We start from the raw sequence: 57,671 nt of genomic DNA, 5'->3' as shown, positions 1-57,671 counted from the left end.
GGGTAGCGTCCATCAGAAGTCAGGATTTAGTCAATAGAAAGGTGGGGGGTAATCCCTTGACGGATCGAGATCGGTCCTTAAACCGGTTACGGGATGTCCCTTCTATATTACCCTTCCATGTGGCTGCCGACAAAGCTACTGGGCTGGTAAAAACCCGAATGAGTTCCAAATTTGGAATGCGCCAACATCCGGTTTTAGGTAGTCTTGCATCGCATACGGGTATTGATTTACCGGCACCCTTAGGAACTCCGGTGTATGCTACAGCGGATGGTTTTTGCCGACAGATTATTAATCAACCAGAAGGCATTGGATTAGCCATTTACCTAATTCACGGCCGAGGTCATCAGACGCTTTACGGCCATCTGCTATCGACCTGGATTAAACCCGGTGATTTTGTTTACCGGGGCCAGGTCATAGGGCGGGTGGGAGCTTCGGGTATGACTACGGGCCCCCACCTGCACTACGGCGTTCGTTACAATGGGCAGGTTGTTGATCCCCTACCCTACTGTTTTCTCTTATCGAAACCAGTTAGACCGGCTACCCTCACGCGGAAATAAGGCTACTTAGCGGCTTTATCAATCCCATCCAATGTTTCCCGAAATCCTTGCAGGAGCTTAAGCTTCTGTTCGATTACCTTGTTTTCGCCTACTACGATATCAAAGTCGGTATTGGGTTCAGACAGTAACCAGGCTGGATTTATTTGACGTTGATTAACGTAGTAATCCAAAATTTGAAGGAGCCGGTTACTACTTATCTCCAGGGATGTTTCAGCCCGATGCAGCATAGGCTGTTTAATACCAATCGCGCTGGCAGCTTCAGCCTGGGTCAAGCCCAGTTCAATTCGGGCCAGTCGTAATCGGTTACTTAAACTTTCCAGCATTATTCTCGCGCTAATTCTTGAGTCAAATTTTACGCTAAATAATTGCATTGGCGTGACATTTTAAGTATCAATCTTTTTCAGACTCCTCATACTGGCTGACCAGATGTTGCAAATCGGGATCGTTGCTAATGCGCTTTAATTCTTTTTCAACCAGCATCTCGATGTCATCGATAACCTGATCAAAGTTGTCAGCCACCAGTTGATTCATTTCATCATCCGTATATTTTTCCATTTCCGGGCGAACTGGTATCTTCTCCAGATTTTTGAGCTGTTCCTGCATTTCCGGCTCAACGATCAATTCGCCGTTAAAGGTTTTAAGTTTTATTTTCTCATCATAGTTATCCGCGACGCTACCCACAAACGAACCTTGTGACAGCGTTGAAATCTTTGATTCTGGAATCATGGGTTCCATTCGCTCGGATAAGCTCACACTCGTTTCCCGGTCATTGATGGACACCGACCGGCTTTGTTGCCGTATTTTACCGAACCGGCTGGAGAGATCCTTAGCCGTTTCTCCCAGTACCTGACCCGCAAAAATATTACCGATGATTGTCCAGATTGAGGCGGCTTCCTTATCTCCGTACATTTTTTTGATTTGTGTATAATCCTGAATGCCTAAGCAAGTGGAAATTTTATTACTTCTGGCCGTGGCAATCAGGTTATCCAAACCCATCAAATAGATGGTTGGCAATTCATCTACGATAATGGAGCATTTTAGCTGGCCCTCTTTATTGATGAGTTTAACCATTCGGGAATTGATCAGTCCAATGACGATACCCTGCGTTTCTTTACGCTCCTGGTTATTGCCCAAACAGAGGATCTTGGGTTGTTTAGGATTGTTGATATCCAAACTAAAATCGTTTCCTGTCAGTACCCAGTAGAGCGCTGGGCTAGCAATGCGACCTAGTGCGATCTGTGCGGAGGCAACCTGTCCTTCCAACTGATTGTTAGCTCCTCTAAGCAGCGCCGATGCAAAGGGACTAAGGAGTAAACGGATGTCCTTTTCCGATTGAAGAATCGGAAAAAGCTTTTCTTTGACAACAGAAATAAATTCGATTGCATGAGGAAGCGTGCAGTAAAATTTTTCGTCGTGGGTCTGTCCTTCTGCTTTAAATTTTTTCATTCGACGGTCATCGTATTTTTTCAGGAACCAAATAACCGAAGCAAACAGGTTGATCGGCGAGTCCACGAAAAAATCACCACTCTTTGAAATCCAATCCCGGTTAATGTTGTACATGACGATTTTAGCCGCTTCGATAGCGTCCTGAATATCCGTCATTCTTGTAGGTAGCAGCGGATTGACGCGTAACGATTCGCGTGGTTTATCGAAGTTGACATTACAGAATATGGGTACTATTCCTTTCTCCCCTGTACTGTCATCTTTATTCAACTCGGGATATCGGTCCTTATTTTTTAAGTAATACGTATAGGCAATCCGGGTGAGAGTCGGATACTTAATGTCATAAACCATCATCGAAAAACCCTTTTCGATATGCTGACGTATGAAGTTATTTAGAACTGCATAGCTTTTACCCGAACCAGGTGTACCGACTATCATAGTGGCTCGATACGGATTTATGATATTAACCCAACCCTTCCGCTGTTGCTTTCCATAGATATAGTTGATCTGAATGTTAACCGAATCCTTATTCTCCAGTTTCTCTTCCTGGTGCATGAATTGTTCGTTCTCCTCGTTGTAAAGATCATCACGCAGGTTAAAGCCTAGGATGCGTCCTGCCAAACTTACTGCACTCAGGAGCAGTATAAATCCAGCCACGGTTGTGCCAATGTAAAGCGTGTTGCGGATGTCCACATCTACTGACGATATGCGCAACAAAAAGAAGTTTCCCAGAAAAAGTAATAGTCCGGGAATACCATTCGCTAACACGGTCGTCCAGGTGGTCGTCAGATCCTTTTTGGGTTTATTCGCCCAGCCGTAAACCCGCAGCAGTAATAGGCATATCAGCTTGGTATAAATCGTATTATCAAAAATGTGAATGTGCCGATTAATCTTTAACAGGAAATCGTCAATGATGCTCCATGTATAACCACGCGACTCCAGGCTATCAAAACAGAAGAAGTATACGTGTACCATTAGGATAACGAAACTAACAGTAAGTACCCCTTTGTGTACCCAATCATTTTGCTGTTGTTCATTTTGATTACTCATAACCGTGTTTTTAAATGATTGATAATTAAATACCTAACCTACTTTTTACTTCGAAAAAATCAAATTATTTTCCTCCTGACTGTAGCTACATCCATATCTTGAAAAGTGGCTATGTGCCACGTTGGTCCCCAAAAAAAAGGGGTTCATCCCCGGTTGTTGTTACTTCGTCCTCCTAAAAGAAATCTTTTTTTATTAACGCTGTATACACATATTCAGAATGAGTCTCCCCTACCAAGGCATAACTGCGCAGTTCATTCTTACATTTCGCGGCCTTTGCTACGTTTTTTTATTCCCTTTCCTACATGCTTAAACTTACCCGTTTGTTCGTAACCAAGTACATCGGCTGCCCGAATGTCTACTAATTGGGCATTGATCGCGTACTCGTTCATGTAGGTGTTAGGATCAATTTTAGCCTCCAGATCGGTTTGTTTAATCCAGCCTTTTCCTTGTAGACTCCGCTTTTCTAATACGCCGAGGAGTTCTTCATTGGAGAATTTTGCTAACGCAGGATCACGCTGATGAATCTGTTTACGCAAGAAGGTAAGATCGCTTGACTTCCCATTTGTTTCTTTTGCCTGATCGATCAATAACGCCAGAGCGACCATGTATCGACCGGCTTCGGTAGAAAGTGCCTTGTGCCAGTGTTCTAGGTTGAGGTGAGGCATCTGCTTCTCAAACACGTTTCCAGCAGATACGGCCGACTGAGCGGGGGCTGCATTATACCGAATGGTACAAGCAGCTTCGTTACCCATCTTACCCGTAGCTAGTAGTTGAGGATCAATCACAATGCCTCGCTGATAGTAATAGCGGACTTGATCTACGCCTAATACAGGCCCATCTTTTTGTAGACAGGTTATGTAGTTGGCATTTAGTTGCGCATGAATGACATTCATCCGTTCTGGCTTAAGGATGCGTTCCAGGTGCTCCGCTCGAACATCGTAATAGCTTTCTTTAAAAGGCTTTTTCGATTCACTAAGCAGCATGACTGTTCGCTCACCGCGTGCGTAAATTTTAGGCATTTTCAACTCAGGACCGTCATCGGTTTGGATTCTGTCGTAATGCGCAGGCCCGATCTGATAAGCTAAATGGCGATTGCTGGGGCTAGTAATCCAGCCATCAACCGAAACATCTACACTAAGTGCCGAAAAGAATTCCCGCTTATTTTGAGCACTGCCCTGAATCTCACTGGCAATCTTGGTATAGGTGTCCATCGTGCGGATAAAGGCGAACTGCTCCTTCTTAAGGATTTCTGGCAGTTGTGCGCGTTTATATTCTTCGAAACGGCGTACAGCCTCACCAATTTCTACATCGCTTAATTTCTTTCGCGTAATAGCGTGAAGCCGGGCTTGCATAGCTGCCGTTGGGAAGTTCTCGATCAGAGCGCTATCATAATAGATATGCTGCTCTTTCTTATAAGCCCTTAACTCCTCTGACAGTAGGGTGGCAAGCGCTTTGTACTGCTCGTAGGTCAGCAGGTTTGGCTGGCTTTGCTCCTGCTTCTGAGCTTGTCCTTTTTGTTGCTGCTGGCCAGGGTTACCAAACTGCTTTTCGATCTCCTTCCAGCACGCCCAGGCTCCGATTTCACTAGCTTTGATACGAGGAGTTGCCGCTTTACCCGCTTCGTCGGTGAATTGGTAACTGATACCCCGAACGGATTTCCCATTCAGCGTACTTTGGTGCAGGACCGTATGAACATGCTGCTTTTTCAACAAAGCACGGTAGTCGTCAATATTGTCGAATGCACCCTGTTGAAATGTCTGGCGTAAGATGGCCTCCAGCTGATCTTTCTTTTCAAAACCTCCCTTTTTCTGGGCCTGCGTCGACTGGACTTCCTGAGCGTGCTCCGGTGGCACATGTTGGCTCTGTTCAGTTGTTTTTCCCTTACCACGGCCCTGCGCTTTGATAAGGCCGAATCGTAGTTCAAGCTTTTGACGCACGGCATTGGTCCGGCGTTTGATAAAGGAATCGTTGATTTTTTCGCCCGATTCGTTTACGCAGGTGGTTACAATGTGAATGTGCGGGTGGGCCGTATCATGGTGGCGATAGACCATATACGGCTGATTCTGATAGCCCATTTCGGCCATGAACTGGTGAGCCATCGCCTTGAATTTCTCATCACTTACCTGCTCGGTTGGATGCAAACTGAGCGAGAAATGAAGTGTAGGCTTCTTGACATTCGAGTTCTTTTTAGCTTGGCTTTCCAGAACATTGGTGGCATAATTATGGCTTTTTTCAGCTAACTCGTTGTTGGCAAAGCCGGTTGCACCCAGGACATGGGCCTGCTTCTGAACAACTTTCTGTTCATTATAGCGAAGTGCCCCGCCGATTTGTGCCCCAACTGTCAGCCGAATAACCATCCTATTTTTTAAAAATTTCTTCTGTTTGTGCCTTTACTAAGCTATCTATCTGTGTGATTATTGGCCCTATTTTATCGATAAAGACCTTACTTGTCTGCACTTCGTAATGAAGTTTTCCGGTATGTTCGATGCTGTTGATTCGTTTAGCGATTTGGTTATAATTCGTATCCAGATGCTTGAGGTGCTGCCGGATGTTATGTAAGGTCTGGGTTAGCTCAACAACCTGGTCTTTCTGAATGTCTCCTTTGGCTACCGTTAGCTTTGGCGTGTTACGGTTTAAAATAATTTCCCGCAGGTAGTCAGCTATCCGCCCTACCCGACCACTTTGCCATAGGCTAAAATCTCGTTGGATAGCCAAATAATCCTTCTCATTGACCCGCGTCACTAGCCGGTAGGCGAGAACCTCTTCGCCCGAAAGATTCGGGCGTCCGCCTGGATTCAGCTGCTTATTTTCCGCTTTGTTTTCCATTATCTCCCGTAGTTCAGACTGCGTAGCAAAGAGGAGGCCCCCGCCGGGGCAAGATGCTGCCCATAGTCGCGTTAGCGCAAGGGCAGGTTTTGCGTGCCGCAAAACACATCTTGCTCTTTGTTGTAAACAAAGCTATTCCGAAAAACGAGACGCCAACTAAACCAACGAGAAATTTTTTATGAGGGTAGTAAGGGGAGGACTTATATTGTGTAACAATGTGAAAATGTAATAATGTTACATTTTCACATATTAAGGTACCTACTTTCGCTCACCAATCGGTTCGACAAACCCGGTAGAGCTGTCAACAATGTACATTTCATACAATGTAAGAGTGTTACAATTTTACATAATGAGCACTTTTCAAATAACTGACTTAGAAGTGTAGCTTGTCTGTAAAAATGTAATAATGTAAGAATGTAACATTTTTACATCTATCGGCTACGTATAGCTCGATTGCATACCGCTACATTTTTACAATGTGTACTTTTTACATTGTAAGTTTCTTACAATATCCACTTCTTACATTGTTTGGTTCTTACATTTTGCGTTTTTTACATTGTGAAGTTTTCACAATGTAAAAATGCTACATTGTACTATATCAACATTGTTATAACACTACATTGTACCTTTTTTACATTTTTACATTTATACAAAGTATTTTCTTTACAATATTTGTTTTATACATTGTAAGTTTTATACATTTAGACATTATTGCGTTGTATTGATCTCACATTGTGATAATGTGATTACTTTACAATGTAAGAATGCATTAACCTTACATTGTAAAAATGTAACAAGTCAACATTTTAACATTTAATAATGGCAAAGTTCATCTCGTTTTGTTCCCAGAAAGGTGGGGTTGGCAAGACCAGCATTACAACTCACGTCGCTACGTACTTTTATCAGGTCGAGCGTGTACCGGTCGCTATTTTCGATTGTGACTTTCCTCAACACAGCTTACAATCGATCCGTACATCTGAAATTGCGCGGTTGAAATCAGATGAGGGCTTTTTTAGAAAGGCAGAAAAATTAGGGCAGATGCCTTATCCTATCTATGCTGATTCAGTGGCTAATACCCTACCTAAGCTGGATGCATATGCCACCAAGAATGAACTTGTGCTGGTTGATTTACCAGGTACCCTGAACGTTGAGGGAATGCCCGGCATGATTCAGCGGTTGGATGCTGCGGTTCTACTCTTGGAGGCTGATCCTCTGTCGTTTGAATCGACCATGCACACCGTATTGGCAATGGCGAAGTTTTCCAATAAAAACGGGGGGATGGTTCCAACATATTTGCTTTGGAACAAGTTTGACAGCCGCGAACGGAAGGACCGATATTCCGGCTTGGAGCAAGCAGCCCTTAACTATCTAGATGGCTTAAACGCTTCACGTAAGACGCCAATGAATGTGCATTTTATGGAGCATCGTATTCCTGACACAGTTGCTATTAAGGACACACGATCAACCCTGTTCCCTAATGCAGTCATTAAACCGTTAATTCAGGAATTGAATAAATTATTTGTTTCTAATTCACCTACTGTATAATTTTATGGCCAAGAGTAACAAAAACCCCGTCCCGACTATAAATCCACCCAGTGGTGGAATGATGGCGTGGTTACAGCAAAACGATCCGGTTGCCAGTGGGCCATCATCCGATGGCGAAGCACTTAAAGAAGAGACAGCCCCGGAACGGGTTGAGAAGGCTAACCCGGAAACGCCCGCTGAATCCAGCAACCAGGTAACCTCAACTTCTGAATCAGAAGATACACCCAGCCGGGAAGTAGCTCAACAGGAATCAGAAGTAAGTATAAAAGGGAATGAGATTATACCGGCCACTGACGCTACTGAAAATACGTCTGCGGTTTCAATACCTCGCAAACCTAAAAATAAGGTAGTAGGGGAGGGTGCAAAGTCCAGTTCATATCTGGAAACGTTCTTTAAAAAGCCGGTAAAAGAAAATGGTACTAGTTTAGCCAGTGATGGTAAACCGGTGCGTATTACGGAAGAATCTCATTATTTACTTTCTGTCCTGGTCAGTGAGGCCCGGCGGCAAGGGTATAAACTGAACGTAGGTGATTTGATCGACAATTTGTTGACCCATCACCGGTCAGAACACAAAAGTGAGGTTGATGAGTTAATTGCTAAATGGAAAGCCCGTAAACGTTTCGAATAATGGATACGATACTACTTGTTGTTGGTGTAGTAGGATTGAGTGTCTCAGGTTGGTATCTAAGGGGGTATTTTTTAAATACCCCCTCGGTATTAACCCTTTCGGAAACTTCTACCGAAAGCCAATCCGATCAGTCAGCATCTTCCAAGGAAGTGCCGATGAATTATGTTACCTCCGAAGAACATCAAGGTGTCTTAGCGCGTATAGCAGAACTTGAAAAAAATGGCTACTCACCTAAAGTTGAGCCAGACGGCCAGCCTGACCCGCCTTTACAACCCACTCCAGTTGCTGCCATTCAGCCTGGTAACTTACCAGGTGAACAGGGATTGGTAGCAGGAACAAAGTCGGAAGAGCCAAAGATGTCCGATGCCTGGAAGGAAATTTATGCTTTGCAACAGGCTTACAGACTGGAGCGTGAGAAAGAAAATGACATCGACTACGAACGGGAACAAACTTTGTTTGATATGTCGCAGGGTTATGACGGAAAACGTCCGAGTCAAGCTATAGAATCTGACTTTCAGAAAGAAGATCAATTGAGTCAACGCCTACAGGATAATCTACTGGAAGATGGAGAAGAGCTGGACGTATACCAGGAGCGGATGAATACGTTTGCGACCTTGACAAAGGAGATGTTAATCATGCGACTAGATGCAGCTGACAGACAACTGAGAGAGCAACAAGAAAAGCACCAGGCAACCCTACTCAACATCATAGCTTCACTTATAGAACGGATGCCTGGAGACGTTAATTTGAAAAATGTTGTTCAATCCAGTTTTGTGGCGGCTTCCTCGGAAATTTCAAATGAGGAGGGAGAACCCAATCGGAATCTATTTCAGGAAATGTTTTTTCAGAACGTAGGCCACTAAAAAAATCAAAAAATGACAAAATTTTTTATGAGGACGAAACAACAACAACCGGGGACGAACCCCTTTTTTTTGGGGACCAACGTGGCACATAGCCACTTTAAATTTATTAATGTAACTGCATTGAATACTTAAAGTGTTTGTAATTCCATTTCCAGGCCCTAGGTTAGTTGTATAATAGTTTATGTAAGGTTGATTGAACGGCCTAGAAACTAAATTTAATTTTATCATTTCACCAAAAAGTTCAATAAAAACACCATGAAACTAAAACGCTTAAACTGGTTAGCCAGAGGTACATTTTTAGTACTCATCGTGGTAGGAATAGGGGCAAGGCTTGGTCTGTTTGATCAGCCCTTCACCGGGACTTATCACTCGATTCGCCAGCCTTTAGCTGAACTGGCTTCAATAGGAAATACCATTCAGGGACTGGTCTTGCTGATTTGCCTGGTCGTGGGATTCTTCGCCTCAGGCCCATCCCGTAAGCTGTTTTAACGAAGACACACAATCAATTTTTTCTAGTCACATTCTCTTGTAACCGTTTAATTTTTTGTACCCATGAAAAATGTTAAAACCATTTATTTTTCTGCCCTTTCCTTAGTGTTGGGATTCCTTCTGTCAATAGGGTCAGTTTTTGCCCAGGGACTCCAATCCGGAGCGATTGCGAAAGGGGTTGATAAAGCAACGTCCGAGCTACAGGACGTGGGAAAAAGCGTTGGGGATTTGATGCTTCCTCTTTGCCTGATTATGGGGTTCGTAGGCGGCATTCAATGCGCCAGTAAATTTTTCAATAACGATCCTGATTTCAAAAAGAGCGTCATCAACTGGGGAGCGGCTATCGTTTTTGCGGGGGTTGTGGGCTTGGTGTTAACCTCTGCTTTTGGTAAATAATACACAGCCGTATGGGTTACCCGATTAACAAAGGGGCTGACCGCCCTCCCCAGGTCAGAGGGGTTATAGGTATGGATTACCTAGGCCAGCTGATCAAATGGATTATTTTCATCATTGTAACGGGGGGGGTGTCAGCCGTCTTTGTACCCCTACCAGGCTGGATGATATTTGCCGCCTGTGGCGTAGGGATATACGTGGTTTATATGAGACTGGTTAGACGGTCCGCAAAATCGGGGGCAGGCGGGTATGCCCGTCAGCAAGCACGCAAAAAACTACCTGGCATCGTAACGGTTCGGCAAGATTCAGTTTATCGGAATCTGCGCAAGTAATAACTCCTAAAGCGGACCATCATGAAATACTCGGTTAAAGAATTAGCAAAAATTTTTCCTCTTGGGGCAGTTGAAGAAAACTGTATTTTCACTAAATGGGGTGATTTAACCCTTGCCTTCGAGATTATCTTACCGGAAATTTTTACCCTCAATGCCCGTATCGAAGAGGGTGTTGAGATGGGAGATTACCGGGAGTTGGTTGAAACGTGGAGTAAGGCCATTGGCGTTTTACCGGCGGGTACGATTCTTCATAAGCAAGACTGGTTTGTAGAAGAGACCTATAAACCAAACACAAAGGAACTTCCCGAAAGCTATTTAGATCGATCTGCCGAATTGCATTTTAATGAGCGCCCGTATCTACATCACAAATGTTATGTCTACCTAACGTTTTCTCAGGGGGAAAGAACCCGTACCCACGCGGGACTAACCTCGCTGGTCAAAGCGCATATAGTGCCGAAACGGGCGCTTAGCAAAGGGGAGATTGACAAGTTTATGGTGGCTGTACTTCAATTAAAATCAATACTGGAATCAAACCGGCTAATCACCTGTCGTCGCCTTGGTAACGATGAATTGCAACCGGACAAGAACGCCCCGGTTGATAAAGCGGGTTTGATCGAACGCTACATGACCCTATCCTTGAACGATGAGGTTGTGCCACTCGCCGATTTTGATTTCACCTCCGAGGATGAGTTACGTATTGGCAACAAATACTCAAAGTTTTTTACTATTTCTCAGGTCGATGACATGCCGGACTCGATCAGTACCAATGTTCGGATTGGCGCTCTTTCGACTGAAAATTCAACGTTGTCAGTTGGGTATTCCACGCCAATTGGACTCATGCTGGATTGCAATCATATTTATAATCAATATGTATTTATTGACGATAAAACATTGATAACAGCCGAGTTAGAAAAGAAAGCGGGCAATATGGTGGCTTTATCCAATTTTGACCGGGCCAATAAGGTTAATGCGGACTTAGTTAACGGCTTTCTTACACTGGCCGCTGAAAAGTCCTGGACACCAGTTCGCATTCATGCCAACGTACAGGTCTGGACAGATGACAAACTTCGCTTGCCTGAACTACGGAATAAAACGACAGCAGCCATTGCCAAGATGAATCTAAAGCCGAGGGAAAATACGCGGGATGCGGCCTTTCTGTTTTTTGCGGGTATTCCCGGCAACGCGGCCGATTTACCGCGCGAAGACACCTTCACCCAGTTTGCTCCCCAGGCGGCTTGTTTATTCAACCACGAAACGAATTACTACACCTCTGAATCGGCCAGAAATAGTATTCGCGTGGTAGACCGGCTTTCGGGACGACCCCTGTGGGTTGATTTTTCCGATGAACCAATGGACAGAACCTGGATCAACAACAAAAACAAGTTTATCATTGGTCCCAGTGGATCGGGGAAAAGCTTTCTAACCAACCATTTTTTACGCAGCTATCACACACATGGCGCGCATATTGTCATCGTGGATGTGGGGGATTCCTACCGGGGTTTGTGTGGTATGCTGGGGGGGAAATACATCACCTACACGATGGAAGAACCCATCCATTTTAATCCATTTTTCCTGGAGGGACGGGCTTTCCCGGAGACCGAAAAGATGGAATCGCTTAAAAACCTGTTATTAACGCTCTGGAAATCGATCGAGGAAAAAACCAGCCGTGCCGAATACAATGCATTATCCTCAGCCGTAAAAGGGTACTTCCTGAAGCTTCAGGTCGATGAGTCCATATTTCCCTGCTTCGATACCTTCTACGAATTTATGCAACAGGATTTTAACGAATACCTGAAGCGGGAAGGGGTACGGGATGATTACTTCGATTACAACAATTTCATGTTTAACCTTAAGCCCTACTATAAGGGGGGTGAATTTGACTTCCTGTTGAATTCAAAGAAAAACCTGGATCTGTTGCACGAACGCTTTGTGGTGTTTGAACTGGACAATGTAAAGGATCACCCCATTCTTTATCCCATTGTGGCCATCATCGTTATGGATACGTTCATTTCAAAGATGCGGAAACTGAAAGGGATCAAGAAGATCATTTTGATTGAGGAAGCCTGGAAAGCCATCATGACGCCGAACATGGCGGGTTACATCAAGTACCTGTATAAAACCGTGCGGAAGTTTGATGGGGAAGCCTGGATTGTTACCCAGGAAGTCGATGACATCATTGGTAGTTCAATTGTCAAAGATTCAATTATCAACAATGCGGACACGAAGATTCTGATGGATCAGCGGAAGTATGAAAACAAATTCAACGCCGTCAAGGAGCTATTGGGCTTAACCAATAAGGAGAAGGATTTGATACTTTCCATGAACCGGGATAATGATCCGAATCGCATGTATAAAGAATTCTTTGTCAGCTGGGGCGGGCAACGATACCGGGTGTATGGCCTCGAAGTTTCACGTCCCGAATATTACGCCTTTACAACCAAGGAGAGTGAAAAACTCAGGGTGTTGAAAAAGGTGGCCAGTAACGGGGGCAACTTTGATATAGCGCTGAAAGAAGTCGTAGCGGAGGATTTAGACCTTAAATCAGTATGAAAACAAATCACAAAATCATAGGTCTGCTTGTGTGCGTACTTGTAACAATAGCGGGTCAACCTATAGCTTGGGGACAAACGGATTCTTCGGGTTCTACGCCTGACTATAGCCAGTACATGCCCATTGTTGACGTACCGCTAATTGGAAAGCCTACGGTAACCTTTCCGGGCCAAGCACCCATCAAAGTGAGTAAAGACGACTTAGGCGATGTGATTGGCAACTACGTTGAAAATTTATCAAATCAGCTCTCCCCGGATAATGTCTTAAGTAGTATTGGTAGTGATCTGACGGGTTACTTTGCTAGCATGAAGGATGAGCTATCGGACGAAGTATCGGGTTTGATTGGCGAAGCAGAAGATCAGATCATGTCGGGCATTAGCGATAAAATCGCTCAATTAGCCTCCACAATTGCCGATGTTGGAACGACACCGGCGGGTGAAGTCGAGCGGTTAAAAAAGATGGTAGCGGAGGGCTACACCAGCCAACAAAAAATTACGTATCAAACCCTGAAGGTGGATTATGCCTGGAAAAAATCCCATACGACCTTATCGCCGGAGTTCTGTTCCTATTACAAGGAATTAAATATAAAGGGGCTGTTTGATGCGGTAAAATTTCACGTACAGGAACTGGACAGAATACTATCCTCACCTGTCTTCACGGACAAAGAGCGTCAGGGCTATCAATCCCTGATTAAAAGCGTTGGCGCAACCAATGATTTAGCCTCTTCGGTCAATATCGTCTGTAACCTAGGCAGTTCTGGACAGGGCGTTACGGTTTCCTGGATGGCGCAAGGGGAACGCATGGATGTCTTGGATCAGGCGGCTACGGCGATCAAAAAACGACTTGAGGATGTTGGGAGCCTTCGGGACGAGCTTCGGAGAATCTATGTCTATCGCATTGCCAAGCAGCAGGCCAACGAGTTCAAACAGGGTAGTTTTCAAAAAAAATCGGGGCTGAATCATGTCGATACAAACTAACTACAACCGGTTAGTAGCCGTGCTGCTACTGGTTGGATTACTGGTGGTATGTCCACAAGTCGGACAGGCCCAAGATGAAGCGACGGATGTCCGGGCTCCCGGTCAACTGGACGCTGGTATGCCTACTGATCCCGCCTTGCAAGGCGAGATTGACAAAGTGCTTGGCATGACGGAGAGTAAAATCAAAATAGGCATTGTTGATCCCGGCGTTGACCTAGTTAATCTAGCCGTGAACAAAGCCCTCGATGAGATGATCAAAGCGATTGCGGATGCGGTAGTTGTGGCTCCCGCAGCGGAGAAGATCATGTCGATTTATCAGAAGACCAAAGATAAGCGATTGGTAAAGAAACTCGCCTCATTACGCACCGTCTGGAAAGATGGCCAGGAGCGACTCAATAAACTCAACTATCAGGATTTCAAACTGCGCTACGAATGGGCCCTGCAACACAATGACCAAAATAAAGCCATTAAGGAATCGTCGATAAAAGAGATTGAAAGCCAAACGACCAAGAACATTTGGGGAACGGAAATCTATGCCATTGACCAAAGTTACGATGGTGGCGGGCCAACCTCGAAAATGATTAAACGCTACCTCGACAGAGGGAAAAATGAAGATGTCGCGTTTTACAATAACTCGATAGTGATGGGCACGCTAGGTAGCACCGACATAATTAAGGCGCGGAATGCCTTTAGCGTTTCCAAAGGTAAGCCCGTCTTTTTGTCTCCCTATGACCGACTTAAACTACAACAAAAATCCCTGGCTGAAGCAAAACAGCACCACGCGGATTTAGCCAGTTTTGGCCGGAAAGTAGCAGCCTCGGTCAATTACTACCGCATGGCAGAGTCAGAACAGGCCATGCGTTCAGCGATCAGCAAGCGAATTTCTGACCCTTACATGATTCGTTACGTAAAGAAATGAAACAGCTCCTAGTAGTAGTACTCAGCCTACTGGCAACCTTCTCTCAAAGCAGTTGTCAAAAGCAAGATCGCTTCAGACGAACAGCAGTTGATTTCCCCGTTGGGTATGTAGGCCAGTGGGAGGCCGTTTTACCCGGTGGTAGCTCCCGTCTTTTTTACGCCGGTGTAACGATTAAACCGTCCGGAGACTCGCTATTGTGGAGTTACTTTTCGCAACTCGTAGATACGACCACGAATCATAAAATCCCTTGTGGCCCGGAAATGGCTTTCATGCCATTCCGTTGGGATGACTCAACCCATAGTGCGCTAGGCGATCATGGCGCAACACAGGGTTATGGTTTTGATAAGTTGCAGTTACTAAGTCCGTCAAAATTGCAACTCAATTCGCTGTGGCTGGCCACCAGCTGCCGGGGGCCTGGCGGCTTCAATTCAAGCCAGTTAGTTTTCTCAAAAGTTAATTCCTTCCAATTCAACCCATGATTTTACTACAATCCACTGGAACCGGCTGGAATGGTACGCTAGCCAACGGGGCCATCAGCAGTATTGAGGAAGCGGCTGACGCCTTGTTTGATACGATGCTGCCTGAATTCTCTTCCTTCATTGCCATTGGTCAGGCCATTGGCTTGATTGGCTCCCTGTTTTACGTATTTTACCGGGTTTGGGCGCACATGGCACGAAATGAAGCCATTGATGTATATCCACTCCTTCGACCGGTTGTTATTTCAATGCTCCTGCTGGCCTATCCAGGTTTATACTCCGGCGTTGTTTATATGGGCCGCACGCTGAGTGATGCGACGCAGGAAATGGGCGCTTTCCGTCGGGATGAGGTAGAACAACAGGTGTTAACCAACGCCAAAACGCGTATTGACAATCTAGGCAATAACAATGCTCCGCCACCGGTAGCAGCCGCCGAAGATAACCGCTCCTGGTTTCAACTGGTGACGGACAGTGTGATGGGTATGGGTAATTCGATCACCTCGGCGTACGCCGATGCGGTCAATTTTGTCATCGATACCACCGTGAACTATGTGCTGATGGCTCTTTTTCGGCTTATTTATTTCATTGTGATTATTGGCATAAAAATCATATCGACTTACTTCCTGATCATCTTAGGCATGTTTGGTCCTTTGACGATCGGTTTAGGCTGTTTCGACTGGTTTTACTCCTCCATTGCGGCCTGGGTGGGGCGGGTGCTACATACCCTTTTATGGGTGCCGATTGCCAATATCTATGGGTTCATTCTGGATAGTTTTCACCTGTCCAGCCTGCATGTAGAATTCCAGCAGCTTCAGGGCAACCCTGGAATGCCGAGTTCATCGATTGCCAACTTGCTTTTCTACGCCATCGGTATTTTTGGGTACTTGCTGGTCCCTAAACTGGCTACCTGGATATTGGATTCCACCGGGGTTTCAGACGGTTTACGAGCGATGTCGGCTCCGGCGCGTACGGCGACTCAGCTAGCCGGTGCAGCCTCGGGTAATACAGCGGGTCGCTTAGCCGGTGCCGCGACCTCTTACTAACTGCTTAAACTTTCCTTTGTATGAATGCTAATTTCAATTTTCGCTATTTGCGAAATATCGAATCGTCGTTTCAATTAGTCAGGATTTTAGTCTTTGTCATCGTCCTGGGCTGTATTGGGGTAGCTTCCTGGGTGGCCTATCTCTCGTACAAAACTACTCGGGAATCACGGGAGAAAATATACGTGCTCGACAATGGAGGTAAGTCGATTATGCTGGCGCTGGCTCAGGAACAGAACACAAATCGCCCAGCCGAGGCAAAAGACCATGTCAAGACGTTTTTGAAGCTTTTTTTCAACCAGGAACCCGATGAGAAAGCCATTGACGCCAATATGAAGCAGGCGGCTTACCTGGGGGATGAATCCATTACCCGGCATTACCTTGATTTGCGGGAAAAAGGCTTCTATACCAAGCTTTTACAAGGCAATACCATTCAGAAAGTGATGATTGATTCGGTCAGCCTGGACATGAATAAATCGCCCTACTACTGTACGATTAATGCCCGTATTATGCTGGTTCGCGCGACGAATATCACGATGCGTAAATTAATTGCCGATTGCTACCTCATCGACGCTACCCGAACGGATAATAACCCGCACGGCTTTGTCATTGAGCGGTTCCGGGTTACAGATAATTCGGACATAGAAACCATCAATCGGGATCACTACGAAGGGCATCGTCCTTAACCCCTTAACGTCCCTACATCTATGTTCCTGAACATCCTTAAACGGCGAAAGAAGCCGCCTTCCGAACGACTCCTGTTGGCCTACCATTCGGCTTGCCTGTGGGTTTATTCGAATCTTGATAGGCGAGTCAAACAGTGGGAAAAACAGCCGCTTCAGCACCGTAAATGGCAAGCCGTCATTTGTCTGGCAGGGTTGCTTTTTCTAGGTTCTTTCAGTGTGTACTACACGGCAACTGGTCATTTTTTTACTCGTATAACCCAAAAACATCATGAGCACCAATCAAACCACGCCGGAGCCGGATCGCTTCGACGGAAGTAGAATCAAGCAGCTGATGCAGGATAAACGATTCGTCACCATCCTGACGGGTGCTGGGGTCTGCTTAATCCTGATTATTTACTACTTTCTTAACCACACCAAATCTAAGGAGGAGGGCGCGGTAAAACCAACCATGAGCTTAAATTCGGATTTGCCGAACGCTGGCGACTCAACGGGCCTACCTTCCCAGTCAAAACTTGAACTGGCTACGAATGCCCATCCGTTATCGATGCCCGATCAGATGCCGATGGAACGGGGCCTGAATGCAAACGTTCCGGCTACCCTTCATCCAGATCAATCTCGACGTGGTGGTGAAGCCGATTCGTACATCTATGGAAATGACGTCCCGGATGAAATCTACGAAAAACCAGAATCCCCCGCGCCCCCGCGCAAAAAAAAACGGAATCAGAAAGCGGGGACTAGGGCTGGGCAAGAGGAGCTGGCAGATGATGATGAGGTCAATGAGGTCGATCCGACCAAGACAAAGGCAGAAATTGAAAAACAGAAACAATTGCTGGCGTTGCTTCAGGAGTATAAAGCTGATAAGATCAAGCGCCAAGCTGATCTGCAAGGTAGAGCACTCAAGCCTGAAACGGTTCCGATCTCCACGGTTTCTTCGCTAAACGGAGCAGCGGGTAAGAATAATTTTTACGGGCTCCAGTCCGACATGCGTAAACAGCAGATGGACGCGAAGGAAGACTCGCTCTCGGTAACGGTTAAAGCAATGGTGTTTTCAGATCAAACGATTATATCGGGAGGTCGTGTAACGCTACGATTGCTCGAATCGATTACCCTTCGGGGCCGGATGATCCCGGAAGGTACCCGCCTGTACGGGGTTGCCAATTTTGGTGGCCAGCGGGTTAACATTGCCATTAACCAGGTACAGGTCGAAGGACGTATTCTGCCGATGAAATTAACGGTCTTTGATATGGATGGGTTATCGGGCATCTACGTCCCAAACGTTGTCGGCGTTCAACAAGGGCGTCAAGCGGTTTCCCAGGCGGGTCAGGGCTTTAATGTGAGTGCCCCCGTCTATTCGGCAAATGTGCCGGCAATGGCAGCGGCCTCCGCCGTTCAGGCTGGGCTTCAGGGAGGACGAAGCTTCCTCTCCCGTAAAGTGGCCGTTCAAAAGGCTACGCTGAAAAATAATTATTATGTCCTTTTAAAATAAGTAACTGCGATGAAACATGTAGTCTATATTTCGGTCCTAGCCCTTAGTGTGCATCACCTGGCATCGGCTCAAGTGGCTGATTCATTGAAAAGCGCCACACGTAATACGGCAACTTCACAAACAATGCGACTTGATTCAATCCGGAAACGGGTTGGTGCCGGAAACGCTGTGGCACCCAGTGCGGTGACGCCGGGTGTGGCCATTAGCGTCCCAGAGCGGCTAGGTCTTTCCACACAGGGTGAAGTGCCGGTATTTTCCTATGGATCACTTCCAATACAGGATCATAACGTCGTTCGTTCTTACTATCTTGATTTGGCGTTTAATAAGACGACCTGCATCATTTTCAAGTCGCCCATTCGGTCGGTCGATCTGGGTTCCAAGGATATTATTGCCGATAAAGCCAACGCAGTTGATAATGTCCTACGCGTGAAGGCAAGTAGTATCGGGTTTAATGAAACCAATTTTTCGGTCATGACGGCCGACGGGCAATTTTATAGTTTCGTGGTTAACTACAATGAATACCCGACCATGCTGGCGCTGGATCTATCCGTCAATGAGGAGGGGTTGGTCCAACAAAAGGCAAGGTCTGTTAACCAGAAAGGAACCCTTGTCAGCTTTGCTGGCGTGAATACCTCACAGCAGGAAATTGTCCAAAACTGCTCGTCTATCATGGAACACAACCGGCGAGTTAAACACATTGGTATTAATAAATACGACATTCAGGCGAGTCTACGGGGCCTGTATTACAAGGACAATGTGCTTTATTATAAAATAGGGGTGAAGAATAAATCCAACATCCGCTATGACCTGGATTTCATTCGCTTTTTTATCGTTGACAAAACCCTGGCGAAAGAAACGTCACACCAGGAATTGGAAGTCATTCCACTGTACGTATATAACCAACCGTTAGCTATAATTCCTGGGCAGAAGAGTGTTGAAAAAATATACGTCTTCCAAAAATTCACCATCCCGGATGACAAGGTGGTACAGGTGATTATGGGCGAAAAGAATGGGGGCCGAACGGTGACTTTCACGATGGCTAATCAGGACATTTTAGACGCTGATATCTTATGAAATCCCTTCAGATTCTGTTGCTCCTGGTGAGCACGCTCATTGGTCGGCAAGCCTACGCCCAGCGGCATATAAAGGGCCAGACGGCCGTTAGTTTTACGGCGGGAGTCGTCGATAACTTCCCTAAATTTTCGTCTCCACATGCACCGGGAAGCGGCTATATGGGTGCCCTTGATTACGTATGGTACCGAAAAAATGAGCGCTATTGGAAAGCCTCTGTATCGTACATGCGTAAATACTACGACGCCCAGACGCTGGCAAAACCTTTGATTGAGCAGTATTGGCTGTCGATGGATTACGTGCCCCGTGGTTTCTTTACAACCCATCGTTGGCTGTATATCGCACCTACGGCGGGACTATACGTTGGCTACGAATCTGTTAACCGGAATCAACCAAATTTAGCGGAAGGAGTCATTCAAAATAAATCTACGGCTTCCATTGGCCCTCAGCTCGGACTAGAAGCTGAGGTATATGTCGGTCCATCGCTGGCCATCGTGGGCGGGATCACTGAACGGTATATCCCGTTTTCGGAGGTCTCCAAATTTCGCACCACTGGATACATTGGTATCCGTTACTGTTTCTTCCGATGAAAAAGTCAATCTTTTGGGCCTGTGGCCTACTACTGGTTGGGGCGGCCTGTCAAACCGAATCGCTCGACATTCAACGCACATTTCCCTTTCAACTAGAGATAGACGCCTTTCCTACGTCAATTCCCTGGCGAAAGCCAACGTCAGTGGGCTTCGGTGTTAAACCGGATTACCTCACGTTGGGTAATTCGTATACACTTTCCTGGCAGGTAGCTGCGCCAGTGCGGGGTGAATTGTGGCTTAACAACAAGGTGCTCGCTCCCGGTGGAAAAACGGTCGTTCCAGCAACTATGAGTCGATTACTGAGTGATACGCTCACGTATATGCCCATTGATTCAGGTTCACATACCTTGACGTTTCGGGTTTTTGATTCGTTGGGTCAAGCTAAAGACACAACCTTCACCGTAACCGCTGTCAAATGATATGGAATCGCCCAAAAAGTCTCCCGCGACGGATCTGGATAGGTTGAAGGAGGCCGACCAAAAATCAGTGCAACTCTTTTGGAAAATTAAACACTTCTGAAAACGACTTGGTATAAAAGTTATTTGGTTTCTAGTCTTTCTTTTCATCGACTTGATAATAAGGATATGGTGTGATCTCCCTGAAGAATTTAGGGGTATTCATTTTTAGCCTCCGTATTCATCTTACCCTTAACAGCCATACATGACATGGTAGCGACAAAATCATCTCCAGAGCAAGCCTGCCAAGTGCCTGATTATACGGAGCGAAAAAGTGAATCAGGTACTTCCAGGAAAGAGTGGCTGATTTTACTTGTCTTGTTTGTAATCGCTTTTCTATTGTATCATTGGACCATAGCCCCCTGGATAGAACGCTATACGTTTGATAACCCATTGGTCCAATCAGTTAAGCGATTGCAGTACCGATAAGGTGATTCCGATACTTACTTTTCTCGTATAACGACGAGTAGTCTTAATGACTTTTATCAGTTGTCTTACCTTTATGAATGGTAATACCATGAGTCTTAAAACAGATCACCCCCTGAATCAATTAAGTGGTCACCAACCTAATCAGCCTACTTTATTGATTGGTTCGCCTGGCTCGGCAAAGAATGCCCTGCTAACGCAGTTTATGTTTACTGAATTTTCTACGAATGCACATCTGTATTACGTAGGATCAATGCCCTCGGAACAGCTTAACTATTTTATTGACGACCAACGCAACCTAATCGATTTTGATTACCCTGACCAATCGTTTCGCCTTAACCCGATTGACTGGAAACGCGTGACTGACCTTACAGACGCGGTTCGGATAGCTGGACTAATTCATTTGAATTTACGGCTTGGTCCTTATGATCCTGTCAACGAGAAAGGTTTCGTTCGGTACCCGGCAATCGTCCACTACATCGCGGCTATCATCTGGTATTTACGCACAGTAACTGAGAAGAACGCCAAGCATCCACTGGGCGTAGACGTTTGCACAATCCCCCATTTAATTGAATTTGCCAAACAAGGCTACCGTCGGACGCTGCCAATCCTGGCTTCGGTTCCTCAAATTGCCCAATTCATTCAGCCTATACTGAATGATTTTTCAAGCCATGATGAAATTAAGCCGCTGACTCGTAGCATAAGCATCGTGGAAATTTGTTTTGACACTTGGAGTAACCCCGGCTTGTACTGGATTTCAGCACCCGGAAATCCTATGGTCCAAGGCAATGATTTCACCCGGAGCGAGGAGCCACTACTGCCCGAAATATTACTGGTGAGAGGGAAAACCAGTGAATTTAAAAATAAGGCTACGCTGGCCTTATATACCGATTTTATTTGCCATACGCTGTTGCATACCCGATCTGTGAATTCACATCGGGCCGTTGTCTTGGACTCTTATCAACACATTAAATACCCTGACCTGGATCAAGTTGTTGTAACTAGCCGTTCCCAGCGGATTCATCTGTACGTAGCGTTTGATTACTTAGGACCTGAGCTGACGGCTAACAAGTCGCGGATTGAGTTTAATACTGCTTGTTTTGGTACGGTATTGATTTGTCCTTTACTCTTGCCAGTGGAAGCTGAATTTATCGCGTCTGTACCCACCTTGCGCGGTACGTTAACTCCGGCTACACTTCAGAATTTAAATTACGGTGAATTCGCTGGCTGGTTAGGTACGGGTTGGAACGAAGGACATCCGATACGCGGATATGAACCCTTATTCGTGGGTTATGCCCCTCTCTTAGAAGAGTCACCTGTTACTGATGCCATGCTTGAGCACGTCATCGCTATTCAGAGTCAAATTCAATCTCTTTTCACAGTAGGGAACTAGCAGAATTTTCGGGATTCCTTATTGGTGGCAGCTTAGTTAGCGCATTCTTTAACAGTGGTTTCTAATTAAAAATTTAGGTTGTTATTAAACTGGATATACTATGGACTTCGCACGTATGTTTCATTTCCATCTTGGCTTACCTTTCCGTATTGATAAGTTTGATCAGGACAAGAAAAGTATTAAAAAAGAACAGGTTCAGCTCAATGCTCACTCAAGTTCTGATTACCTGCCAGATCAGGAAGAGCCGTTGACATTAGAGCCTGAACCGGATTTACTGGCAGAACCAATCAATGTAGTTACCCGGCCCGATTTATCGTCAGAGCCAGAACTACTTGTACCGTTGTCTGTATGGAATTTTGAGACGGTACCATCCCTGCCTAGTGACCAGGTTTCTACTACGGATGATGTACTGACAAATTCGCCTGATCTGCATTCGTCCACTTGGGTAACCAGTGCTGGTATTGCTGATTTTACGACACCCCATTTTTTATCCCGTTTAGCGTTGTCAGATACGGATCTGCTCAATAGCTTGCCGTATGAGTTAGTGAGTGGCTGCCCCCATTGTATGAATCAAAGTTTAGTCGAACGTAAGACTCAAAATGAGGAAGGTAAACATTACTGCTCCGTCTGTAGAAAGCGGGTCTGGTTAAGTCCACTGCCTTACTACTATGAATCCCGTACGAGTAGTCCCCAGGTGGCCATCAGCCGTCATCGCAAGTACCTAACCGACCGATGCAGCGAAAAAATCGACGCCCTCCGCCGACAGGAACGGCTTCACGTTTCACCTTATTTAAAGGGAAAAGCTTATTTTATCAGCATCGATTCTATAGACGAATCAGCTTATACAGCGCTTTCGAATAAGTACGAAGCCTATTATGCTGATCATGTTGGTTTAGAACCAACGACTAAACTTCAGATTCAGCTTTGTTCGACGGGCGGTTATGTTTTTCAGGCAAAGCGTATGATTTCGCTTATCAATGCGAATCAGGCTATTACCCATGTTCAGGCTTCGGTACTTTACAGCGCGTCTTTTTATATCTACTTCAATCTGACTTGTTCGAAAGAACTTGATGCGGATGCAGTCGGTATGTTTCATCTGAGCCGCAGTTGTCACTACGTATTGGAAAATGGCAAAATACTGGATCATTTTACAGACCCCGTCGAAGCTGGCAAACTATCATTTATTGAGCAGATAGGACTTTCTCAGCAGGAATTAGATCGAATAAAGGTGGGTGAAGACGTATATTTTAATCATCAGCGTTTGTCCGAATTAACCCATTCGGCAGCATTGGCGAGGCCAAGAGTAAAGAATAAGTCACGCTAAGAACTTACTGAAGGCGCATTTCACATAAGCATTAATATTCCTAACTCTTAATTAAAGTACTATGTCATCATTTCAATTAACAGCCCCAGGCAGTAACAACGATTTGTTGTGGGGTGTACCGCTTATCAGCCGGGGTGACGTGGTTTCCAAGCTTGTTCCGTGCACGGGCAACAAGTTGATCGTTTGTGGCGGTGCCGGCGGGGGCTTAAGTTTTTTTACAAAATATTTGATTTTAAAAAGCTATCGCGATGCATCGATTTTGTTTATTGATTCTACCTGCTCATTTAGCCGTCGCGCAGAAAATCTCTCTACAGAATGGAATGAAAAAATAATGGCCTTCAACGAAGTGGGGTATAAAGATGTCTTTTCTGAGCCACTCACAATCCCGGGTATTACGTATGTCGATCTGTTGGCTGATTTTGATACAGGTACTCCAAAAGAAGACGATATTCGCTTTACGAATTACTTAATCAAGGTAGTCGAATACATTTCCCAACTACCTCCGACGAAAACCACCAGGGTACTCATAGTAGAGCGTCTGTGGCTAGGTATTCTCTCAAAAATTCCTCTTTGGGAAAGTTTGATTAACCTCCTTCGGGTTAGCCAAAAAATGAATCTTGAAATCTGGCTACTTGCTCCCATTGACTTGTATGGCGAGATAGATGACAATGACTGTCTACAGCGGTTTATAGAACTACAAGCCACTATCCCAAACGTATTTTTACTCGATCATCGAAAACTTATTCATGGTCATCGGATGCAAACCGTTTGGCAATTAACGCCAACTGAGGGAGCGTTGTTCGCATCAGTAAATCGTGATTTATCATCAACTCTTTTGCCTTACCGGGAAGTCTTTGCAAAACTAGACGCTACGACACGTTCACAGGTTTATGGCATAAAAGCTGAACTGGAAGAAATAGCTATTATTGGTTGACTCTTAATCTCTACTTGAATTTTTATGGTACTCAACATCTTTAAGCGAAAATCGCTACCGATGGCCCTTTTAAGCCTGGTCTTGATTGTGGTTTCACTCTGTATTGTCAGTTTTCTGATTGCTGAATTTATCGTTCATTTCTGCTCCCGTACCCCATCATCCAGTTTGATTCCTAACACTTCCCCTAGCCGCTCATGACTGCTGCCCAGATCCGTGAAAACATCCTTGAGCAAAGTGATGAAACTTTGCTGAATAGCTTACCCACTACTCCGCGCCTGGCTTGTCAATGCTGCGGTAGTGTTAGTGTAGCTAAACGTGCTCACTCGGAGAAAACCAAGACTTACTATTGTCCCATATGTAAGGGTGATAAGCCTGTTTCTGAGGTAAAGTATTTCATCAAGAACAAAACTGCTGACCCTATTACAGCCGTGGCCAGGCATCGGGAATTCTGGCAACGGATCTACTACGAGCAACTCAACCGCGAGTCTGGACCTGGGACGTTTCAACGGCAGTTATAAGACTAGACACTCTGAGCCTTTCCATTTTCAAAATAGGGTTTCAAAACCCGCAGGCTCGTAGCTTTTAACCCTTAATTTATGAAAACTTATCTTGTCATACTAGGTGGTTTACTAGCTTTCGTTGGCCTATCTATTTTGAAATAAATAATCTATTTTTAACTACTAACTACTCTCAGACTATGAAACCTTTTGAACAAACGATTTTCTTTAAATGGGTATCACCCTTGGTTTATAGAATTATACCTGCACACTCAGGTCAGCGTTTCTGGTGTTTATTTATTGTTTCCTCATTACTGGTTCAAGTGATCAATATTGTTTGTTGGTTCTGGAACGGATTCTTAGATAGTCCAGCTGACGATACATCAGGTTATTACGCGCTGATCGTTGTCGAAACGGTTCGCTATGGGGCATGGCTTTGGGGCTTCTGGTATTGTTTTTACCAATTAATCAAACTGAGCCCTCGTAACCAGCTATTGACTCCTCAGTTGCTGAGCTGTTCGGTTACCAGTGGCCTATTGATGTATTTGCTGACAGCCGTTACTCAAAATGTGGAACCCGATTACATTTTTCTTATCCGGGGTATGCTCATTTTTGCTTTTGTCGCTGGTGTCGTGTTACCAACAATCTGGCATCCTGCCAGTTCAACTAAGTAATTAAGAACTTAAGGAAGGAAACTTTCTTATGGTGTGGATAGAACGGGGCCGCCCGCGCGGCGTAAAGCAGGCCGATTATGTCGGCCTGCTTTTTTCCAAATCATTCAGAACTGAGCTTATTTTTAACCCTAATCCGTTTTTCACCTTTTGATTCAATGAAAACGCGCTTAATTAAGTCTGTGCCCTTCATCCCCTTAGATACGTTAGTCGGTACTCGATATACGATTCAGCAACTACGACCCTTAATCGATCCTTACATCGACATTCATAATGATATGGTCTTACCTGAATTGGCTCCACAGATCTGCCGATTACTGTCTGGTAAGCATACGGAAGTTCTTTACTTAAAAACTCAACAAAGAGGTATTTTGCATCTGATTAATCACCCAACCAGGGGCCTCTCAATTTTGGTGCGCGAAGAAAAAACTAAGTGATTTCTATGCCTTGGTCCTGATGCTTTTTGGCGGTCGTTTTTTCTTTTTGTTGCGTTTTTTCCGGTTCCTTTTCCTGACCAATCGTCTGTAAACGAGATTCGACCTGCCGCAACTCCGATTTGAGTTCCTGAAGTTTATCCCCTTTCCCCCAGGGTTTTGCCGCAATATCAGTCAATAACTTTTGCTGATTGGTCAGATTGTCGATTTTCTCCTGCTGGTGTTGAATAAGCGACGGTATTTTCTCCAGGCCACGCACGAACTGCCGGGCCGCTACCTCCGGGGTATGACCCGATAGATAGCCGTTATTGTAGCTGTAGGTCAAATTGTCGCTTTTGACAAAAAAGGCATTGGCTTTCTCGATTAACCCATTCACGCTATGACCTGTTTCGGTTCGCACGTACAAGTCAAATCCGTGTAATGTTCCAACCTGCTTGGCCCCCCCTTTGGTATCCATGCGCCGGTCCAACTCAACCAAGTATTCCCCCAAGGCTTTGACTTTAGTGATAGGGGTATTCGTCAGTGTTATCTTGGTAGCATTGGGCAAACTTCCGTCGGGTCCGAATTGCGTGACGGCCGTTAGCCTGGCATAGTCAGTTTGAAGTAAGGTTGCCGTTTTCAGCGCCTTTTCCAGCGATTTACTTACGTCGGTGAGCATCGATCCTGCTTTATAGCCTTCCTTCTGAAATAGCTTCAGTTCACTCTCCAGGGCGGTGATCTGTTTTTCCAGCCGGGCTTTTTGCAACAAGTCCTGATTGCCTGACAAGATCGCCACGTACTCCGAAAAATTCATGCCGGTAGCCTCGTCAAATGCACCCTCGTCCAACCGACGACCCGTCATTGATCCGCTCTTGATCTGAGCAATAAACGTGGCCTTCGTGTGCAGCAAATTGAATTTATAGTTATCCAACGACTGCTCGGTAGCGAAGACGTAGTTTTTAACTTCGTTGTTGAAGTGATCGCGGGCCACCACGTTGCCCGTTCGGGAGCCACGTCCGACGCGCTGGTCAAGTTCGGACGGTTTCCAGGGGATATCCAGGTGGTACATGGCTACGACCCGCTTCTGCGCGTTAACGCCCGTTCCCATCGTCCCCGTCGAACCGACAAGTATCCGCACCTCACCCGTATTGGCCTTATCCCAGAGCGCAATCCGTTCCTTGTCATTTTTACACTCCTGAGCGAACCGGATCTGGTGCGCTGGAATGCCATATTCCTGGACTAATTTGTCCCGTAGGGCGCTATAGGCATTCCAGGAGCTACTTGGTTTATACGTACCGGTATCACAAAACACCATTTGCGTGCCTTTATAGGGGGCGCTCTCCTGGTAGTGGCTGGCGATCAACGCAGCACAGCGGGATAGTTTGCTACTGGGCTGATCGTCCAACGTTGGGTCGATCAGCCGCATGTCCAGGGCTGCTTTCTTGGCGTAATTGGTCGCAATCAGCATTTTGGCCGTGCTCTCTTTTTCGGACAGTGGCGCGCGGTCCAGAATCGTCCCGTCGCCGGTTTTAGCAAACTCAATCAGTTTTTTATTGAATACCGCCTGATCAGGCGTAGGGGGTAAGCTGATCAGCACATCAACCGCTTTAGGCCGGTCGAGGCCCACCATTGACGCCGTTCGATAATCCGTGATCTGGCTATAAAATTGAGCCAGCTCGGGGACTTTGATAAAATGGCGGAAACGCTCTTTGACCAGCAGTTGGTTGGTAACACTGTATTCGTAATCCTACGTTTTCTTGGCATAGACCGCTGCCCAGGCATCGAAATTATCAATGTGTTGCCGGGCCATTTCCTTCGGACGCAAGTACTTAAACAGCAAATACATTTCCGTCAGTGAATTGGTTATGGTGGTCCCCGATAAGAACGTAGCACCTAAGTCTTTACCTGTTCGTTCCTGGATGCTCCGCACGGCATAGAGCAGGTTGGTTGCCCGCTGGCTGCCTTCCGGATTGCCCAGTCCGGCTACCCGGTTGTGACGGGTGGTAAACTGTAAATTCTTGAACTGATGCGATTCATCGACGAACAGGTGATCGATACCCATGTTGCCAAAGTGGGGCACCGAATCCGTCTTTTTATCCATCTCACTTTGTAGTCTTAACAGCTTAACGGTTAGATTGGCTTTCCGTGTTTCCAGCCCTTTTAGTAGTGATTTGGAAATGGTACCCCCCGTTTTCTCAATCGTCTTTAAATCTTTCTCCAGGTTGCGCAGCTCTGCCTGCATGACTTTCTGCTGCACGTCGGGGGCCTGGGGAATGCGGGCAAACTGATCATGGGTCAGGATGATACAATCCCAGGCACCGTTTTTAATCGAGTTCAAAAACCGTTCCCGGTTGGCAGGCGTGAAGTCATCCTGGCCAGGGTAAAGCAGCTTGGCATTTGGATAGGCCGTTCGGTAGGTTTCGGCAATCTGGTTGACGTTAGCTTTCATAGCCAGGATCATGGGTTTGCTCGCCAGCCCTAACCGCTTCATTTCGTAAGACGCCACCGTCATGATGAGCGTTTTGCCGGTGCCAACTTCGTGATCGGCGATACCTCCACCGTTTTGTAACAGCATCCAGGTCACATCTTTCTGCGAGCCGTATAAGCCCGGAATACCCAGCCCTTTTAAATTCAAATCAGGAAACTGCTGATGCGCGCCATCGTGCTGGGGTTTGACAAAACAGTTGTACAACCGGTTGTAGCGGTCGGCCAGGTCCTGCTTCAGTTGCGGGTTCTGAGTAGGTAGCCATTCGACAAAGGCGGTACGGATCTGCTCAATTTTAGTTGCGGCCAGCTGGGTCGCTTCGTTGTCGAGCATCTTTACTCCGTCTGGCCCTTCTTTATTGATATTGGGCGTTGTATTGTACAACGCATATTCCATCAGGGTTAGACCGTCGTACATCCGGAACTGCCCCTGCACGGCGTACTGCTGGGTGATGGTTGCGTTCTTATAGCCCCACGATGGCAGATCGACGCTGAATTCGTCGGTTGAGGGTAGATACGTCACTGTCACATTACTACCGAACAGATTCTTGGCGAACTGCTCGTAAACGTCGGTCGGTATCCAGCGTTCCCCAAGATTAAAGTCCAATTCATCGAAACTGATTGGCGTGGGCTGACCTTCACGCAGTGCCTTGAGCGCAGGCCCGGCCAGCGGATCTGCGGCCAGTGCTTCCATCGCTTCCAGCTTCTCCACTACGTTCCCACTCACCAGCGTTGTTGGCGTTTGGTATTGCTGCTCTAACGGATTATAAATAATCTGTCCTTCCAGGTCTTTGATCAGCTGGGGCTTGGGTAATTTGGTCAGTTCCTGAAGGTACTCTATATCGACCCTTCCCAGTTTGCTCAGGCTGGCGGTTAGTGCATCTTGGGCCGTAAACTGCTCTACTTTTGCCTGTTGGATGCTGACCGGCTGGTTGAATATATCAGCCCTGACAAATTGTTTAGTAGCATCCGCATTTTCGAGCGCTAGCAGGCTGCGGCCATCGGGATCCAGTAGAGCCAAGCCCGCATTTTTGCCTTCGTTAATGGGGCCGTAGCGCGTAATAAAGGCACCATAAGCCGTATTGAGTGCCAGGCGTAAGTCGGGTTGTGGCTGCTGGGAATCCGTTTCCCGGCGGTATAACCGCTCGTAGGCATCCCGAATCTGGAGCATAGCGCCCAGCCGTGAATGGTCTACCTGTCCCGGTAGTGTTTCCAGCGTTTTTAGATCAGACGCTAACCGGCCTACTTCGCCCTGTTGGTAGATCAGACTCCCCGGCTGGTGGAAATCTTCCAATGGCAGCGTTAAGGGACGAGGTAAAGCCGGAGCAGGGGCGTTCATGGCGAACAACTCTCCCTGCACAAACAGGGGTGTTGCGGAGCGGTCGGCGGCCCGGCTCGGCTGAACGCGCTGGATGGTAGGTTCCATCCTATGCTGCTCAAAGCTTTGCTGCCGAAAGGTTCGGGCCATATCGTCTCCTACGTAGCGACCAAGCTGCCGGGCGATCTCATCGATACCGCCCTGGTGCTCATAGATCAGGGCGGCTTTGCCGTACTGGTCGGTGTCTAGTTTTTGGCTAGTAGCCACGATGTTTTCACCCTTCATGAAGAGTTCGTTGACAACCGTCTTCGCTGGGCTTACGCTGGACCGGATGAATTTCTTTTCCTGATCAGTCAGGGCCGTTTTACCGCTTCGTTTTTGAAGCAGAATGACGTCGCTTCCTACACTCGTGCCGGCAAAGTCGGTAAACAGGTTGTGCGGTAGTCGAACCGCTGAGACCAGATCGCAGGTCTTCATCAGGTACTGACGTACCGGTTCATTCGCCGGAGAGTTCAGCAGGGCATCCGTGGTCAGGATGGCCGCTACACCGCCTTCCCGAAGACAGTCTATACTTTTGACGCTGAAATAGGTATGTAGCCGGGCGCAGGCTCCCCGGCGTTGCTTGTCCTTACTGTTGGCCAGGGCTTCGTCCCAGATGGCGACGTTACCAAACGGGATGTTGCTGGCCACCAGATCGAAGCGATCATTAAGCTTACGGCCGCTCTCTTCAAACCCTTTATTTTCCACCGTGTACTGTGGGTAGAGGGCTTTGAGGACCAGGGCGGTCGCGGGATCTTTTTCGATCAGCTGCGCGGAACCGATCGGTAGACCACCCTGAGCAAAAGCCTGAGGAAAGATGCCCGTTCCCGCTGATGGGTCTAAATACTGAATGGGTGTAGAACCCACCACGCTGGCCAGTCCCTTGCCTAACTGCTCAACGATCTGTGGGGGCGTATAAAACCCAGACAGGACGTTGTTGCGGATACCCGATAGAAAGTCCTCCGCCCGATCACCAGCGGCCTCCGCTAGTAGCTTGTGTAGCTGCTGAACACCCGGACGCAACTGATTATCCAGGGCAGTCGTCCAAAGGGTATCTTTTTCGACCGGTAGTAGAACCGATTTTAAGGCACCAAAACCACTATAAGCCGCTAGTGTATTGCGTTCTTCGGCAGTCAATTCAACCGGGTTGCCGGATTTGCTCCGCTGGTCGACCAGAAACGCTAGTCGTAGGGCCTCCAGGTTGGCGGCCAGGTGCGCGCGATGATTATACCCCATTGGTCAAATGTTTATCGCGGTACTCACTGACTAATCCAACGATGAAGGCATTTGCCAACCGGCTCTCTGACTCTACCAGCATGGGCATAAATTTCTGGAGCAGAATAGGAAAATGGGGCGAGCTGGCCAGCTCGGGCTGCTGCTCAAAATCGTTGGCCAGAATATCGTTTAGGCGACTGGCGGCATCCAAGGTCGGCGTGATCGTTTCGAGTAACACCGACTCGGCATTTTCGATGGCTTGATGAAGGGGTACTCCCTGTCGACGCAACTCCTCGAAGGTATCTTGGGCAGCGGTGACGGCCGACCGCTGCTGATCGGCGTTGATAGGCAAATCAGCTGTAAGGCTGCTTAGGCGAAGCGAAAAATGATTGGTTTCCATACTTGATTGAGGTAGGGAATAAATTACCCTATAATCAAATATGGCGATTTTAAATGAGTAGTCGGTTGTCCTTAATTACCAGACAATTACAGTGGTTTTGAATTTATTTTCTGTTTGGGGACCAACCTATACGATTTGGGGACGAAGCGTTTTATTTAAGGGATAAAGGCATAAACCTTTCTGCAAATAAATTTTATTAATTACTAAGCGATACGATTCTATACTGAAAGGAGAGTTATTCCATTAGGATTGACTTCGCTGCCTTAGACGAGCCAATAGCCTGTTCCAAAAGGAGGTTTTAGTTTCTATTGAGTTATTCACATTCAAGGTTATACTATCAGTTTGTTTATCGTCTAGGTCAGGGATCAGTACCGGTTTATCGTAATTTCGTTGAAAACCCATATAATTGTCTTCCAAGACAACTTCATATTTGTAGGGTAATGTTAGGAGTTTCGACCATTCATTCAGTCTGCTGAAGACATCCATATAAATCTTGGCGGTGGAATCATCCGGCAATTTGAAACGGCGTCCAAAATCCAGGAAGTTAGTCTGACTGGCTACAAAGTTCTGAAATCGATATAAGACGAAGCCCTGGTCACCTGCTTCGATGTAGTGCGATAACCAATACAAGACAAAGTCTTCCTCGTAGCTAACGATAGCCCAGTGAAGGTCCGTTGTGGCCTGTTCAAACGTTTCAGGTCTAGGCGTTGATAGATCTATCTTGTTTAACGAAATAAGTACATTCCGGATGGTAGTATCATCGGGACAAAACAGGGTATTTCGTTCCAAAGGAAAGGGTTGCCAGGGAACCTCTTTCCAAATAGGTTGATACTGCTTTTGGTAAAAAACAAGTGCGTCTTTCATAGTGTCGTTTCCTTTAAACCGACCGCCGCTGCGGGCCCCGCGTTATAATGAAATTCTCTTCGTAAGATATTAATGGATTGCTACTAAGCTATTCTGTACGAAAGTTATGTACTCGTTATGCAGAGTACCCCAGATGTACCAGATTAATCGTAAAGGAGGGCTACAATATGAAATGTTTCACCGTAGTGCATCCACTCTTTAGTACAAATAGCGCATGTAAAAAAAGCAGCTAAACAGAAGATTTCACTAAACAAACTCAACAATGAATCTATTTTTTAAGCTTTGCTGGTTTGGTATCGTCTTCAGTAGCAGTTCAGGACTGAATTCGGTGTATGCCCAACAGCCCTACATCCCGGGTGTAACCGACATTTCCTCCGTAACAACCCTATCCAACCTGAGCGCAAAGGAGTTTCGCCTATTTGTTCAAAAGGGCTGCCAGGACTCCAGCCATTTTGCTATGGAGCGACACGAATGGGTAGGACAGGTTCACTATCGAGGCGATCTACAGGCCTACGTGATTGTCTACGGGGAACCTAATACCTTTGATACGGAAAGAACGGGTGTTGTTTGTAACCTAGCCAACGCGAAAGACTGGCTAGTTAAAACGGTTACCTTTAGTGGCCGCTACTTTCACGCCAGTGGGATTAAGCCCCAACATGGTGGGGACCATAACTACTACCTGTATGTGACGGCCATTCGAGCCGGTGGGCGATAAGCGCTGAAAAAATACATGCGGCTGTCCCCAAAGTTTTGTCGTTTATAACCGGGGGATCATCGATACAAGCAGGGGTTTGGTCGGCAAAAGTTGGGGACTAGTCCAGGTTGATCTACTTTGTAGGTGAGTTTAACTATCCTTACCAACACTCAATCCTTCTAGTACTGGCTAATAGTGAATAACGCAACGACCTTCCATATTTTCTGCTCTGCATACCATTCCATCCCTATCATCGGCCATATCTGTTCAAATAATTCATCGATGTTCCCATCGATGAATTCAACGACTCGTTGTACCTACATGACTCGAAACGGTTTACCTGGCCGGGTGCGAAACCCATTGCTAGTCAACTCCTGAACAAACTGGGTCCAGGAGCGCCCCGCCTTTCGCAAAGAGCGGGCCAGGCTTCCAACCAGGAGGTTATTTTCATTTTTATGGGCGTTGAGTTGACGAACATGCCGCCCCTGTATTCCTTTAATGCCCATTAAGGTGCCACAATCAATCCCAGAAATGATCGAGTTAAAGATATACGAAAAGAAGCTGAAACAGCGTAAGATAGCCCATCTGCTGGAAGTGCCCAAAACCCGTCTGTCCGAAGTATTATGGGGAAGCGCTGGGTTAATCTGACTATGGCCAAGATCTTGCGCACGAAGCTCAAGATTGATGCTGATGTCTTGTCCTGATTTTATTCGGACGTTTTAAAGGAACGCTATCTCGGTTAGGAGAGCTGGTAAAACAACTCTATACGTTGGTGTCACTCTAGATTTCACTAGAAATGGCCACTTTGCTCCACATCCAAAGGGGGCAAAGACTTGACTTTTTTAGCCAGCCGGGTTTGACTGGCTTTCCAGGCCTCCGCTTTCAGTTGCTGATGAAGGTCAGGATATATGGGCACAAAGACCTGAAGCGAACGGGTTGCATCATCGGTCTTCATCTGCCAATAGGCTCGATCCGTTGTGGCCGGGATGGCCGTATACATAGGGGGACTCATAGGTATATAACGGCGTGGGTTGAGGCGTGTTTAAGAACCCTGCCAGGGGCCACTCAATCCCTATAGTAACCGCTCGTTAAGGGAGTAGGGGCCCGACCCCTTCAGGCCCTGTGGTTGTCTTTTTCCCCTTCTTGCCCGGCTTGCGAGCCGTCTTTTTAGGCCGATCCGATACCGGTAAGCTATGTTTTTCTAAAATACGGGCCTGCTCGGCCTGGCCCACTTCACTCTGGCGGGGCTGGTGGAGCAGGAGACGAGCCTGGCGAGCCATGACCGCCGCATCGATGATGGGAGCGGGGTAGTCAACGCCAACCTGAAAGTGATCCATGGCCTGTTCCAGCGGGGGCATCGTCCAGGGATGATGAATATAGGCTAAGGGACAGTTGACCAATTCAGGCACCCATTGCCGGATGAACACCCCCTGCGGGTCATGGTCCTGCGACTGCTTGACGGGGTTATAAATCCGGATGGTATTGGTGCCCGTCATGCCCGACTGCATCTGGATTTGCGCGTAGTGGATGCCCGGTTCGAAATCGGTGTAGAGCCGGGCCAAGTGCCAACCCCCTTCCTGCCAATGCTGAAACAAATGGTGGGTGAGAAAGGAGGTCAGCATGGCCCGCATGCGGAAGTTGATGTAGCCCGTGGCCGCCAGACACCGCATGCACGCGTCGATGAGCGGATAGCCCGTGCGCCCATCCCGCCAGGCAGCATAGTGGTCGGGGTTGGTGTTTTTGGGCAGGGTCTCGAAGGCCCGGTTCACATTCTCGAACTCCATGCGGTCTTCATCCTCGAACTTTTGAATGAAATGGCAATGCCAGCGCAGTCTAGAAGCGAACGCAGCCAGTTGCCGCCCCAGGCCCACTAGCGCGGGTTTTCTGGCCGCCTCTCGCTGGGCCTGGTAGACCTGCCGGATGCTCAGACACCCCCAGGCCAGGTAAGGCGAGAGGCGACTGCATCCGCGTCGGCTTTCCAGGGGTTTGGAGATGGAAGCCGCGTAGCGGGCGATTCGCTCGGTTAGAAAGCTGGTTAAGTACCGATGCCCATTATATTCCCCACCGGGCTGATACGAAGGATGCGGAGTTTGCCACTCGATCGGCAGCTCCGGGCCACGCTCAGCCTCATACCAGGTCAATGGCACCGGGGCCGGGAGCCAGCGGGTCAGGTCCGGCTGCTGCTGGGGAGCCTGCATGGTCTGCTGCCAGTCGGTGGCCCAGGTATCCCGGTTTTTCAGGCGTCGTATCACCCCGTTATTTTGGTACTCGTGCCACGGAATTCCTTGCTGGCGGCAAAACCGGGCCACGGCTTTATCCCGATCATACGTGACGGCCAGCCCCGTCTCTTCGTGGGAGAAGAGGGAGCCAATGGTAAACTGGGTCTGCAAGGCGGTCAATACATCCGTCACCTCCCGGTGAAATATCCAAACGGCGGGAGGACCCGTTTCGGGCGTAGGCTCATCGGCGGGGTCTTCGAAGTCAAACGGCAGCCATTCGTGCACCAGTGGACTCGTCTCGGAGACCGCCGCCGGTGGCATCGTCGCCAGCTGCTGCTGGAGATCGGCCAGGCATTCGTGCACGAATCGCCAGTGGCGTAGCTCGTAGTTGGGATCGGCCATGACTGAAGGCTCGAAACAGTAGAGTAGGAGTAAAGGTCGCTTGGGAACACGCTGTCCCCGGGCAATGGCTGCCTGGAGGGGGGCGTGATCGCGCAGGCGCAGGTCGCGTTTGAACCAGAGGATATTAATAGTTGGTTGGTCGGGCATAGGGGGTATGGCTACCCGTTTGGCGACAAGTCGATTTTGGCTCGGCGTATAAAGGGTATTACCAGACCCTGATAACGGTATGAGTAAGGGGTGTGTTTTAGCGTTGAGTCTGGATCGAAGGTATACTGTACTGAGTCATTAATAAGGGCTAGGTAGCCTCTTTGTATACGACGGATAGTAGTTGACAGCGATTAAAAAATGCGAACGAGGTTCTGACATGAATCGGACGTTTTTCTGGACGGTGGTTGAGTAGGAGGGAAGGGGCTAGAAACGGCCCTTTTTACGTTCAATAAATCCGTTCAGTTTAATGGTTCAGGGTAAGGGACCTGGTCTCGGTTTTATTGAACGCGAAAAGGTTAGTAGAATATCAATTTGATATCGCTTCATCCTATCATACTACATACAACAGTTTCACTTAGTCACCCTGGACTTTTCCGAAAAGGTGCACATAAACGGCAAAGATTATTGGGTATCAAATATCACCGTAAACTCCCCTACTGGAAATGCAGATAAAGTATTGATAGTGCGTAGCAAATCCACTGATATTGTTTGACTAGCTTTCTGAAAATAGCTAATTAAGCAATATTAGTAGGAGATTTTGTTGAACTTTACAGGCCTAATAGTGGCTTAACTTTTTCAACGATTTCTGCAGTGGTAAGTAAAAGTGGTGCTGCTTCTGTCATACCCTTCCATATAGACTTCAATACAGTATTTTTAGGTTGTGGTTTTGCTAATTCTTCATTAAAACTATCGAATAGCTCACCTGCATCTTTACTTTTTGTTTCTTCAACAATACTAGCGATTTCATTTAACACATTAGCTTTGTCAAATCCTACACTGCTTTCTGCTTTGACAAAAGAGCTATGTAATAATGAACGATTTACAATCGTAGTGTTAGAGATATTCTTAAATACGTCTCCCATGTTTAAAGTCAAGTTAATGTGATTTCTTTTAAAATAACTTTGGACAATTTCAGGATTGTAATCCCCATTAATTATTTTAGAAATAGGAAATTCGACGTTATCAAAATGTTCTTTTTGTTCGTCGAAATCTCCTATGATAATAGGCTCCTTATTTTCTGAATACCTAAAAGCGTAATCTTTAAGCCAATTAACGGCTACATTCAACTGTTTATCTTGTGAGTCCGGAGTAAATTGACAGAACGACCATTTAGAATCATATCTCATGTCATTGTCAACTCCATACATAATGGCTACACTAACAATTTGATTTGTAGACATATTTAGAGGACTTGACTGATTATGTTCAGGATATATAGAATCAACATCTAAATAATACTTAGGTATTCCTCTTGAAAATTTAAACGATGAAAATTCAACTGGTAACATTTTTAATTTTCCACAAATGGAAAATCTAATATCAAAACGGCTTTCGGTTTTTATCTTATCGATTACTTTTGAGTATTCATTTGCCGATATTACCATGGGAATGCCCTCGTGGCTAACTCCATTTGAGCTAGCACACAGAAAATATTTTTCTTCATTTTTGAAAATCTTTGAGGTTAATCTTATAGATCCAATACCACCTTTAATCATTTGGCCTTTGCCTGAGGGAGGTAATTCAATATAATTTCTTGGTATTTTATCTCCATATGCACCTAACATTTTAAGACTAATACTTCCAACTCGCGCTTCATTTAGGGCCAGGTTTCTTGAATTTATTGCTTCATCTGTAAAAAATAATCCTGGCGAAAACGGAAGCCACTCTAAGATTTTAAAATTGTTAAGACATATTACTTGTTCTGGATAGTAATTGGATTGGATTGCATTTTTCCAGAATTGATAATTTTCAGAACATTGTACTTCTCTTGTTCTGTTAGGCGAGTCATTAAAGAAAATTTTTCTGATAAGACTTAAGTCAAACAAATTCACAATTTGACTTAAAATATCATTGCGATCTATATAAGATGATGTTCCTTTCCCTACCCTTTCTAATTTCATAATTATTTTGCTAGTAGATTCATAAAACTTAAAAAAATTAAAACATCTTTTCAAAAGGCTATCTAATCCCTTTTAGCAATGTATTCTTATCGAATTGTTAGTTCAAAAATTACAGATCAGTTTTACCTTTTGAAGCCTATTATATATTCAGAAGTAAACTACATGTATTCAATTCCACTTGGGTAAAGAGCTCTTGAAAATTATCTTGTAGGGCCAAATGTTCGAAGCTCAAGTCTAATCTACCCCAAAGAGCTAGTTTGATAAATCCTTGCCGAGGGGCTTGTCCGCCATTTGCGTTTGCGATTAGCCTTTTAACCATCTGTACACCATCGCCATGACGCTGAATTAAATCATTGATCAGGTCGGTATTGACCCGCTCAGCTCGAGGCTTATCAGGGTTAATGACATCAATTTCTTCTAAAGACTGCTGCACGGCCTGTTGAAAGTGTTGCCTCAACTGTATTTGTTGTACATCATATTGATTTAGATATACAATCTCATTTTCAATTATCATATTCGGATTAAAAGGGCTGCTTCTTACAGGGTCCAAGTACCGATTGAATTTGGTATTAAATTGTGTAAACAGGATTTCTGGCTCTGCTTCTGCCGTGATGATCATAATGTTTTCATCATTCCGGGTAGCAGCATAATAGGTCCAGTTATAAGAGCCGTTGATGATTATTTTTGAGTCAATAATGCAGAACTTATGATGTAGAAAATGCTCAGTTTCACTCATGACCCGCAATTCAATATGGGCATCACGCAATCTCTTTAGGTTAGCCACATTTAGGAAATTCTCTCTGGCGTAGCTGATCACGATTTGAATTTTCAGCTGCGACCTTAGCCTTTTAAGCTCAATGAGTTCATCCATCAATTCTTCATCTGTAAACCAAGCTACCGCTATTTGGACAGATTCCCGCGCTGTTCTAAGCTTCTCACGAATTTTACTTTTGATATCAATAAAGTGAACCGAAATGGATGGCATGGAGATGGAAGTTGCTGGCTATTAAGTATTTTACTTTCAGGCTGTAGTTAGCCTTATATTGAAACTAGTACGCTGCTCATACATTCTATCCTAGGTTTAACTTCTAATTGGTCGTTACAATACGGATACGCTTACGCTGATTCTGATTCATGATAGGGGAATACAGTTTGTGCGTTATCTACTCTTGACCGTATTCGTTTATTCCTCTTAACTGTTGGCTTTGGCGGTTGAGCTTGTTCAATAGGAGCTAAACTGACTTTTGTAATTTGCCTTTTTTGAAGCTGTAATTGATACACAAATGGGTCTGTGTCAGATTCGATCACATCGATTATTTTCGGCAGCATGCTCAACATTTGAATGGTTAGTTGAAATGGATCAAAGCTGTCATTATGCGATGCTCTTAGCGCGAAAACAAAGTATCCTTGCTCGCAACGTTGCCGAATTGCTGGTGCAATTCGTTTTTTGTCTCTATTAATCATAAAGACAATTGTTCGGCTATTGGCATCCTCTTCAATTAGATAGCTATCCTTTAGAACTGTAACCGTTTCTTTTGGATACGCTAGCATTGCAGCTTGTAAAGCCTTTATCAAAGGGATTGGGTAGTTAGCTTCGAGCAGAATCAGCATGATATTTTCAGTTGAGTAGATAGGCTAATCCCATATCGACCTCTTCTTTTTCGAGATCATAGTTTGCTTTTAGAACCCCGTATGACTGCGGCCCTTTGAATTGTCTTTTAATCTCGTCTAAGGTGACGTCCTTTCCGGCGATACAGGGTAGCCCCTGGCTTATTCTTGGGTCGATGATAATTATTCCCTTACCTTTTTTCGGCATCATTCGCTGAATAACTCCATTAACAACCTCAAAGTCAATCGACAACAAAAAGCTATGGACAAATTCCAAATTATATTGGTTTGTACCATCTAACTCAATTACTTGACCCTCATAGTCTAGCCTTACTTTCTTGCCTTCCCGGCGAAGGGATTCAAGCAGCGGAACGTTAGCAAATGGATATAAAGAATGGTCAATTTTTTTCAGTGCTGCGCGAGCGTTCAGTATGTTAGTGATACTTACTCCCGCCTGATCCATTGTGGCAATTGCTACCAACTCTATTAGGCCCTGGAAACTGATAAATAATTCACGTCCGTTAGATCCGTTAGATTCACTAAGCCCTTCGTAGCCTCGCTTATACAGTTCGCTGAACCAGTAACTTACTCGCTGGCTTGTTAGCGGATTGTTTACGATGGAATTCAATATTTCGACAACACCACTCACATTGTACATTGGTGCATTGGGACCGGGGTCTCTCATACTTTCACTTTTTTGGGAATCACTGCCACCAAAATCAATACCTAAAGACTTCACCGTATTGGGCTTTACTATATTGGGCTCTTGCACGACGGTAGTACGCGACCCGGCTTTTCCCTTTTTCAGTGTAGCCTTAGCTTCAACCAATAGTGCCAGTTGTGCCGCTTTGGCTGCCTGCTCCTCGGCATAAAGTTTATGATTGAGCAATAACAGACGTTTAAGGACTTCCTTCCGGGCAACCGTGCTGATGGTATACCGTACGCGGTCGTTGTCGGGCAGGTAATCAACATCATGAAACGCATGACCGAGGTCTAAATCCTGCCAGCCGTAGGCGTTACGGACGGCGGTGTCCATTTGCACATGCAGCGCACGTAACCGTTCGATACCAATAACGGCTTCATTAAACGATAACGTGGCCTCCGTTGTGTGCGCGAGTTGCTTCCTTAAATGAGCCCCTTCTTTACCCAGCAGTTTCTCGAACGGCTTATCGTCTAAAGCCAACTCCTCAGTGTTGCCGGGGCGGAGGGACTGACCATGGAACAGGTTATAGGTTTTGGTTAGGCCCAACTGCATGCCCAGCATTAGTTGCCGCCGGTGTTCGTGGTATTGCTCTCCGATGGTTTCTAACTCAGATTTCTGTTTGTCGCTCAGATTGGACGGAAAGGGGAAGGTTTGAAAGCAATCTGTAGGAGAATAATTTAGGGTTCCCGCTCCTAAAGTTGAACTGTATTTCCATGCCCAAACATTGTGAATACTACTCCCAATTATTGAATGATAGTGTTGTGATGACAAGGTAAGGAGAGCCAGCTTATGCATAAATACATATTGGCTCGGTACTAAACAGAAGGTCGAATATTTTGAGACAAGTGGAATAGATATAACCCAGTCAAGCGACTTGATTTGTGAGTACAACCCAGGTCGCCTTTCTCCGTATATCCACCAAAGTAATTTGTATGATTCACGATTATTTTCATCTCTAAATGGCTTTACCAGCCGCTCCACAATCTCTAAACAAACCGGATAATCAGCAGCAACCTGCCACTTATAGTTTGGCGGGGCAGTTGGCTCGAAACTGCCATCAGTGATGCGTCGGCTGATGCGTTCGCGGCTGTCTTTGTCCATTTCCTTCCATTCAACTTCGGTATATCGGCGCAACGGCCAGTCAAAGAAGTTGATGACGTAACGGCTGGGGCTTTGGTCGGGATTGTTGTTGAGGTCTTCGCCGTTGAGATACGGGAAAATTACGTCGTGATATTTTAAGTCGGCATCGGTAATGCGCCGGGCTTCGTCGGGTTCCAGCACAAAGCCTTTACCCAACACAATACTGCCCTGAAAACTCTTGTCGGCGTTGGCTTCCAATTGGTGCGGATTACCAATGGTTTCGGCGTCGTCTAAGTACGTTGTAATTACACCAACTTCTTTGCCTATCAGCACAAACGGGCCTTTCCATGGCTGCTTTGTTATCGTTACAAGAGCTACTTCCACTGCCGCGTTACCAGGCCATTTCATACTCTTGACTGCATGGTTGATACTACCGCCATCCGCTGTAATCACATCCAGGCCACCTTCTCTCGCTCCGCCCTGTGCAATAGTATTAGTCGCAATTAGACTTTGAAAACCACCCGATTTTATGAGTGTAAACGCCCGGCGGAAGAAGTACGTCACCAAATCAACCGAACCAGCCGGAGCATATTCGGTTCGGAGCCATTGCAAATAATCGTCGCCGTAAGTCCCTGATAATTTTTGCCCACCCAAAAATGGGGGATTACCTAAAATGCAGTCAAAACCTACTTCCCCTAACTTTTCGTTGAATACCTCCTTAAACTCAAGATACCAATGGAAGAAACGTTTCTCAGCACTTACAGCTTTAGCAAGGGCAGCAGCTGGAATTTGCCAACCTGCATAACCGCGCAGCATTTCACGGTATGGACCATCCGTAATGATATTGCTAACTGAACTTACGGATTTAGGTATAAAAAAGGGCGCAACTGCCAAATCTGCCAATGCATGTTGCTTTGCATTATTACTGCTTTTTTCATATTGCTCAAAAGCTCTGGCTTTGGCTTCTACTTCTGACGGATTTCGTTCAGGCAGTTTTAAAAGTTGTTCATATTCATTTACCAGTGTATTGAGCTGGTCATCTGTCTGGCTGTTGTATAAACTAAGGGTTGCTTTGGCCTGATCGTCTTTGTTTCGTTTTAGCAGTAAGCTGGCAACTTGCTTATCATCTCGTGGCAGGGCTTTAAAGGCTGCATTGGTTATACCTTTTGCAAGGTCCTTTTTGCTTATAAGTCCTACAATGGAGTCACCACAGCGGATGCGGTGATCCAGAAAACCCAGTGGCTCGCCAGGTGTATGGCTTTCGAGCCAAAGAGCCACTTTGCAGAGTTCAACAGCAGCTGGGTTTTTATCGACACCGTAGATGCAGTTTCGCACCACGTCGCGTAGGGCCGTTCGGTACGCCACCGGGTTGGGTTGATCTTCGTTGGTGCGGACGCGGGCCAGTTCGGTAGCTAATCGCCGGGCGGCAGAGAGCAGGATATGGCCTGAGCCGCAAGCAGGATCAAGGATTTTGAGCGACAGCAAAGCTTGTTGTTTGTCCGACTGCTTCAGTTTGTCGGCAATCAAGTAATCAAGCGAGTGTTTAATGAGCGGCTGAACGAGTTCTTCAGGCGTATAATGCGAGCCAGAGCGTCCGCGTCCTTCGCCTTTTACAAATGCGAAGACGGGTACGGTACCGTTGCTGATGATAGCGGCATCTAATTCGAGCAGGCCTTCATAGACCGAACCGAACTCTTCGACGTTCAGAGCCGCATAGTTAACCCGGATGCGCTGTCCAGTTTTGGGATGTTTAAAAAGCGATAGTTTCAGCAGGCATTCGAGCAGGGTACGGTTGTCTAAAGCGCATAGGTGCAACGGCCCCAAGGCATTAACGCCAAATAACCGTCCGCCGAGGGGAGTAATAGCCAGCGCCTGTCCGAACGCACCGTCTTCAAACAGCCGGAATGTGTCGAGCAGGCTGGTCCAGAGATCGGTATGAAGTGAGTTAGCCAGGTAGCGTTGTTCCGCCAATCGACGCAGACGAGCCAGCGAATAATATTGGTCGTAGATGTATTTTAGCCGTTTTAGCGTAGGATCGTTTTTGATAGCTTCTGGATCGTAGATGATATTTCGCTCTTCGGTCACCATCAAAAACAGCAGCCGGTAAATAAATCGCAGCAGCAATTGGTAATAGGCATCTGCTGACAGTTGGCCCGTAGCAATCTGATTGCGCAGATGGGTATTATCGGGGTGCCGAAGAAACCCATTGGCGAATCGCTCAATCGCTTCTTTAACGTAATGACTCAATCCATCGCGAATCCTCGAACCTGACTCCAGCGCATCCTGGTGGTAGCGTTCCAGCCAGCTTTCAGGCGTTTGTTCGGGTGTGAGGGGTATACGGCTGACATGTAACAAGCGGTACAGGACAGCGAAATCAGCAAAGATTTCTTCATCCATCATCCGCTCCAAATCGAACTCAACAAACGAGAGCCGAACCAACCGACTTCCATCACGCAGAAGCCGAAGGGACGAGCCATTGGTGACAAGCGCATATACATGCTCCGTCAGATTAATATACTCCTGTACTAGCCCATGGGGTGAAAGTTTAGGCCCGTTTGTTGATTGGCGTTTTTCGTCCAAACTATCATGCCAGCCAACCACATGAATGGGGAACTGGCCCCGGTCGCGGTGACTGATGACATAATTTCGGTCTTGTATTTCTTCGCCTCGTTGTTGTGCCTCCGGGTCATAGCCCAGCAGGTTGAGCAACGGCACGATCCAGAACTTACGGGTTTCGGTAGTGCCAAAGCGGGAAGCGGCCACGCCTGAAGTGGCATCTAGTTTGCGTTTGAAAATGCGCCAGTAATCGAGTGCATCAGCCCAGGAACGGGCAATTTCGTCTTTTACTTTAATGGTCTTAGCCAGGCCAAAGTCAGCCGGTTGTTGACCAGCCCCATCGCCCTGAGCGATGGTGTCTAGTAGGTCGGCGGAAAGAATAGACCCTTCAATACGGATGGTGGGGAAGGTCATTACTTTTTGTATCTTTGATAAAAAGCAGTCAACATGAAAATTGAGACAACAGCCACGGAATACGTTATCCGGCTGAATCGGGCGGCCTTTACGACGGAAGACATTGAGCGGCTGCTCCGTAACTTACGTTTACAGGAGCTGGCTTCTCAGTTGGGTGGCAACCCTGAAGAAGCCGACCAACTGGCCGATGAACTAATGCAACAGTGGTGGAACGGGAACCCCTCCAACGCCTGATTGCTCCATCGCCTACACTATGAAACCAACTATTGTGGTGGATGCCAACATCCTGATGAGTGCGTTGATCACGCAGCAGGGTCGGGTGGCCGCTACGCTCATTGAGGCTTCGGATCGGTATCGGTTTATCAGTTGTCATTTTTTGTACATTGAGCTGTTCAAGCACAAAGAAAAAATGGTTAAACTCAGCCGCTTATCAGAGGCTGATTTTTTAGAGTTATTGCTCGGTTTACTCAACCGAATCGAATTTTTAAACGAGTCCCTGCTTCCGGCTAGTGCCATTGAACAGGCCCGCCAACTGGTCTATGATGTTGACCCACGTGATAGCCATTACGTAGCCCTTGCCCTGCAGTACAAGGCCCGTTTGTGGACCGGCGACCGGAAACTTTCGGAGGGCTTACAGGCCAAAGGCGTAACGTTCCTGTGTACCACCGCCGATTTGTGAATTTGGCAGACGTGTCTGCCAAATTCAGATAAGCTTATTTTCCCGGCACCAGTACATAAATACCTAGTACATCCATGGGAAGCACGGGGGTAACAACCTGATACTTTTTGCTTCCAGGACGAGCTGCCGTTACAGTCGATGTACCCAAAACTTGCCGAACCCGTTCATGGGCTGCGACTAGTTTTTCGGCTCGGTCATAAGCCACTTTATCGAAGTCCTCTTTCAAATACGACAGGTTATCCAGTTCGTCTTCCAGAAACATTACTTTCTGGGGTGGCGTCATTTCGGCAGATGGCTGGGCGCTATTGAGAAGCGCAATACCTTCGTCCGTTTCGGTGTTTAGAAAGTCTCCGTCTTCGGGCGAACCTCGGTACCCCCAAACCAGCATTTCTTCCGCCACCATATCGGTCTGACCACCCCGTTCCCGAATCACGTTGCGGACCCGGAATACCAGTATGGTCGTTTTTATCGCAACCGCTGACGTTCTAATAACAGAGGCACGCGCAACGCCATGTTGCTTGTTATGATACATGGCTGCGGCCATCATATATTGGCATAGGTTTTCGACAAACGAATGGTTCCTGCCTATATACATATACCCTTCGGGTACAGGCGAAACGAAGCTAACAAGCATTTCAGCTTTGTCCGGTAGTGCCATTTTCAGACTAACGGGCAAATTGTGCGTATAGAGCTTGTAGCCTTTTTGGTAGGCGTCAATTTGTCCGCCTAAAAAACGTACGGCCAATTTAACAAAGGCTTCAACAGCAGCCGGGTTACCAATGGCTGCATCCGTTTCTTGCAAATCGACCTCAATATCATGGGCTTTAATGGCATGCTGGGCAAACAAACTCCGCGATTTTTCTTCGCGCTGGGCTGCGGCTTCGACGGCCTTGGACACTTCCAATTCTTTCGAGCCAATAATGGCCGTTTCAGCATCGGTACTGAAGTCAATCGAAAGTTGTGTTTGTGCCTGTAATTGTGTTCGTATCTTCTTGGGGTTAATTAGTACGGCTTGTAAAACGGCGTCGGCAATGGAGCGGGAGTCTTCTGGAAAGGGCATAGAGATTCCAATCGTCTTACGAATCTCGCGTACCTTGTTGATAATGACACGTAATACAACCCCGTCGATAGGATTGTCTTTGCCATAAAGCAGATAGGTCTTTACCGTCTTGGCTAACTGTCCAAAACGGTCAACCCGGCCCTCGCGTTGTTCAAGTCGGTTCGGGTTCCAGGGCAAATCGTAGTGCAAAACTGCCGAAAAACTATCCTGAAGGTTAATGCCTTCCGACAGGCAATCGGTACAGACCAACACCCGTTTGGCCGACTTACTCATGTCGTCAATGCGCTGACGCCGGACTTCGTCGGGGTCTTCGCTGGTAATGATCTGCACATCGACGTTGGCCCATTTTTTCTGCAAAGCGGGTTTTAATAATTCGCCTACGTATTTAGCCGTAGCGATGTAGCGACAGAAGATAACGGGCTGAAAACCCTGCCCCAGCCATTCTTCGGCAATGTTAGCCGCATAGAACGCTTTGGCATCTTTCCGAATCGATTGCAAGGCTTCCATCTGATTCAGCAGCGAACGCATTGTTTTAACTTCATCGGATGTCCATCGGCTTTTTTCCAGCACATGGCCGGGTGTTACATCCGTATCCTGACCACCTTCAGTATCCAGTACCGGGTTATCCCCAACCCCTTCATCCGTTTCGTCCTGGGGCTGGTTACCCAGTTTCCGGTTCAACATCTCAATGCCCGCACGGGGGCTGCTCATCGCACCCCGTAGTAAAGCCAAGGCCGACCAGTAGCGAGAATTTTGAGAGCCGCGTGTTCCTTCGGATCTGCTCTCACTACGCCGAACAAGTTGCTGCGCAAAATCGAGCAGATTATCGTAGAAAGCCGCATAGTCGGGCGAGAGGTCATAGGAAAATTCCCCGCCATCGCGTTTGGGAAAGGGAGTATCCTCACCAAGCCACTGAATGACGTCACCCCGTTTGCGCTGGACAAAATGCCGGGACAATCGTTTACGGGCCTCGGCATCCATTTGAAGCAGATCCGTTTGCGCAAATTCGGGCTTCAGCAGACCCAGTAACGACTGAAACTCGGCGGGTTTGCCTGAATGGGGAGTTGCCGTCAGCAAAATGAGTTGCTGGTCTTCTTTTTTTGCCAGATCGCGCAAAAGCCCATAGCGTTGTTGTTGGCTCCCCGCTGACGATTGTCCATCCGGGTTGGCGCAGGTGTGCACCTCATCTACAATACAGAGTTCAGGACACTCTTTTAAAAATACATTCCGCCGAGTGTCGGTCTTAATATAATCAATGGACAGGATCTGGTACGGATAATAGGTGTACACGCTCACATCGCCCTGAATGTCCCGGTCAAGGCGGGCCTGGGTGTCGGAGCGAATAATAACCGCATCAATACCGAATTTATCTTTCAGCTCGCGCTGCCACTGATCGCACAAATGCGGTGGACAGATCACGGCAAACCGTTTAATCTCCCGCCGTTCAAGCAATTCTTTTACAATCAGCAGTGACTCCGCTGTTTTACCCACTCCCACATCGTCGGCAATCAACAACCGAACCGGATCAAGCCGCAAAGCCATAATCAGTGGGACGATTTGATAGGAACGTGGTCGGAACGATAACCGGGCCAGCGAGCGGAACGGGCCAGCGCCAGATCGAAACGAGAGCCGGGTGGCTTCAAACAGGAGTCGGGCCGTATCAAACGCACCCAGATCCTCCGCCTTGGGCAATATAAACTCCGCCGATTTGATCGTTTGACGAATACCAGGCAAGCCCATAAAAAGGCCAGTTGTTTCGTCGTCAGTACCACCCAACGGTTTAAGCAACAATACATCGGTATCGTCGGAGGGTTGTACGACCCAATCCCGCTGACGAGTGTGGACTAAAGAACCTACTTGAAAATCCATGTGGATGAATTAGCGAATTTTAGTAAAAACATCGGAGCGTTTGGCAATCTGCTCGGCCAGGTTCTGGTCATACCGGTAGGCCCAACACTGTTCGCCCCGATTCTTGATAGCCTGTCGAACTTTACGATCATGCTCTTTAATCTCCGGCTTATCATGGACGCTGCCGTCGATGAACACATGAAAGTCAGGCTCATAGAAAAAGTCAGGCTGGCTATAAATTCCATCTACCCGCGCTTGTGCTTTGTCAGGCAGACGGAGATTATTGGCGTACAGAAATTCCAGAAACGTCCGTTCGAGCGTCGAGTTGGTATCATACTGATTCAGCATGGAGCGGAACTGGTCATCATAATTGGCAAACTGCTCACCAACGGGTAATTCGATGTGTGCCGCCTGCATCATAATGAGCGCTTCTCGAATTAAAGCCCTGTCGATTTTCTTATGATCACGTTGGTTATAATAACTCAACAGATCATCATAACTGGCCGGGGCTGTATACTCGGCATCGTCAAAACGGCAGAGCTTGTAGGCCGCGTCAATAACCCGATGAAAGGCCTTATTATCACTCACTAACTGCGAGAGAATACCCAGACTCCCTTCGGCTGACTCAAACAAAAAGATATTTGGGTTGTCGGGGTTGCCCATTAACTGTACACCCAATTCGCTGGATTCAATCTGGAATTCCGTCTCAATGGCCCGCTTTAAAGCATATTGCAACGTGATAACGCCGTCAGGCGATAGGTTCAACGCGTTGACTGGCTGGATATACAAAGCATCGGCATTCGTATAGGTATATAATTGAACCGAGAAATTGGCTGGGTCATTATCACCGTTGGCTAACCATTCGCCAAATGAATTCAATCGAAATCCATCCTGCGTCTGGTTTCGCCATCCCTCATTGATGTGAACAAGCCTGGCTGTCGGGATGTATTGAATGCTAAGCAGGTCGAATTCTGTATGCGCAAGGGTAGCTTTTTGTACAGATCCCGTCCCACCGGGTACGCTGAAGAATGTTTGAATACGGTAGCCCTGCTTCACGCGTTCCTCCTCTTCACAGGTAATACGGTCGCGTTCCTGCGAACGCGTTTCGGCCATCTCCAGTAGATTTACGTATAGCTGACGAACATTATCGGTTGTCAGTGCATCGCCCGAAAATGGACAAATGTCGCGCTCGTACTCATCACCGTCTAAGAAATAGCCTGTACGTAAACTCACTTTCGCTTTTGAACGAGCTGTTTCCAGATCATTGACACGAAGCCGACGAACTTCGTATTTAGTGCCGCTGTGATAAATCACGTTGCGTGGACCAAACTCTCGTAAGGCCAATGCCCGCGGACGTGATATAAACTCGCCTGTACCACCCGATCCTTCCAGGAAGGTGCGAAGGGGTAATCGGGTAAAATTATAGCCGGGTAAAAAGCCCTCCGATGCCAGATAGCGGAACGGATAGAATTCCGAGATATAATTGGGCTCGTTAACCTCGTTCTTTAGGAGGTCTAACTGCCGCTGAGCAAAGCGTTGTTCGCGCTGAGCATCTTTAAATTCGGTGCTAGTCGCTACATATAAACCGCTCTCAATTCGTTGCGTATTCGTCTGCAACTGTCGATAAGCGTCAGCATACAGTTTACGCCATCGGTCGAACGCATCGTCGAATGTATCGGTGAAATGCCTAATCTGTATAGTAATCCACTCGGGGGTAAACCAATACTTCTGGCTTAAGGGTTGTCTAAAATCGACGATAACCCGCTCGAATATTCGTTGTAATTTAGTCTGACGATCCGTGCTGATCGCTATTTTTTCTCGTACGGTAGCTAACAAGGGTAAATTCGGCTTTGCCTCATCGAGTAAATCCATGACACTCCGGTTTCCATTCTGCATACCAACCTCCGCCAGAAACATGGCGTGTAGATGACTCCGTAGCAATTCTTCATTGGTCAGATCGATCTGAGGGGCTGTAACAACTCCAGCGACCATATCCAATTCGTTCCGATAATAATGTTTATCATGGGGTGAATAGGAACTGCAATACGTAAAGACTAAAGCCGCTTGCCCGCTTCGTCCCGCTCGCCCGCTTCGTTGCGCATAATTAGCTGGACTAGGAGGTACATTGCGCATGTGTACAACATCGAGTGAGGAAATGTCAATGCCCAGCTCCATGGTTGGGGAACAATACAAGGCACTTAGTTCGCCTTTACGGAATGCATCTTCCCGCTCCTTTCGAATTTCTGTGCTAGTTATCTGGCCCGTATGGTCAGCCGCTTTTAGCTTTTTAACCTGCCGGAAGTCCGTTTTATAGACGTCCCGAAAGAACCGATTGGGTTCTTTATCCGTCGATTTATACGACGGGTTTTTTATTAGGTCAACATCAACGGATTTACCATCGCCCAATTGCCAGATAAGGTAGTCGACGTTTAGCCGGTATAAAGGGAAGTCTGGTCCCTGATCAGTTGGCACCCGGAAGAGCCAACCAGCCTGGACTAGCTTGTTAAGAATTGGAATGATATTTTGTTCGTAAGTAACTTGTTTTAAAGGCTGTTGCGCACTGAAAAGCTTTCTCAGATATTTGCCGAAGGCACTTGAATAGGCGATACTTTGCGTAAAACCGCTATTACGTCCATGGGGGTTTTGGGTAGTTGGCCGTAAGCTATTGGGTGCCATGGGCTGTTCCTTTTCCTCAAAACCCCAAGGTTTAATGAGTTTCTGAATGATTTGAGCCCGCTTGGTATCAATGTGGGCCTGGCTCAGATACTCCTCATAGTTTATGGCATAAAACTTACGGAAGTAATCGAGCATCTGGAAAATTGCCGTGGCTCGCTCAGCAGCCGTCATCTGCTCCAATACGGGAACACCAGTCCAGAAGGCTTCTTCCTCACACTGTTCTTCCAAATAGTTGTACCGGATCTTGATCAATCCGCACTGTTCAAGGTTGGGCAGCACAATGCGCCAGCTGCGTTTGAGGTCTTCAAGAATGCGGTAAGTTAGATAGTCTTTTAACGCCCGCTCATTTTCTTTTCTCGGCCCAATGCCTGACCCAACGCTTTTGGCATAATCTTCCTGTTTAAGCTCTAGAGTCTTGACGACCCTATCGGCAATTTGGCTGTAGTCCAGTTGTTTGTCTGGGGAATCTGCCACCGCCCGGTAGATAGCTGCTCGTATCTGTACCGTGTTTATGAAATCGTTAAAATGACCAGCTTGTAATGCTGCATCCTGGCGGTTATCCGTAAAGCTGAGCACTTTTTGCTGTTCGTAGCCATATCCTTGCAAAGCCAGTTGCTTCAATAACGCAAATGACAGTACGGTCGTGGATGTACTACGCCCTTCACTCCCGAGTTTAGTTAGTTTGCGACCTTCGCTGGTATCCCGATCATAGATGGTACCGCTGGTTGGATCAAAAGGGAGTTTGTAGGGCATAAACCAGCCCGCAATGGGTAAGGCCGGATGGGGGTCATCAGACCAGTTTCCTTGCTCGTTAAAGTAAATTTTTTGTGGAATACGGTGACGATACTTTTTAACGACAGACTTAGCCTGACCACTGGCATCCCGGTTAACCCAGGCATCCGGCAGATTACTAATCTCGTCGTCATTCCAGATTTTATCTCGCTCTTCCTCATCTAATTCGCTCATAATAACATAGCCCCGCTGTACTCCTTTTTCGGGATCGACCTCATCGAGTGAGTCATCAAAGTCACGGGGCATCAGTGTGTCTAGTTCACGAGTTAGGCAAAAGAATGCAACTCCACTTTCTCGGCTAAACACGACGGGGAATAAGGGTTTTTGGTCGACACCCGGTTCTTTGGCAAAATAACCAGCTTCCAGTGTAATGGTCTCGCTGTCAAGGGTCATATAAACAGACCCAGTTTGCGATATGAACTGATGTAGTTTAAAGGGTAGGACCGCTTTTTGCTGAGCAGCTTTCGCTTTTACGTTGGCCTGACTGATTGACGTAAGCAATATCTGGAGAGCATTCGATGCCTTTGATCTGTCACAACCGGTAAAATCAGTCAGCTGGTCGATAATGGCCTCATAGGTCAACGGCTTGTTGCGAACCGGTTGTCCTTCCTGCTGCTTTAGAGCGATGGCTTGTTCGAGCCAGGCGGCTAGTGGGTGCTGCTGAACCAGCTTGATATCATCGGTAGGTTCCAGACTGGTGTTAATAAGCCGTTTAATGGTATCCGAGCTAAACGAAACATGCTGGCCAATTGAATACTCTAATGACTCATGAATAACTTGAGCGGCTGTAAATGGCTGACCAAAAAACAGGGTGGCCACTTCAGCTATCTTTTGTTTCTGATCCGCAAAGCTACCACCGGAAAACATGGTTGCGGAAGTGCCAATGCAGGTGATGGGGTGTTTGGACTGGCAAATCAGTCGACGGGTCAATAGGGCAACATCAGCTCCTTGCCGTCCACGAAACGTATGCAGCTCATCGTAGGCTAAAAAGCGTAGATTATCATAAATGGATTGCCGGAGTCTAGGCTCACCGTCATTATTGCGCGTTAACAAGAGTTCCAGCATCATATAATTGGTCAGAAGTATATCCGGCGGATTAGCCTGCATTTGTCGCCGTGCTTCCTCTTTTTCCTGACCTGTATACTGACCAAAAGTTATCGGGAACGGCTTGCCCGTTTCCTGCTGGTAATAATCCGCATACCCTTGTAATTCATTAAACTGAGAGTTAATCAGGGCATTCATCGGGTAGATGATTATCGCCTTAACACCTGGCAGTAGCTCAGCCTGATGTTGAAAAATATAATTAAAAATAGAGCCAATAAACGTCAGGCTCTTTCCTGAGCCAGTCCCTGAGGTTACGATAAATCCTTTTCTTTGCGATCCTAGGCGAATAGCCTGGACCTGATGTTCATAAAGAGAATAGCCTTTGAAGACATTGTTTAATTCAGCGTGAAGTATGCCTTCTTGGACCAGTTCACCGACCGACTGACCACCTTTGAAGGAAGGGTTAAATTGTATTAGTGGTTGCTTCCAAAATTTGCCATTATTGAGCGCATCAATGACCTTTTTTTTAATGGTTTGATTATCAATGCGAACGAATGAGTGAATATATTCTTTATAGTCGCCAATTATGGCTTGATGTAGGGTAAAGACATTCATTTATGAAAAGGTCAGGGTGTGCGAGGGATGCAATTTATGATTGTTGCGTAGGTATACCAGCATTTTACTAGTTTTCGCTTTAGTTTAGGCTGGCTCACTTTTAAGGGTTCAAGACAGTACGGAACGGCAAACGCACCCAAGATTCATTATGATGAAGCTAAAAATTTGCTTATCATAGATTATTTAAAGACTTCATCAAGCTTCCACAATAGTTCCAAGGCATCCACCCAGCCTGAATTGATGTGTATTTCGAGTATCGAAAGTAAATCTTGGAAAGGTTCTTCCTGCAAAAGAAGTTCTCGGTGATCTGCAAGTAATTTCTCTGTTAAAGACACAATTTCTCTGATAGAAAAACTATCAAATGAATACCCTGTTTGTATAGAATATCTGGTAATATCAGCAACCATCGATAAAATATCTCTAGAATCGTATGATACAACAGAATTTAAAGTTTGCATCATATAATGTGCAGTACGGCCGATCAGTAGTCCTTTATCAGTTATTTGAGATGAAAAATTGAGTATTTTCTTTATTAAGGGCTTAATTAGAAAGTAAAGTTCTTCTCGGTTTTCTTCATTGGCAGGAAGATAATGATTATAATTATCTGGTACTCGTGGATTAGCTTCAAGCGCAAAATAAATACGCATTACAATTCCATCGAAGATGTCAAGCGCATTTTCTACGCCTGGATTTAGAACTTTGAAATCTTTTGTTTGCGTTAATATATGGCCTGCCTGATCAATATAATTATCGATAACTTTTAGTATTACATTCACCCAAGATAGATTCTCCTGAAAAACCGATCTTGGCTCATACGTTTGAATCTGCTTGAATGAGCGAAAAATAACCGTGTTTGAAAATGAACTATATTGATAGCCGTCCACAAGAGTTTCAAAAGCTGTAGGCATATCAGGTTCATTTAAAAACCATAACAGTAATTCCGCGTAAGAATCCACGAACTGTTTTTGTTGTTGAAAAAGATGCGTTTTTCGATTGGCAATCTGAATAATAGCATTTCCATCGTCTGTTATCTTCCCTTCCTTAAAATAAATTACCGATAGTAATATTGCAAAGTTAAAGGCGTCTTTCTCCGCCTGAAGCCGTTCAAAAAGCAATGTTCTATATACATCGAAATGCTTATTGAAGAGTTTCGGAAGATTCTTAATGGAGTTGTAACGAACAACGGAACTTGCATCAGCTATGGCAACTCTGTACAGTGCTAAAATTTCAGGATCGTTATCACGGACGTATAGAAGAGGTAATGCTTCGGATGATTCAATTCTTGGCGTTGATGAATACCCGTTGACGGCGGAGTTGTCTTTTTGCGTTAAATCGTATTTGCTGACATGATTGAAGGAGTAGGTAATTATATGTTTTAGTTGATTAAAATCTTCAACAGGTAATTCTGTAAGATCACGAGAGGAAATTGCTGCGGTTCTTGCTACTGTATTCAATATTGTAAACTCCAAGTCCTCTGGCAATTCTTTATTGGTAGTTATTTCTTCCCACAGAGCAAATACAGCTTTCAGATAGGGCTTGTACTCTTGATATCTAGGTGTCGCATTGAGATATTGGTGATTGAAGTTATCTAGATAATTTACTGACCTTGTTAATTCCGCAATGTGCGCATCAGTTACGTCAACACCTTGATCTCTTAGCCATTCTTCAGTCGAGTAGGGTGTAATTGAAGACGAAAATTGATAAGGCCTAACGTTTTCTTTTATTTCCCTTCCGACCATAAACTCCCTTGCTCGTGTGGTTTGAAGGCGTTCGGGATTGATAGCGGAAAGAATTGCGTGAATTCCGTATTCATGTCCATCTTGGTAAACATTGAAAATGGCATCTTCAATAGCTTCTATTTGCTCATTTGCGAGCAAAGAATCTACTTTTTCAATAAATCCACGGACTTCATATGAGGTATCTGAGGAGGATAAAAACTCTGGCACAAGGACCAGTGGCAGAACCAATTCAAACATTGGTTCTGGATACTCATTGGCTAACTGCATTAACAGTTTCCACAGATAGCCAACCTTCGCATTACTAATGTAAGTTCGAATTAATGCAGCAGCTTGTTGCGTGTTATCCTCACCAAACAACTTCCCGATATATGAAGTAATAGGCTTACCTAAATTTTCAGCTTGACCGGTCAAATGCCTATCTGACCAAATAGCCGAATAATCAGGGTAGAAAGTACAACTTACGCCTTGATAATCGAACGTAAAGCCTTGTTTGTAATCAGAATGAACTTGGTTTTCAAAAATAGTCTCGTTTACAATCTCAATTCCGGTAATAGCTGCTATTTCCGGAGAAGATGCAATAAAAGTTGGAAAGAACTGTTCGAGCCGGAAATAACACATGTCGAAATCCTGACTGCGATTACTGGTAAAGTTCATTACCACTGATGGACCCATTTGTGTTTTCTCACTGCTTGTTTCCCGATGGCCGAAAATCACTTTGTAGACTTCACTAACTAAGGCAGGATCAAAATCAACAAAGTGTTTAATCTCCTCTGAAAGATTTGTAAAGTAGCCAATTTCAAAACCTGGTTCATCAAGCAGCGGGAATATTCTTTGTAGTACAGCCGATGACTGCTTGGGATTTGTCCTGAAGGTTTTCGCTATAAGTTCAATCCCTCTCATTGATCCAATCCTGTCTAAAAAATGCTTCGTTTCCGAATTGCGATTATTTAACACATAGGATAGCAGATTGCGAGCACTATCTCCGCAGACTACAAGCAAATCATCCTTCACGTCATTTATTGCACGCTCTAATAGGAAAGAAAACTCAAACAAGTATTGAAGCTGCAATTCTTTCGAAAGGACATTAAGCAGGGATACATCCTGCGCTATAGTCCTATTTCTGATAAAGCGAATTGATTGAAGAACGTTGCGAATACTTTCATTGCCCTTATCTGTGCCATTTAATTCAAGAATCTTATACAATTCATTTGTACTGGAAAATTGGGATGCAATGGTTCCATTGATAACCAGGCGAACAAAAAGCTGAATTTCCTTCTGTTTATTCTCTGCTAGCTTTGTATACAATTCCCAAAACACTTGCTGGTCTTCATACCATACTGAGGTGAAGAAATAGACAAAGCTTGGTCTAAGAAAAAAGGCTCGGGAATAATCTTCTGCAATAAAACTAAGTAAAGAAACATAATCATGATCTAGACACAGTCGGTTAACGGCATAGTCGAAGAAGATGTTGTGAGTGTAAGCAACTCGACTGTTTCTCAATGAAATTTCGTCAAGAATATTCTCGCTGCGCAAATAGTCGAATATGTCTAACTGATTTTTATTAGCGATTTGAATTAGCTCTAGTTTAGATAGAGAAAGGATTTTGTTTGTAATGAGTTGCTTAGTAAACCAAAGCAAAAATTGCTGCTTTGACAACGCTTCATTAGTTTCATCAATCTTTTTTTGCCAGAAAAAGTCAAGTAGTTGTGTTTCAGATTTATAGTGTTTTATTTCTTCCAGGTTATCGCTGACATAATCTGAGAGAATCGTCTCAAGTATTTTAAGGAAGAAAGGAACATGTAGTATCTCCTTAAGTTCTAATGTACTTTCAAGGTAAAAGTTAAATAAGTTAGGATTTTCTGTTGATGCCTCTTGAATTTCACTTTCATTCAATTCACCAATCTTAAATTTCCTGACTGCAGCATAGCTCCCTAAATCAGTTGGTGGCGAAAATAAATGCGTCAGATCTGTTGATTTTGTTGCATCATACGTCCGCACGCTGACCAATATATTCCATTTGTTATTAAGTAAAGCTTTTGCCTTTTTTATCTGTTTTAAAAAACCTGCTCGCTTCTCTTCATCACGGGCAGCATCAAACGCATCAAATACTAAAACGGCTTTGTGTTCATTCTTCAATTGAATATTGCCTAATACTTCAATCCAGTTGCCTTCAATACGCAGTTCTGAAGCAATAGCCTCATCTGAGCTGTCGTAAGCAGTGTCTATCTTAATAATAAAGCATAGGACATCATTTGAAACCAACTTTCTCAGGAGCTGACGTAATAAATAACTTTTACCAATTCCTGGAATTCCTACCACCATGCCGCTACCTTCAAGCGCAAATTTGTATAGCTCTTGTAATAATTCCTGTCTTTTAATCTTCATCGGCATATTGTTCTCTACTAAGAGAAAAAAGTCTTTCGGTTAGTGCAACATCTCCCTGAGCTACTGCTGTAACTTCCACAGCAGTAGCATTTTTTACAGGTTCGACTTTCTTAACTACTACGTTTACCTGATTTTCCAATTCTGCAATGAATTGGCTAATACCAGTATACTTTCCATCCTCATCCTGAAAAAATATTGTCTGTATGCCATATTCCCTTTTCAGACGAATCGAATGTGCAATGGAACGTTTTAAGGAAGAAGGTGTGACCCTTAAAATCAAGAAATGAGTTTCGGCATTGTATGTACTAAGATCGTCTTTAACAAAATCCAACATTTTAATAAAATAAGGATCGTTCATGCTAAAACCTATAAATACAATTCTTCGGGTTGCTAGTAGTGACCACAAGAGTTTTCTGCGCAACGGCCATTCATAACCATATCTTATGAGAAGATCATTAAGACGCTCTCTTGTTAATTGTCCGTCTTGCAACTGGTCAAATAACGTATCTTCGTTATTACCTAAATCAAACCCATATTTTGACGAGTACTCTCTTCCTCCAAGAACGATACTATCTGGTCTATCGTAAATACCATGCAGATTGGACTTGCAACAGTACACTGGAGATTTTTTTAGGCAGCCATTGGAGCGGTGTAAAAATAGGACTCTTGTTGCGCCGGGGTCTGGTAATGCAGGC

The 57,671-nt window shown here is 45.8% G+C and carries 43 protein-coding genes (1 of these 43 running past the window's edge); 25 read left to right on the top strand and 18 right to left on the bottom strand.

Annotation, left to right across the window (positions count from 1 at the left end):
- Positions 1 to 557 carry the 3' portion of a M23 family metallopeptidase gene (locus BM202_RS24605; protein WP_093831145.1) on the top strand. 295 nt of this gene lie to the left of the window's left edge, so the window shows 557 of its 852 coding nt (coding positions 296-852); its start codon lies beyond the left edge, outside the window; the stop codon is at positions 555 to 557.
- 2 nt (positions 558 to 559) lie between these two features.
- Here the strand turns inward: BM202_RS24605 and BM202_RS24600 are convergent, their stop codons facing one another.
- The 4 genes from BM202_RS24600 to BM202_RS24585 form a co-directional block, all read right to left on the bottom strand.
- A complete protein-coding gene (locus tag BM202_RS24600; RefSeq protein WP_093831143.1) occupies positions 560 to 880 on the bottom strand; it encodes a helix-turn-helix domain-containing protein in 321 nt (106 codons plus the stop codon).
- A gap of 67 nt (positions 881 to 947) precedes the next feature.
- Positions 948 to 3,050, bottom strand: a complete 2,103-nt coding sequence (locus BM202_RS24595; protein WP_093831141.1) for a YWFCY domain-containing protein — start codon at positions 3,048 to 3,050, stop codon at positions 948 to 950.
- 257 nt (positions 3,051 to 3,307) lie between these two features.
- Positions 3,308 to 5,407 (bottom strand): relaxase/mobilization nuclease domain-containing protein, encoded by a 2,100-nt coding sequence (locus BM202_RS24590; protein WP_093831139.1) that lies wholly within the window; start codon positions 5,405 to 5,407, stop codon positions 3,308 to 3,310.
- A gap of 1 nt (position 5,408) precedes the next feature.
- Positions 5,409 to 5,876, bottom strand: coding sequence for a hypothetical protein (locus BM202_RS24585; RefSeq protein WP_093831137.1), 468 nt, complete (start codon positions 5,874 to 5,876; stop codon positions 5,409 to 5,411).
- A gap of 819 nt (positions 5,877 to 6,695) precedes the next feature.
- On the opposite strand from BM202_RS24585, the gene BM202_RS24580 reads away from it, so the two are divergent.
- From BM202_RS24580 to BM202_RS24480, 20 genes are all read left to right on the top strand, one after another.
- Positions 6,696 to 7,421: a ParA family protein gene (locus BM202_RS24580; protein ID WP_093831135.1), complete on the top strand. Its 726-nt coding sequence runs from the start codon at positions 6,696 to 6,698 to the stop codon at positions 7,419 to 7,421.
- A 4-nt stretch (positions 7,422 to 7,425) separates the two neighbouring features.
- Entirely contained in the window at positions 7,426 to 8,049 is a 624-nt protein-coding gene (locus BM202_RS24575) for a DUF3408 domain-containing protein (protein ID WP_093831133.1), read from the top strand.
- Positions 8,049 to 8,912, top strand: coding sequence for a hypothetical protein (locus BM202_RS24570; RefSeq protein WP_093831131.1), 864 nt, complete (start codon positions 8,049 to 8,051; stop codon positions 8,910 to 8,912). The genes BM202_RS24575 and BM202_RS24570 overlap by 1 nt, the downstream gene beginning before the upstream one ends.
- Before the next feature lie 255 nt (positions 8,913 to 9,167).
- Positions 9,168 to 9,401, top strand: coding sequence for a hypothetical protein (locus tag BM202_RS24565; RefSeq protein ID WP_093831129.1), 234 nt, complete (start codon positions 9,168 to 9,170; stop codon positions 9,399 to 9,401).
- Between the two features lie 63 nt (positions 9,402 to 9,464).
- The gene (locus tag BM202_RS24560) at positions 9,465 to 9,797 is read left to right on the top strand and encodes a DUF4134 family protein (RefSeq protein WP_093831127.1); all 333 of its coding nucleotides are present in this window, start codon (positions 9,465 to 9,467) and stop codon (positions 9,795 to 9,797) included.
- Between the two features lie 11 nt (positions 9,798 to 9,808).
- Positions 9,809 to 10,126 (top strand): DUF4133 domain-containing protein, encoded by a 318-nt coding sequence (locus BM202_RS24555; protein ID WP_093831125.1) that lies wholly within the window; start codon positions 9,809 to 9,811, stop codon positions 10,124 to 10,126.
- Positions 10,127 to 10,147: 21 nt separating this feature from the next.
- Entirely contained in the window at positions 10,148 to 12,676 is a 2,529-nt protein-coding gene (locus BM202_RS24550) for a TraG family conjugative transposon ATPase (protein ID WP_093831123.1), read from the top strand.
- Positions 12,673 to 13,653 carry a zinc-binding metallopeptidase family protein gene (locus BM202_RS24545; protein ID WP_093831121.1) on the top strand — a complete coding sequence of 327 codons (981 nt, stop codon included), beginning with the start codon at positions 12,673 to 12,675 and terminating at the stop codon, positions 13,651 to 13,653. Before BM202_RS24550 ends, BM202_RS24545 begins: the two co-directional genes overlap by 4 nt.
- Positions 13,637 to 14,572: a hypothetical protein gene (locus tag BM202_RS24540; RefSeq protein ID WP_093831119.1), complete on the top strand. Its 936-nt coding sequence runs from the start codon at positions 13,637 to 13,639 to the stop codon at positions 14,570 to 14,572. Before BM202_RS24545 ends, BM202_RS24540 begins: the two co-directional genes overlap by 17 nt.
- Complete coding sequence (locus tag BM202_RS24535; protein WP_093831117.1) at positions 14,569 to 15,051, top strand: hypothetical protein; 483 nt, start codon at positions 14,569 to 14,571, stop codon at positions 15,049 to 15,051. The genes BM202_RS24540 and BM202_RS24535 overlap by 4 nt, the downstream gene beginning before the upstream one ends.
- Positions 15,048 to 16,091 (top strand): TraJ family protein, encoded by a 1,044-nt coding sequence (locus BM202_RS24530; protein ID WP_093831115.1) that lies wholly within the window; start codon positions 15,048 to 15,050, stop codon positions 16,089 to 16,091. Before BM202_RS24535 ends, BM202_RS24530 begins: the two co-directional genes overlap by 4 nt.
- A gap of 20 nt (positions 16,092 to 16,111) precedes the next feature.
- Positions 16,112 to 16,774, top strand: a complete 663-nt coding sequence (gene traK / locus BM202_RS24525; RefSeq protein WP_093831113.1) for a conjugative transposon protein TraK — start codon at positions 16,112 to 16,114, stop codon at positions 16,772 to 16,774.
- A 268-nt stretch (positions 16,775 to 17,042) separates the two neighbouring features.
- Entirely contained in the window at positions 17,043 to 18,260 is a 1,218-nt protein-coding gene (gene traM, locus BM202_RS24520) for a conjugative transposon protein TraM (RefSeq protein ID WP_093831111.1), read from the top strand.
- Between the two features lie 9 nt (positions 18,261 to 18,269).
- Entirely contained in the window at positions 18,270 to 19,334 is a 1,065-nt protein-coding gene (gene traN / locus BM202_RS24515) for a conjugative transposon protein TraN (protein ID WP_093831109.1), read from the top strand.
- The gene (locus BM202_RS24510; protein ID WP_093831107.1) at positions 19,331 to 19,921 is read left to right on the top strand and encodes a conjugal transfer protein TraO; all 591 of its coding nucleotides are present in this window, start codon (positions 19,331 to 19,333) and stop codon (positions 19,919 to 19,921) included. Before traN ends, BM202_RS24510 begins: the two co-directional genes overlap by 4 nt.
- Positions 19,918 to 20,340, top strand: coding sequence for a hypothetical protein (locus BM202_RS24505; RefSeq protein ID WP_093831105.1), 423 nt, complete (start codon positions 19,918 to 19,920; stop codon positions 20,338 to 20,340). The genes BM202_RS24510 and BM202_RS24505 overlap by 4 nt, the downstream gene beginning before the upstream one ends.
- A gap of 538 nt (positions 20,341 to 20,878) precedes the next feature.
- Positions 20,879 to 22,195 carry a hypothetical protein gene (locus BM202_RS24500; protein WP_093831103.1) on the top strand — a complete coding sequence of 439 codons (1,317 nt, stop codon included), beginning with the start codon at positions 20,879 to 20,881 and terminating at the stop codon, positions 22,193 to 22,195.
- 100 nt (positions 22,196 to 22,295) lie between these two features.
- Positions 22,296 to 23,519, top strand: coding sequence for a hypothetical protein (locus tag BM202_RS24495; RefSeq protein ID WP_143100744.1), 1,224 nt, complete (start codon positions 22,296 to 22,298; stop codon positions 23,517 to 23,519).
- Positions 23,520 to 23,580: 61 nt separating this feature from the next.
- Positions 23,581 to 24,453 carry a hypothetical protein gene (locus tag BM202_RS24490; RefSeq protein ID WP_093831099.1) on the top strand — a complete coding sequence of 291 codons (873 nt, stop codon included), beginning with the start codon at positions 23,581 to 23,583 and terminating at the stop codon, positions 24,451 to 24,453.
- Positions 24,454 to 25,150: 697 nt separating this feature from the next.
- Positions 25,151 to 25,624 carry a hypothetical protein gene (locus BM202_RS24480; protein ID WP_093831095.1) on the top strand — a complete coding sequence of 158 codons (474 nt, stop codon included), beginning with the start codon at positions 25,151 to 25,153 and terminating at the stop codon, positions 25,622 to 25,624.
- A 426-nt stretch (positions 25,625 to 26,050) separates the two neighbouring features.
- Here BM202_RS24480 and BM202_RS37855 read toward each other — a convergent pair whose 3' ends face one another.
- The 4 genes from BM202_RS37855 to BM202_RS24460 form a co-directional block, all read right to left on the bottom strand.
- Positions 26,051 to 27,664, bottom strand: a complete 1,614-nt coding sequence (locus BM202_RS37855; protein WP_218160602.1) for a helicase C-terminal domain-containing protein — start codon at positions 27,662 to 27,664, stop codon at positions 26,051 to 26,053.
- A gap of 117 nt (positions 27,665 to 27,781) precedes the next feature.
- On the bottom strand, positions 27,782 to 31,111 hold the full coding sequence (locus BM202_RS24470; protein ID WP_218160601.1) for an N-6 DNA methylase: 3,330 nt from the start codon (positions 31,109 to 31,111) through the stop codon (positions 27,782 to 27,784).
- A complete protein-coding gene (locus tag BM202_RS24465) occupies positions 31,101 to 31,490 on the bottom strand; it encodes a hypothetical protein (RefSeq protein WP_093831091.1) in 390 nt (129 codons plus the stop codon). The genes BM202_RS24470 and BM202_RS24465 overlap by 11 nt, the downstream gene beginning before the upstream one ends.
- A 243-nt stretch (positions 31,491 to 31,733) precedes the next feature.
- Complete coding sequence (locus BM202_RS24460; protein ID WP_093831089.1) at positions 31,734 to 32,354, bottom strand: hypothetical protein; 621 nt, start codon at positions 32,352 to 32,354, stop codon at positions 31,734 to 31,736.
- A gap of 262 nt (positions 32,355 to 32,616) precedes the next feature.
- Here BM202_RS24460 and BM202_RS24455 point away from each other — a divergent pair, with 262 nt between their 5' ends.
- Positions 32,617 to 33,069, top strand: coding sequence for a hypothetical protein (locus BM202_RS24455; protein ID WP_093831087.1), 453 nt, complete (start codon positions 32,617 to 32,619; stop codon positions 33,067 to 33,069).
- A 290-nt stretch (positions 33,070 to 33,359) separates the two neighbouring features.
- Positions 33,360 to 33,557, top strand: a complete 198-nt coding sequence (locus BM202_RS24450) for a hypothetical protein (protein WP_093831085.1) — start codon at positions 33,360 to 33,362, stop codon at positions 33,555 to 33,557.
- A 281-nt stretch (positions 33,558 to 33,838) separates the two neighbouring features.
- On the opposite strand, the gene BM202_RS24445 is transcribed toward BM202_RS24450, so the two are convergent.
- The 6 genes from BM202_RS24445 to BM202_RS24420 all read right to left on the bottom strand — a co-directional run bounded on the left by BM202_RS24445 (position 33,839) and on the right by BM202_RS24420 (position 44,138).
- Positions 33,839 to 34,060, bottom strand: coding sequence for a hypothetical protein (locus BM202_RS24445; RefSeq protein WP_143100743.1), 222 nt, complete (start codon positions 34,058 to 34,060; stop codon positions 33,839 to 33,841).
- 76 nt (positions 34,061 to 34,136) lie between these two features.
- Complete coding sequence (locus tag BM202_RS24440) at positions 34,137 to 35,816, bottom strand: cryptochrome/deoxyribodipyrimidine photo-lyase family protein (RefSeq protein ID WP_093831081.1); 1,680 nt, start codon at positions 35,814 to 35,816, stop codon at positions 34,137 to 34,139.
- 608 nt (positions 35,817 to 36,424) lie between these two features.
- Positions 36,425 to 37,777 carry a hypothetical protein gene (locus tag BM202_RS24435; RefSeq protein WP_093831079.1) on the bottom strand — a complete coding sequence of 451 codons (1,353 nt, stop codon included), beginning with the start codon at positions 37,775 to 37,777 and terminating at the stop codon, positions 36,425 to 36,427.
- Positions 37,778 to 37,916: 139 nt separating this feature from the next.
- The gene (locus tag BM202_RS24430) at positions 37,917 to 38,762 is read right to left on the bottom strand and encodes a phospholipase D-like domain-containing protein (protein WP_093831077.1); all 846 of its coding nucleotides are present in this window, start codon (positions 38,760 to 38,762) and stop codon (positions 37,917 to 37,919) included.
- A gap of 131 nt (positions 38,763 to 38,893) precedes the next feature.
- On the bottom strand, positions 38,894 to 39,388 hold the full coding sequence (locus BM202_RS24425) for a hypothetical protein (RefSeq protein WP_093831075.1): 495 nt from the start codon (positions 39,386 to 39,388) through the stop codon (positions 38,894 to 38,896).
- Positions 39,389 to 39,395: 7 nt separating this feature from the next.
- Positions 39,396 to 44,138, bottom strand: a complete 4,743-nt coding sequence (locus BM202_RS24420) for an Eco57I restriction-modification methylase domain-containing protein (protein ID WP_218160600.1) — start codon at positions 44,136 to 44,138, stop codon at positions 39,396 to 39,398.
- A 33-nt stretch (positions 44,139 to 44,171) separates the two neighbouring features.
- Here BM202_RS24420 and BM202_RS24415 point away from each other — a divergent pair, with 33 nt between their 5' ends.
- Both BM202_RS24415 and BM202_RS24410 read left to right on the top strand, forming a co-directional pair.
- Positions 44,172 to 44,372 carry a hypothetical protein gene (locus BM202_RS24415; protein ID WP_093831073.1) on the top strand — a complete coding sequence of 67 codons (201 nt, stop codon included), beginning with the start codon at positions 44,172 to 44,174 and terminating at the stop codon, positions 44,370 to 44,372.
- Between the two features lie 19 nt (positions 44,373 to 44,391).
- Positions 44,392 to 44,817 carry a PIN domain-containing protein gene (locus BM202_RS24410; RefSeq protein WP_093831071.1) on the top strand — a complete coding sequence of 142 codons (426 nt, stop codon included), beginning with the start codon at positions 44,392 to 44,394 and terminating at the stop codon, positions 44,815 to 44,817.
- A gap of 34 nt (positions 44,818 to 44,851) precedes the next feature.
- On the opposite strand, the gene BM202_RS24405 is transcribed toward BM202_RS24410, so the two are convergent.
- From BM202_RS24405 to BM202_RS24390, 4 genes are all read right to left on the bottom strand, one after another.
- Positions 44,852 to 47,746, bottom strand: coding sequence for a helicase-related protein (locus BM202_RS24405; RefSeq protein WP_093831069.1), 2,895 nt, complete (start codon positions 47,744 to 47,746; stop codon positions 44,852 to 44,854).
- 9 nt (positions 47,747 to 47,755) lie between these two features.
- Positions 47,756 to 52,852, bottom strand: a complete 5,097-nt coding sequence (locus BM202_RS24400; protein ID WP_093831067.1) for a DEAD/DEAH box helicase — start codon at positions 52,850 to 52,852, stop codon at positions 47,756 to 47,758.
- A gap of 179 nt (positions 52,853 to 53,031) precedes the next feature.
- Positions 53,032 to 56,976, bottom strand: a complete 3,945-nt coding sequence (locus BM202_RS24395) for an NACHT domain-containing protein (protein WP_143100742.1) — start codon at positions 56,974 to 56,976, stop codon at positions 53,032 to 53,034.
- A partial coding sequence (locus BM202_RS24390; protein WP_218160599.1) for an SIR2 family protein occupies positions 56,966 to 57,671 on the bottom strand: 706 nt, incomplete at its 5' end. The genes BM202_RS24395 and BM202_RS24390, both read right to left, overlap by 11 nt.

Source organism: Spirosoma endophyticum, assembly GCF_900112365.1.
Classification (GTDB): Bacteria; Bacteroidota; Bacteroidia; order Cytophagales; family Spirosomataceae; genus Spirosoma; species Spirosoma endophyticum.
Note: the sequence above shows the minus strand (reverse complement) of the source record. Positions and strands in the feature narration are given on the sequence as shown.

Excerpts from the sequence above, each read along its gene's own strand:
- BM202_RS24600 (WP_093831143.1), bottom strand. The coding sequence starts at position 880 with ATGCTGGAAAGTTTAAGTAACCGATTACGACTGGCCCGAATTGAACTG.
- BM202_RS24445 (WP_143100743.1), bottom strand. The coding sequence starts at position 34,060 with ATGAGTCCCCCTATGTATACGGCCATCCCGGCCACAACGGATCGAGCC.
- BM202_RS24545 (WP_093831121.1), top strand. The coding sequence starts at position 12,673 with ATGAAAACAAATCACAAAATCATAGGTCTGCTTGTGTGCGTACTTGTA.
- BM202_RS24435 (WP_093831079.1), bottom strand. The coding sequence starts at position 37,777 with ATGAAATTAGAAAGGGTAGGGAAAGGAACATCATCTTATATAGATCGC.
- traM (WP_093831111.1), top strand. The coding sequence starts at position 17,043 with ATGAGCACCAATCAAACCACGCCGGAGCCGGATCGCTTCGACGGAAGT.
- BM202_RS24430 (WP_093831077.1), bottom strand. The coding sequence starts at position 38,762 with ATGCCATCCATTTCGGTTCACTTTATTGATATCAAAAGTAAAATTCGT.
- BM202_RS24415 (WP_093831073.1), top strand. The coding sequence starts at position 44,172 with ATGAAAATTGAGACAACAGCCACGGAATACGTTATCCGGCTGAATCGG.
- BM202_RS24465 (WP_093831091.1), bottom strand. The coding sequence starts at position 31,490 with ATGGAAACCAATCATTTTTCGCTTCGCCTAAGCAGCCTTACAGCTGAT.
- BM202_RS24500 (WP_093831103.1), top strand. The coding sequence starts at position 20,879 with ATGAATGGTAATACCATGAGTCTTAAAACAGATCACCCCCTGAATCAA.
- BM202_RS24470 (WP_218160601.1), bottom strand. The coding sequence starts at position 31,111 with ATGGGGTATAATCATCGCGCGCACCTGGCCGCCAACCTGGAGGCCCTA.
- traN (WP_093831109.1), top strand. The coding sequence starts at position 18,270 with ATGAAACATGTAGTCTATATTTCGGTCCTAGCCCTTAGTGTGCATCAC.
- BM202_RS24480 (WP_093831095.1), top strand. The coding sequence starts at position 25,151 with ATGAAACCTTTTGAACAAACGATTTTCTTTAAATGGGTATCACCCTTG.
- BM202_RS24460 (WP_093831089.1), bottom strand. The coding sequence starts at position 32,354 with ATGAAAGACGCACTTGTTTTTTACCAAAAGCAGTATCAACCTATTTGG.
- BM202_RS24505 (WP_093831105.1), top strand. The coding sequence starts at position 19,918 with ATGAAAAAGTCAATCTTTTGGGCCTGTGGCCTACTACTGGTTGGGGCG.
- BM202_RS24580 (WP_093831135.1), top strand. The coding sequence starts at position 6,696 with ATGGCAAAGTTCATCTCGTTTTGTTCCCAGAAAGGTGGGGTTGGCAAG.
- BM202_RS24590 (WP_093831139.1), bottom strand. The coding sequence starts at position 5,407 with ATGGTTATTCGGCTGACAGTTGGGGCACAAATCGGCGGGGCACTTCGC.
- BM202_RS24570 (WP_093831131.1), top strand. The coding sequence starts at position 8,049 with ATGGATACGATACTACTTGTTGTTGGTGTAGTAGGATTGAGTGTCTCA.
- BM202_RS24575 (WP_093831133.1), top strand. The coding sequence starts at position 7,426 with ATGGCCAAGAGTAACAAAAACCCCGTCCCGACTATAAATCCACCCAGT.
- BM202_RS24400 (WP_093831067.1), bottom strand. The coding sequence starts at position 52,852 with ATGAATGTCTTTACCCTACATCAAGCCATAATTGGCGACTATAAAGAA.
- BM202_RS24495 (WP_143100744.1), top strand. The coding sequence starts at position 22,296 with ATGGACTTCGCACGTATGTTTCATTTCCATCTTGGCTTACCTTTCCGT.
- BM202_RS24550 (WP_093831123.1), top strand. The coding sequence starts at position 10,148 with ATGAAATACTCGGTTAAAGAATTAGCAAAAATTTTTCCTCTTGGGGCA.
- BM202_RS24455 (WP_093831087.1), top strand. The coding sequence starts at position 32,617 with ATGAATCTATTTTTTAAGCTTTGCTGGTTTGGTATCGTCTTCAGTAGC.
- BM202_RS24540 (WP_093831119.1), top strand. The coding sequence starts at position 13,637 with ATGTCGATACAAACTAACTACAACCGGTTAGTAGCCGTGCTGCTACTG.
- BM202_RS24555 (WP_093831125.1), top strand. The coding sequence starts at position 9,809 with ATGGGTTACCCGATTAACAAAGGGGCTGACCGCCCTCCCCAGGTCAGA.
- BM202_RS24490 (WP_093831099.1), top strand. The coding sequence starts at position 23,581 with ATGTCATCATTTCAATTAACAGCCCCAGGCAGTAACAACGATTTGTTG.
- BM202_RS24405 (WP_093831069.1), bottom strand. The coding sequence starts at position 47,746 with ATGGATTTTCAAGTAGGTTCTTTAGTCCACACTCGTCAGCGGGATTGG.
- BM202_RS24595 (WP_093831141.1), bottom strand. The coding sequence starts at position 3,050 with ATGAGTAATCAAAATGAACAACAGCAAAATGATTGGGTACACAAAGGG.
- BM202_RS24395 (WP_143100742.1), bottom strand. The coding sequence starts at position 56,976 with ATGAAGATTAAAAGACAGGAATTATTACAAGAGCTATACAAATTTGCG.
- BM202_RS24420 (WP_218160600.1), bottom strand. The coding sequence starts at position 44,138 with ATGACCTTCCCCACCATCCGTATTGAAGGGTCTATTCTTTCCGCCGAC.
- BM202_RS24585 (WP_093831137.1), bottom strand. The coding sequence starts at position 5,876 with ATGGAAAACAAAGCGGAAAATAAGCAGCTGAATCCAGGCGGACGCCCG.
- BM202_RS24510 (WP_093831107.1), top strand. The coding sequence starts at position 19,331 with ATGAAATCCCTTCAGATTCTGTTGCTCCTGGTGAGCACGCTCATTGGT.
- traK (WP_093831113.1), top strand. The coding sequence starts at position 16,112 with ATGAATGCTAATTTCAATTTTCGCTATTTGCGAAATATCGAATCGTCG.
- BM202_RS37855 (WP_218160602.1), bottom strand. The coding sequence starts at position 27,664 with ATGGTGGGCCTCGACCGGCCTAAAGCGGTTGATGTGCTGATCAGCTTA.
- BM202_RS24535 (WP_093831117.1), top strand. The coding sequence starts at position 14,569 with ATGAAACAGCTCCTAGTAGTAGTACTCAGCCTACTGGCAACCTTCTCT.
- BM202_RS24560 (WP_093831127.1), top strand. The coding sequence starts at position 9,465 with ATGAAAAATGTTAAAACCATTTATTTTTCTGCCCTTTCCTTAGTGTTG.
- BM202_RS24440 (WP_093831081.1), bottom strand. The coding sequence starts at position 35,816 with ATGCCCGACCAACCAACTATTAATATCCTCTGGTTCAAACGCGACCTG.
- BM202_RS24410 (WP_093831071.1), top strand. The coding sequence starts at position 44,392 with ATGAAACCAACTATTGTGGTGGATGCCAACATCCTGATGAGTGCGTTG.
- BM202_RS24425 (WP_093831075.1), bottom strand. The coding sequence starts at position 39,388 with ATGCTGATTCTGCTCGAAGCTAACTACCCAATCCCTTTGATAAAGGCT.
- BM202_RS24530 (WP_093831115.1), top strand. The coding sequence starts at position 15,048 with ATGATTTTACTACAATCCACTGGAACCGGCTGGAATGGTACGCTAGCC.
- BM202_RS24565 (WP_093831129.1), top strand. The coding sequence starts at position 9,168 with ATGAAACTAAAACGCTTAAACTGGTTAGCCAGAGGTACATTTTTAGTA.